Here is a 57111-nt window from a genome sequence, read left to right on the forward strand (position 1 = left end):
CGGTGTGCATGCACGTCTTTCAGGGCAAGTACGGCGGAAGCTACATCGATTGCAGCTTCACCTCGATCCCGCAGTGCCAGGCGTCGGCGTCGGGCCGGGGTGCGATGTGCTCGGAGAATCCGTTTTTCGCGCCACCACCGCCTCCGAAGCGCCGGGCGCATCGCAGTCGCCATCACTGACGCGGGAGCACGAGGCGCGACGAACGCCTGCCGTCAGACCGGCACGCTCAACGCGTCGTAGGTGAACTGCCAGTCATAGCGCTCGCGCACCCATTCCGGTCGCCATTCGCGCGAGACATAGGCGTCGGCGCCTTCGGGGTCGGCTGCCGGGGGCTGCACCCGGCGCTCTCCCAGGTGACGAGCCGGCGCATCAGCCATGCATTAAGGAATCTTTACTATAATTCGGTTCCCTTCGCTGGCGGCAGCGTTCGGCAAGATCGACACACGCTTCGAATTCGTTCACAACTATGGCGATAGTTACGTATTCTATTGCTGGATCCGTCGCGACCGGACGCGCGCAACCTCGCCAGGAAAGGCCGGGCCGACGGCAATCGTATTGCGTCAAGACTTGCGAAGGAATTCCATGACGGCAAGCTGGGTCAATTCCCTGGTCGACAGCGGCATCAAGTCCGACATGCTCAACTTTGCCGCGGACGGCGTCTTCACCGACCCTGAAGCCATCCAGTTACTGGCGGATGTCGCCAATCGCGGGAGCGTCACCGCGAATGAGCTGAACTCGCTGCAGCTGATCGCGGCCAATCTGAACAGCGGCCTCTCCACATCGGACTATGTCTCCCATCTTTTCGTTCAGCTCGTTGATGGGAATCCGGCTAACGCCACCTGGACAGGGGGCGGCACTGCTCACGTCACGCTCGGCAATCTGCAGGTTGGCACGACGTCGACGCAGATGTCTGAACTGATCGGAAAGTGGTTCCAGGGGACCGATCTTCCGGACCCGACTTTGCCGCCTGATGCAGGCGGGAGCGGCTGGACATTGCAGGGCTACAGCGCGGTTACCGGACCGTTGTATTCCTCGACGGGCGCTGCCACCGTCAACGACATCTGTCAGGGAGCAGACGGCGATTGCGAACTGATGTCGGGATTGATCGACGTCGTCGTCTTTCACCCTCAGGTCATGAGCTCCATGATCGTGGACAATGGAAACGGCACCTATGGCGTGCGCTTCTATGTCAATGGTCAGGAGACATGGGAGACCGTCAATGACGAGTTTCCAGTCGTCAGTGGCACCGAACTTGACTATGGCCACAACTATAATGAGCAGCCCACTGCAATGTGGGTTGCCCTGGTGGAGAAGGCCTACGCGCAGCTCAGTGCAACGGGACAGATCGGGCACCCGGCGGTCAACAGCTACAACAACATTTCCGCGGACCCTCCGACAGACGTCCTGGAGAATCTGACCGACGCGACGAGCGTCAACTATTATCTGAGCAGTTCATCCTCCTGGTACAGCAACAAGTCCGTCTATATCGCAGCGCTCTCCAACTACGACGACGTCATCCTCGAGATTCCCTCGACGTCTCCGTACACGTATGACGGTGCTGGAAATATCCAGCTGGTCCCGGACCATGCTTTCGGAGTCGTCGGCTATGACAGCGCGACGGGCAATTTCATCGTTCGCAATCCATGGGGAAACAGCTATCCCGGCCAAAACTGGGATGCGCAATTTGAGGTTTCGTTGACACAGATCGCCAGCGAGGGCGGCGACTTCGTCATCGACAATTCCGGCCCCACCGACGTCGCGCCCACGGTGGTCGCGTCAAACATAACCGGCCGCGTGCAAACCTCGATTGCAGCGTCGTCCATGTTCTATACGACGGGCGGTACTCTGCCCATCATCGAATATGCGCTTTGGGACTCCACCGGTAACGGGCACTTCACCGTGGGCGGGGTGGCGCAGGCGAACGGGGTCGAGATCGACGTCGCTGCCTCACAGTGGTCCAGCATTGCCTATCAGTTCGGTCCCGCGAGCGACCAGCTGTGGGTGGAGGCGTTCAACGGCGTGTTCTGGAGCGCCTGGACCGAATTTACGGCAACCCCGGAAGGGCCCGTGGTGACGGCCGCAAACGTGACGGCAACGCACGGCCAGAGCTTTGCCGTCTCCTCGCTGTTCACTTATTACGACCCGTTCGGCTTCGCAGCCGCCCAATACGATGTCTGGGACAGCGGCACCGGTGGCGGCCATTTCGTTCTGAGCGGGGTGGCGCTTGCCGCCAATCAAAACAACTTCATCACGGCCGCGCAGCTGTCGTCATTGACCTATCAATCCGGCTCCGGCGCGGACACGCTCTGGATCCGGGCCAACGACAGCACGGTGTGGGGCCAATGGTCGAACGCTTTCACCGTCACCGCGCCGGTCGACGGCGGTCCCGTTGAGGCGGTGTCGAACATTGTCGCGGCTCATGGCCAGAGTTATGCGGCCTCGTCCTTGTTCACCTATAGCGATCCGTTCAACAGTGCGGCAACGCAATATGACGTCTGGGACAAGGGAACAGGCGGCGGCGACTTCGTTCTGAACGGGGTGGCGCTTGCCGCCAACCAAGACAACTACATCACGCCCGCCCAACTGGCCTCGTTGAGCTATCAATCCGGCTCCGGCATCGACACGCTCTGGATCCGCGCCAATGACGGCACCGTGTGGGGAGCGTGGTCGAGCCCCTTCACCGTCAATGCGCCGGTTGACAGCGGGCCCGTTGAGACGGTGTCGAACATCGTCGCGCCCCACGGCCAGAGCTATGCGGCCTCGTCGCTGTTCACCTACAGCGATCCGTTCAACAGCGCCGCGACCGTGTACGATGTCTGGGATAGCGGCGCCGTCGGCGGCCACTTCGTTCTGAACGGCGTGGCGCTGCCCGCCAACCAGGACAATTACATCACGGCCGCCCAGCTGGCGTCGCTGACCTATCAATCCGGCTCCGGCATCGACACGCTCTGGATCCGCGCCAATGACGGCACGGTGTGGGGCGCGTGGTCGAGCGCGTTCACCGTCAATGCTCCCCTCGACAGCGGACCCGTTGAGGCAGTGTCGAACATCGTCGCACCCCACGGCCAGAGCTATGCGGCTTCGTCGCTGTTCACCTACAGCGATCCGTTCAACAGCCCCGCGACCGAGTACGATGTCTGGGATAGCGGCACCGTCGGCGGGAGCTTCGTTCTGAACGGCGCGGCGCTGCTGGCCAATCAGGACAATTTCATCACGGCCGCCCAGCTGGCGTCGCTGACCTATCAATCCGGCTCCGGTATCGACAAGCTTTGGATCCGCGCCAATGACGGCACGGTGTGGGGGGCGTGGTCGAATGCCTTCACCGTCAATGCTCCGGTCGACAGCGGACCCGTTGAGACGGTGTCGAACATCGTTGCGGCCGCTGGCCAGAGTTTTGCCGCCTCGTCGCTGTTCACCTACAGCGATCCGTTCAACAGTGCTGCGACCCAGTATGATGTCTGGGATACTGGCACTGTTGGCGGGCACTTCGTTTTGAACGGGGTGGCGCTTGCGGCCAATCAGGACAACTACATCACGGTCGCCCAACTGGCCTCGCTCAGCTACCAATCCGGCTCGGGCGCAGACACGCTCTGGATCCGGGCCAATGACGGCACTCTATGGGGGGCCTGGTCGAGAGCCTTCACCGTCACTGCTCCAGTCGACAGTGGTCCCGTCGAAACGGTGTCGAACATCATTGCTACCCATGGCCAGAGCTATGCGGCCTCGTCCCTGTTCACCTACAACGACCCGTTCAACGATCCCGCAACCCAATATGATGTCTGGAATGCGGGCATAGGCGGCGGGCACCTGGTTCTCAACGGGGTGGCACTTTCGGCGAACCAGGACAACTACGTCACGGCGGCCCAACTGACATCGCTGAGCTATCAGTCCGGTTCGGGCGCGGACACGCTGTGGGTGCGCGCGAACGACGGCCTCGTCTGGGGATCATGGTCAAGCGCTTTCACCGTGACTGCGCCAGCGGATACCGGTCCGGTCGTGACCCCGACCAATTCAAGCACGCTGTCCGTTTCGGGCCAGAACTTCGCGGCTTCCTCGCTCTTCACCTATTCCGATCCGTTCGGTAGTTCCGCCACATCGTATGATGTGTGGAATAGCGGAGGGGGACAAGGCCACTTCTGGCTAAACGGTTTCGAGCTGCAACCAAATCAGGATAACGTCGTCACGGCCTCACAACTCTCCCAGCTTACGTATCAGGTCGGAGTAGGTACCGACACGCTCTGGATCAAGGCCAATGACGGGACCGTCTGGGGCGCCTGGTCCAGCGCCTTCACGATCAGCGATCCCTCGATCATTCCAGCTGGACAGACCCTCGAGCTTGCGTCGGCGAGCTCGGCGCAAATCTCCTTTGCATCAGGCTCCGGGACATTGAAGCTCGACGACCCCACAGGCTTCTCCGGCACCGTCGCCGGCATGACGGGAGCCGACGCGATCGATTTCGCCAATATCAGTTTTGCGGCCGGGCAAACCGTGGGCTTTGCCGGCAACACCGCGGGCGGATCGATCACCGTCTCGGACGGCGTCCACGCCGCCAGCATCGCCTTGCTCGGAAACTACATGGCATCGACCTTCGTCGCCGCGAGCGATGGACATGGCGGCACGGCCATCACGGTGCATCCTGATCAGGTCGCCACGCTTGCCCCGCCGCAACACGCCTGAGCGGCGCCGCTGCTCCAACGCGCGACCGCCTGCTTACGACGGCGTGCCCATCGCATAGGGCTTCAGCACGGCATAAAGGAAGTCGTGCGTCGGGGTCGGCACGCCGAGCTTGCGGCCGAGCTCGACCACCTTGCCGTTCAGCCAGGGCAGTTCGAGCCGGTTGCCGCGCTCGAGATCGAGCGCCATCGAGGCCTTCATCGCCGGCGGCGCGTGGCCGATGAAGTCGAGCACTTTCGCAAGCGGGTCCGGCGGCAGCTTGATGCCGCTGGCGTGCGCGATGGCGATGATCTCCTCGCAGGCCGATACGAAGAACGGGCGCAGATCGGGATCGTCGCGCAGCCTGCCGATCGGCTGGCGCGTAACCGCGGTCATGCCGGCATTGGTGGCGAGGCCGACGAACTTCATCCACAGCTCGGTGTTGATCTGCTCGCTCAGTGTGGCGTCGAATCCGGCCTTCAGGCAGAGCGCGAGCAGCGCCTTGCCGCGCGGCGTGATGCGGCCGTCGAGCTCGCCGAAGATCATGCGCATGAAGGTGCCGACCTGGTTGATCACGCCGGGCCTGATGATCGAGGCAGAGATTTGCGCTACGCCGCCCATCACGGCATCGCGGCCCAGGATCGGGATCAGCCGGTCGGGCGCGTCGATGCCGTTCTGCAGCGGGATCACCGCGGTGTCGGGACCGACCATCGGCTTGATGTGCTCGCCGGCGCTTTCGACGTCCCACAGCTTGACGCAGAACAGCACGATATCGACCGGGCCGACGCTTGCGGGGTCGTCGGTCGCCTGGGTCGGGACCAGATGGGTTTCGCCGCGGCCGCCCTGAACCCTCAGCCCTTCGCTGCGCATGGCTGCGAGGTGCGCGCCGCGCGCGATAAAAGTGACGTCGGCGCCGGCATGCGCCAGTGCCGCTCCAAAGCCGCCGCCGACACCTCCGGCGCCGACCACTGCGATCCGCATGATTGTCTCCTTGTCCATGCCTTGGCCCGCAGCCTCGACGAAGTCGGCGCAGTGCGCAACCCCGGTTGCGCAGTGCGCCACCTGGCCTCTCTGAAAATCGCGTGACCGCGGTCCCTCAGCGCGTGCTGCGCCATCTTCCTGCGTTGAACTTGCCCGAGCGAACCGCTAAGCCATGTGCCTGATATTCGGGAGGAATGCGTGGCGATGACGGAGCCGACGGCGGTCGCGCTTGACAGTGCGACGGTGGCGTTTCGGTTGGCGGATGGACGGGTCTATACCGCGGTCGAGCAGGCCAATCTTTCGGTCGCGCATGGCGAGTTCGTCGCCATTGTCGGCCCGACCGGATGCGGAAAGTCGACGCTGCTCAACGTCACCGCTGGGCTGCTGAAACCGGCCGCCGGGGCGGCGCGGATTTTCGACATGCCGCTCAGTGGCCTCAACCGCGACGCCGGCTATCTGTTCCAGGCCGACGCGCTGTTCCCGTGGAAGACCGCGATCGACAATGTCGCGATCGGGCTCGAGATCCGGGGTACGCCGCGCACGAATGCGCTTGCGCGCGCGCAGCAATGGCTGACCTCGGTCGGGCTCGGCGCCTTCGCCGGCCGCTATCCGCACATGCTGTCGGGCGGCCAACGCAAGCGCGTCGCACTCGCGCAGGTCCTGATCCGCGATCCGAAGATCCTGCTGATGGACGAGCCGTTCGGCCCGCTCGACGCCCAGACCCGGCAGATCATGGGCAATCTGCTGCTGGAATTGTGGACCGCCGACCGCAAGGCGGTGCTGTTCGTCACCCACGATCTCGAGGAGGCGATCGCGCTTGCCGACCGCGTCGTGATCATGTCGGCCGGTCCTTCCGCGCGCATCATCGGCGACTGGCGCATCGCGCTGCCGCGGCCGCGCGATATCGCTGAAATCCGGATGGAGAAGGATTTCCATGCCCTGCACCGCGAGATCTGGGGCGTGCTGAAGGACGAGGTGATGAAAGGCTATGTGCAGTCGACGCAGGTGGGAGCCGCCTGATGTCGCGCGTCACGTTGCTGTCCCTGCAGGCCCTGGTCGCGGTCGTCACACTGGCCTTGTGGCAGTTGTTTGCCACCGTGCCCGTTTTCGGCAAGGTGCTGCTGCCGCCGTTCTTCTTCTCCAATCCGGTCGACGTCTTCAGCCAGATTGTAAAATGGTTCGCGACCGGGGTGATCTGGAAGCATCTTGCGATCACCTTGTGGGAATCGATCCTCGCCTTCGTGATCGGTTCTGCCGGCGGCATCCTGGTCGGCTTCTGGTTCGCGCGGCAGCCGCGCGTCGCCGCCGTGTTCGACCCCTATGTGAAGATGGTCAACGCGCTGCCGCGCGTGGTGCTGGCGCCGATCTTCGCGCTGTGGTTCGGGCTCGGCGTCTCGTCCAAGGTCGCGCTCGGCGTCACGCTGGTGTTCTTCATCGTGTTCTTCAACGTCTACCAGGGCGTCAAGGAAGTGCCGACCACGGTGCTCGACAACGGCCGCATGCTCGGCATGAACGAGCGTCAGCTGATGCGCCACGTCTACTGGCCCTCGGCGCTGTCCTGGATGTTCTCCTCGCTGCACACCTCGGTCGGCTTTGCCGTGGTCGGCGCGGTGGTCGGCGAATATCTCGGCTCCGCGGCCGGCCTCGGCTATCTGATCCAGCAGGCCGAAGGCGTGTTCGACGTCGCCGGCGTGTTCGCCGGCATGTTCGTGCTGTCGGCCTTCGTCATCCTGATCGACATGGCGGTGACTGTCGTGGAGAAGCGGCTGCTGGTCTGGCGGCCTACGGCGGCGGCGCGGGACTAGGCCACTGCCGGCGCGGCCTCCATCAGCCCGCGGATCTTCTCCGCCGCCTCCGGGTCGACAGGATTGTAGACGATCATGCTGAGGTCGGAGCGGCCGTCGACCGCGAACGCCGAATATTCGAACTTGACCGGGCCGAGGATCGGGTGCCGGAGCTGCTTGACGCCCTCGCCATGGGTTCGCACGTCGTTGTCGCGCCACAGCGCCGCGAAATCCGGGCTGAGCCGGCAGAGTTCATCGACAAAGGGTTGCACCTCGGCGGCCGCGCCGGCGCGCATCGCGTCCACCCTGAAGGCGCCAACGACGAAGCGCGCCACGCTTGCCCAGTCGTGTTGCGCGGCGCGGACGCGCGGATCGAGGAACATGAAGCGCAGCACGTTGCGCTCGCGCGGCGGCAGCGATCCGTAGTCCGTCAGCATCACGGTCGCCGCCCGGTTCCAGGCGACGATGTCCCATGTCGCAGTCCTGATCACGGCGGGGCTCGGCAGCAACGCGTCGAGCACGCGTTGCAGCCGCGGCGTCACGCCGTCGCTTTTCTGGTAGCGCACCTCGGGCGTGCGGCCGAGGCCGAGCAGGAACAGATGCTCGCGCTCGACCTCCGTCAGCATCAGTGCACGCGCGATGCGGTCGAGCACATCGGCTGACGGCGCGCCGCCGCGGCCTTGTTCGAGCCAGGTGTACCAGGTCGCCGAGATGTTGGCGCGCTGCGCCACTTCCTCGCGGCGCAGGCCCGGCGTGCGTCGCCGCTCCGGTGGAAAGCCGAACGTCGCCGGATCGAGCTTGCTGCGGCGGTCCTTCAGATAGGCGCCGAGAAGGTTCTCATGCGCGAGCGGCTCGCTCATCCTGTTACCCATTATACCATGATAAGATCACTACTTTACCACGATATCGCAACGATCCAGATTTGTCGCCAGCAAAACCTGGAGACTTGCTGATGCGCGTGTTTGTCACTGGAGCCACCGGCTGGGTCGGCTCGGCCGTCACTGATGATCTGATTGCCGCCGGCCATCGGGTGCTCGGCATGACCCGTTCCGACAAGGGCGCAGCAGCGCTCGCCGCCGCCGGCGCCGAGGTTCACTTCGGAACACTGGAAGATCTCGACAGCCTGACGAGCGGCGCCGCGCGGGCGGACGCCGTGATCCACTGCGCCTTCAACCACGACTTCTCGAAGTTTGCGCAGAACTGCGCGGACGACCGGCGGGCGATCGAGAAGCTCGGTGCCGTGCTCGAAGGCTCGAAACGTCCGCTGATCACGACATCAGGCGTCGCGCGGGTGGCGCAGGGCCGCGTCGCAACCGAGGACGATCCGCCGATTCCGGTCTCCGAGGCCTATCCGCGTGCGTCCGAGGCGACGACGATGGCGGTGGCATCGCGCGGTGTGCATGCCGCTGTGGTCCGGCTGCCGCCCTCGGTGCATGGTCACGGCGACCACGGCTTCGTGCCGCGCCTCGTCGCCTTTGCGCGCGAGAAGGGCGTCTCTGTCTATATCGGCGACGGACAGAATCGCTGGCCCGGCGTGCATCGGCTGGATGCGGCCCGCGTCTACCGGCTCGCGCTCGAGCGCGGCGTCGAAGGCGGCCCGTTCCATGCGGTCGCCGACGAGGGCGTGCCGTTCAAGGCGATCGCCGAGGTCATCGCCCGCCGCCTCAACCTTCCGCTGGTGTCGAAGTCTTCAGAGGAGGCGGCCGAGCATTTCGGCATGTTCAGCCGGTTCGCCGCCTTCGATGTGCCGACCTCGAGTGCGCGGACGCGCGCGCGGCTCGACTGGCAGCCGCAGCAGCCCGGGCTGATCGCCGACATCGATCACCCCGCTTATTTCGCGTAGCTGCGGCGGAGGACAGGCCATGACAGACGCCATGATGTCGCTCGCGGGCAAGCGTGTGATCGCAATCGGAGGATCGTCGGGGATCGGCTTCGCCATCGCCGCGCTGGCGCGGGAGCAGGGTGCGGAGGTGGTGATTGCCTCCAGCAAGCCGGCCAATGTCGATGCGGCGGTCGCGCGGCTGCCGGGATCTTCGGGCATGACCGTCGATCTGCGGGACGAAGCCAGCGTGTCGCGCTTCTTCGAGCAGGTCGGCGCCATCGATCACCTCGCGATCACGGCGGGCGATCAGGGCCTCCCGGCGTTCGGAGCCACGCGTGATCTCGATCTCGTCGCCGCGCGCGAGGCTCTGACCCTTCGCTTCTGGGGCTCGCTCGCGGCGGTCAAGCACGCCAGCCGCGTGATCGCAGCGAACGGATCGATCACGCTGACCGGCGGCCTGCTGGCACACCGCCCGCAAAAGGGGATGCCGTTTGTCACCGCGGCCGCGGGTGCCATGGAGAGCCTTGCCCGCGGCCTTGCCGTCGATCTTGCGCCGGTCCGCGTCAATGCCGTCTGCCCAGGGCTCATTCTCACCGAGCGCGTCAAGCAGATGCCGGAGGAGAGGGTGCGCGGCTACGTGGCAGGCTTGCCGTTGCCGCGCGCCGCATCGCCGAGCGAGGCGGCCGCGGCTTATGTCTATCTGATGCTGAACAGCTACGTGACCGGGCAGATTCTTGCCGTGGATGGCGGTGGTCTGTTGGTGTGATCGTTAGAGCGGGAAGCACCGCATGTAGGCCGCGAACAGCTTCTCATCGCTGTAGCTCACCAGCTCCGAGGCAATCGCGTCGGCCAGTTCGAGGTCGCGGTTCTGGATGCGCAGCCATGCCTGGGTATCGGCGGTGATGTTCAGCGCCGCGTCTCCGGCATGACGCCCCGGCACCACCTGCAGATCCTTGCCCTTGATCACGACTGTCATGTCCAGCGCGCTTGCTCCGGTGAAGCGCAGATGCGTCACGAAATCCAGACCGCGCGCCCTGCCGCGCTGAAATCCGAGCGAGAGCGAGAAGATGTAGGCCTGGATGCTGCCGGTATGGCGGCCGGACGTGACATGCTGGACCTTCTTGTGCGGAAAGCGCCGCGTCACCGTGTCCTCAGCGTCGGTATCCGGGATTACGTAGACGAACTCGTCCTTGTCGATCAGCGGCTGCACCACATCGGCGAAATGCGCGTCGCGATCGTGCAGGAACGGGCCGATCACATCTTCGCCGGCCGGACAGGCCGAGATGCAATAGGCCGCCTTGTACCCCGGCTTGAACGACAGCGATTGCCAGATGTTCAGCGTCTCGGTGCGGGGGACGCGGGCGCGATAATCCTTGGCGTCCTTGGAGTCCGCGACCTTCTCCACCCACTGCGTGAAGTTGCCGAGGAAGTCGTGATAATTGTGGGTGTGGCAGGACAGGAAATCGAAGCCGCCGTCCGGCTTGATGGCGCCGACCGGGCAGGCGGCCACGCACAGCTTGCACTCCAGGCAGGGATTGTAGTCGATCGGCTGGTCATAGGCGTCCACCTCGCATCCGAGCAGGACAGTGCCGAGCAGGACGAAGCTGCCGAATTTCGGGTGGATGATGCTGCGATGGATTCCCATCCGCCCGAGGCCTGCTTCCACCGCGATCGGCTTGTGCTGGACCATCATGATCCGGGGCAGGTCCATCTCCATCGGGAAGGCGGCGACTGAATTGCAGGCCGGGATACCGTGCTCGTCCAGCGCGCGCACGATGGCACGCGCGGTTTCGTTGACGTGATCGTAAGTGCCGTGGAATTCCTCGTTGGCGACCGAGCGTGAAGGCGAGCGCACCGGCTCGCGGTTCATGTGGCACACGATCGCAAGCAGGGTACGCGTCCGGCCATAGACCTTGCGGATGAAGTCGCGCTGCGGCGCGATGACGGCGCGCTCGAACTCGATGATGCCGACGTCATCGGCTCCGCACTCGCGCGCGATCCGCTTGAGCAGTTCCGAAGAAACCGGGACGTCGTGAACGTGCTGGCTGCTGCGCGCGCGCACCGCCCTGACCGTGGGGTGATCGTCCAGGCTCATGGTTCGCTCTCTGTAAAATGACGATAATCATATTATGAAGCGAGCGGACGCGAGGCAAGTGAATTATCTGTCAATCGTCATGTAATGGAACCGGCTCTTGGCGCGCACGGGCGCAACGTCGTCATTGCGAGAAGCGAAGCGACGAAGCAATCCATCGGTCCGCACATGCCGAGAGATGGATTGCTTCGCTCCGCTCGCAATGACGGGGGAGAAAGCCGTCGTCAATCCAGCAGCTTGGTATCATCCGGCGCCTGCGGCGGCGTCTTGATCGCGATCGCCTTGATGGCGCGGCCGTTCGGCTTGGTGCCGCCATGCGGCGTGCCCTTCGGGATCACGATCAAATCGCCCGGCTTGACCGTCACTTCCTTGTCGCCGAGCCAGACCGTGCCGGTGCCTTCGAGCACGAATTGCATCTCGTTGGTGTTGGGGTGCATGTGCTTCGGCACGTTACCGTCCTGGATCGAGACGGTGGCGCCGTCGGCCGAGACGAACATTTTCGAGCGGAAGCCGACCTTGTTGGCGTCGCCGAGCTTGTCGCCCTCCATCTCGCCGGTGTGGATGACCTGCGCCGTGATGCTCTCGGCGGCGAGCGCCGGCCGCAGCAGATGGGTGACGCCACAGCCGGCGGCGAAGGCAGCGGCGATCGACAGCGCGGTTGCAATACGCTTCATGAAGACCTCCCTTGGTGTTTCCCTTGAAATATTCTTGGTGCTCGTTCGGCGTTTTCCTGTATCCGCGATGCTATGCCGTGGCGGCAGGCTTGACCAGTAACCGGAAAGTCGCCTTCTCAAGGCAGGCTTGCTCCTCTATCTTGCCGGCCAGTCGAATGGAGGACGTCATGAACAAACTGCTGGGCAAGCTTGCCGGAACGCTGCTGGCGCTGACCCTGTCCACGGGCCTTGCCGCGGCGCAAAGCAAGATCACCATCGCGGTCGGGGGCGGCGCCTGCCTGTGCTATCTGCCCACCGTGCTGGCCAAGCAGCTTGGCGAATACGACAAGGCCGGGCTTGCGGTCGAACTGGTCGATCTCAAGGGCGGCTCGGATGCACTCAGGGCCGTGCTCGGCGGCAGCGCCGACGTCGTCTCCGGCTACTTCGACCACTGCGTCAATCTCGCGGCCAAGAAGCAGGAGCTGCAGGCCTTCGTGGTCTATGACCGCTATCCCGGCCTCGTGCTGGTGGTGTCGCCGAAGCACACCGGCGAGATCAACTCGGTCAAGGATCTCGCCGGCAAGAAGGTCGGCGTCAGTGCGCCGGGGTCCTCGACCGACTTCTTCCTGAAATACATGCTGAAGAAGAACGGACTCGATCCGGCCGGGACCGCCGTGATCGGCGTCGGCCTCGGCGCCACCGCGGTCGCCGCGATGGAGCAGGGCCAGATCGACGCTGCCGTGATGCTCGATCCCGCCGTTACCGTTCTGCAGGGCAGCCATTCCGATCTCAAGATCCTGAGCGACACCCGTACCCAGCACGACACGCTTGCGGTGTTCGGCGGCGAATATCCCGGTGGCGCGCTTTATTCGACCACGGCCTGGGTCAACGGCCACGAGAAGGAGGTGCAGGCGCTGACCAATGCCATCATGGCGACGCTGGCCTGGATCCATTCGCACACCGCCGAAGACATCATGGCCAAGATGCCGGACGAGATCGTCGGAAAGGACAGGGCGCAGTATCTCGCAGCGCTGAAGAACACGATCCCGATGTATTCGGAGACCGGCAAGATGGATCCCAAGGGCGCGGAGGCGGTGCTCGCCGTGTTCAGCGAAGGTTCACCCGAAGTGGCGAAGGCCGGCATCGACGTCACCAAGACCTACACCAACAAGTACGTCGATCAGGTCAAGAAGACGACCGGAAGCGCGAAGTAATTTGCGCGGAGATCATGCCGAAATGAGTTTGCGGTGAGTGACATGCAGTCTCCGCTGATTCGTCGCGTCACCGCGCTCGATCTGGCATTGCAGTGGCGTCCCTGGCCGTTCGCGGACGAGCGGCGCGGCGAGATCGATGCGCATTTCGCCGAGCAGCAGCGGCTCAACCCGAACTTGTGGAACGGCCGCGTTCTGCTCGGGCGCGATCCGGTCTTCGCCGGCAAGCGGCTCAGCGCAAGCTATTTCGAGACCGATTTCGCAAGCTTCCTCGCCTGGCGCGACTGGGGATTTCCCGACAGGGAGATATTCAACGGCTTCGGCATGGGCGCGCTGCTCTCGAGCGACGGCGCCTTCGTGTGCGGCGTGATGGGCGAGCGGACGGCGAATGCCGGACGCATCTATTTCCCCTCCGGCACGCCCGATCTCGACGACATCAGCGGCGAGACCGTCGATATCGCCGGCAGCGTGATGCGCGAGCTCGAGGAGGAGACTGGCCTCACCGCAGCGGATTGCCGCGCGGATGCCGATTGGCACTGCATCTACACCGGCGTTGCGCTCGCAATGATGCAGATCCTGCGGGTCGACATGCCCGCTGACACGCTGCGTGCACGCATCGAATCCAATCTCGCGCTTCAGAAAAATCCCGAACTCGTTGGCATCCATCTGGTCCGCAGCCGCGCCGACCTCACCGCCGCCATGCCGCGCTTCGTCACCGCGTTCATCGAAACGCAGCTGCCGGCGTAGGTCGGGTGCTTCTGTGGTGCGCGATAGCGACTTGGATCAGCAGTCACAAGATGCCTTCGACTGCAAGCGTTGCTCAGATAGGTCTGATCATCACAACCCCAACAAGTAGCGGTGACCGCTGGGTCCGACAAACTGATTGAGTACACAAGCCTCGAAAGCCGCGGCCATCTGTCGTGCGGATAAGTCCGGTGGCATTCTGCCGATCGCCGTACATAGTCCGGGGCACAGTACCGTGCGAATGTCATCTCCAGGGGTTTCGAGATTGCGCAGCTTCACCGCCCGGATGGCGGCCCGGAATGCCAGATAGGCGTTAGTCGTGTTGGAGACGTTCATGGGCACTCGCATGGTCGGCGCGCTCACGAGATAGGGAATCGCTGTGTCGAATGTCTCGACAATTGTCGCTTGGCCGACTGGCAGTTCGCCATCGTGCTCATCCCTGAGGTGAGCCTGAAGCCTTGTTTGCAGTTCCCAGCCGAAGCGGCGGAGATATACCAGATCAATTCCACCGTCCATGTAACCGAAGCTATTGGCAGGGCTCACAATTGCATCAGCCGATGTTTCAAAGATATCGCCCTGCGAGATTCGTACATTGTCGATGCCCTTGAAGTATTTCTCCCAAGCTTTGACAACGTCGGCATCTACGTCACGCAGTTCGAAGATAATAGGTTGCATTAGCATTCCCCAGAACGCAAAGCTTGTTGTCATCACACGCCATCGGAGACTCGGTAGCAAGCCCTCGGTTTCCTCTGGGCTCCGCGTAGTCCGGACCCATCGCCGCCGGTCCGTTCGGCCAAAATTTTGCGCAAGCCTGCGCCGTGGCGACGCAGCTATCGCGCTTGACATCATCGGCCGCTCCCCCTGTGATAGGGTGGTACGAAAACAAAAAATGCAGTGCACAATCTCTGGGGAGGGATTCATGCCGGTCAGGAAGGCCGCCCGCTGGCTCGCGGGTCTGTCTGTCGCGCTTGCGGCACTGGGTGTGGCTGTTTCAGCGCATGCGCAGGACAAGAAGATCAAGATCGGCGTGATCTTCGATCTGACCGGCCCGCTGGCCGGCGGCGGCTCGGAACTGCAATATACCGGCGTCAAGATCATGCTCGACCATTACGCCAAGACCGGCGTCGAGGGCTACAAGGTCGAGGCGGTCTATGCCGACGCGCAGAGCAAGCCCGACATCGCCATCAACGAGGCCGTCCGCCTGCTCGAGCAGGAAAAGGTCGACATGGTGATGGGCTTCTTCTCCTCGGCGCAATGCGTGCCGGTGGCGGCCCGGGTCGAGCAGATGAAGAGGTTCATGTGGATCACGACCTGCATCTCCTCGGGCGTGTTCGACGGCAAGAACTACAAATACGTGTTCCGCCCGCAGGCCGCCGGCAACCAGTATGGCATGATGACGACCGACTTCATCGCGCAATACTCGATGTCCAAGTTCGGCAAGGAGCCGAAGGACCTCCGGGTTGCCATCATCCATGAGGACGGCGCCTATGGCGTCGACGTCGCCAAGGGCAACGAGGCCGGCGCGAAGAAGGCCGGCTTCAACATCGTGCTCAAGGAGGGCTATTCGGCGACCGCGCCGGATCTATCGGCGCTGGTCACCAAGCTGAAGCGCGCCAAGCCCGACGTGATCTTCCACACCGGCTACAATCCGGACATCACCCTGCTGTTTCGGCAGGCGCGCGAGCAGGGGCTGAAGTTCGGCGCCATCGTCGGCCACGGTGCCGGCTATGGCGTCTACGAGAAGCTGAAGGAAGGCCTTGGCGCCGACGCCAACTATCTCTTCAACACCGACCCGATCTCGATCTGGCTCGCCAATCAGAAGACCATGGACCCGAAGCTGCCGCCGGTCATCAAGATGGTCGGCGAGGAGTTCGACAAGCTGAAGCCCGGCGTGCCGATCCGCTCCGCCCATGTCGGCATCGGCGCGGCCAATGCCTATGTCTTCCTCGACGACGTGCTGCCGCGCGCCATCAAGAAGTATGGCGGCATCGATCCCGATGCGCTGCGCAAGGCCGCGCTCGACACCGACATTCCCGAGGGTGGCACTATGCTCGGCTACGGCGTGAAGTTCTACGGCGAGGGAGAGCAGTACGCCGGGCAGAACGCGCGCTCGTTCCCGGTGGTGCTGCAATATATCGACGATAAATCCTATGTGGTGTGGCCGAAGAGCCAGATGCAGCGCGAGACCGTGCTGCCGCTGCCGGCCGGCACCACCTACAGCTACAAATAGCTCGCTCGCGAAAGGGACGCCGTGCTCGCGGTCGAAGGCCTGGTCAAGCGGTTTGGCGGCTTTTGCGCCGTCAACAACGTGTCGTTCCGCGTCGAGCAGGGCGAAATCCTCGGCCTGATCGGGCCGAACGGCTCGGGCAAGAGCACGATCTTCAACATGCTGTCGGGCACGCTGCCGCCGACCGAGGGCTCGATCCTGTTCGACGGCCGCGAGATCGCCGGTCTCGCCCCGCACCGGATCATCGTGGGCGGGATCGGCCGCACCTTCCAGATCCCGCGGCCGTTCCATCGCCTCAGCATTTTCGAGAATGTCGTGCTCGCAGGCTTCTACGGCCAGGGCCGCCACAGCCGCAGCAAGGCCGAGGAGGCGGCCGAACGCGCGCTGGCAATGGTCGGCTTGCCGACCGATCGGCATAGTAGTGTCGAGGGGCTGGGCGCGGCCGGGTTGAAGAAGCTCGAACTCGCCAAGGCGCTCGCCACCGGCCCGAAACTCTTGCTCGCCGATGAAAGCCTCGGCGGTCTGGACGAGACCGAGATGGACCAGGCCGCCGACATGCTGCGCCGGATCCGCGACGAGCTCGGCATCACCATCATCTGGGTCGAGCACATCATGGGTGTCTTGATGCGTGTGGTCGATCGCGTGATGGTGCTGGATCACGGCGAGAAGATCGCCGAAGGTCTGCCGGCGGACGTCGCGGGCGATGCCAGGGTGATCGAGGTCTATCTCGGCACCGATGCGGATGCGAGCCTGGCTGCCGCCGTCGCCGAGCAGGCGCGCCGCCGGATCGGGGCGTGACCGGCATGCTGGAGCTCCGATCGATCGACGCGGGCTATGGCAGCTTCCAGGGGCTGTTCGACGTCAGCCTCGACGTCAAGGCGGGCGAGGCGGTCGGCGTGATCGGCCCGAACGGCGCCGGCAAGACCACCTTGATGCGCGTGATCTCCGGCCTGATCCGCCCGATCAGGGGCAGCATCGCGATGGAGGGCACCGACGTCATCGCGACGCCCGCGCACCGCATCGTCAGTCTCGGGATCGCGCATGTGCCGGAAAATCGCCGGCTGTTTCCGCGGCTCACCGTCGCCGACAATCTGAAGATGGGCGCGTACATGCCCGGCGCCCGCGCGCACTACGCCGAGCGGCTGGAGTTCGTGTTCGAGCTGTTTCCGCGCCTGAAGGAGCGCCAGCACCAGATGGCCGGCACCATGTCGGGCGGGGAGCAGCAGATGTGCGCGATCGGCCGGGCGCTGATGTCGAACCCGAAATTGCTGCTGCTCGATGAGCCATCGGCCGGCCTCGCGCCGGTCGTGGTGCAGCAGGTGTTCGAGCTCGTCAAGCGCATCCGCGCCAGCGGGCTGACGGTGTTGATCGTCGAGCAGAACGTGCAGCAGGTGCTGCGCGTGGTTGACCGCGCCTATCTCCTGGAAGCCGGTTCTATCCGCGCCGCCGGCACGGCAGCGGAGCTCGCGGCCAGCGACACCATCAAGCAGGCGTATTTGGGCGTGTGAGGGGATGATGGGATTGGCCAGCAAGTGCGTTCACTCATATTCCCGTCATCCTGAGGAGCGCGGCACGCGCGTCCCGAAGGATGCACGGCCCCGCTGGTGGCCGTCGATCCTTCGAGACGCCGCTTCGCGGCTCCTCAGGATGACGGTGCTGCCAATTCAACCACCCGGCGTCACGAGCTAAGGCAGAGCGGCAATGCAATCCTTCCTCGACATTTTCGATATCTACCTGCTGGAGGCCGTGATCAATGGCATCCTGCTCGGCGGAGTGCTGGCGCTCCTGGCGCTCGGGCTCAACCTGATCTTCGGCGTCATCGACGTCACCTGGATCTGCTACGCCGAGCTCGTGATGATCGGCATGTACGGCATGTACTATCTCGTGCAGGTGTTTCATTTGCCGTACTGGGCCGCAGCGCCGCTCGTCATCCTCCTCGTGGCGCTGCTCGGCGCCGCGCTGCATTTCCTCGTCATCGCTCCGCTCTTGACCGCGCCGCCGATCAATCAGCTGCTCGCCACCGGCGGCGTGCTGTTCATCCTGCAGAGCTTTGCCACCGTCGCCTTCGGCATCGACTTCCGCAATCTCGGTATCCGCCTGCCGGTGCTGGCGCTCGGCGAGATGAATTTCAGCTACGCGCGGCTCTTGTCGTTCGCGGCGGCGCTGGTCGGCATGATCGGCGTCTATCTGTTCCTGACCCGGACCTTCACCGGCACCGCGATCCGCGCCATCGCGCAGGACCGCCAGATCATGCCGCTGATGGGCGTCGATCCCAAACGCATCTACCTCGTCACCTCGGCGATCGGCGGCGGGCTGGCGGGTCTCGCCGCCTGCCTCCTGGTGCTGCAATATGACGTGCATCCGTTCGTCGGGCTGTCGTTCGGGCCGATCACCTTCCTGATCTGCGTGCTTGGCGGTCTCGGCAATTTCATCGGCGGCTTCATCGCGGCCTTCGTGTTCGCCGAGATCATCTCGCTCGGCGGCCTGTTCTCCGATCTCGAATGGGGCTACGTGCTGGCGTTCGCCTTCTTCATCGTCATGATGTTCATCCGGCCCGCGGGCCTCCTGGCGAGGCGCTCGTGAACAGCAAGCTCGCCGGCTGGATCGTCGCGCTGCTCGCGCTCGTCGCGCTGCCCTTCGTGCACCGCGACCCCTATCATCTGCACGTGCTGGTGCTGATCCTGATCTGGTCGTTCGCCTACACCTCGTGGTCGATCATGGGCCGCTTCGGCCTGGTCTCGCTCGGCCATGGCGGCTTCATGGGCATCGGCGCCTATGTCACCGCGCTGCTCTGGAACCATCTCGGCGTCTCGCCCTGGATCGGGATTCCCCTGAGCATGGCGACCGCGGGCGTGCTCGCGCTCGTCGTCGCCTATCCCTGCTTCCGCTTCCGCATCACCGGGCACTACTTCGTGCTGGTGACGCTGGCGCTGTCCGGCATCGTGCTGCAAGTCATCACCGCGACCCGCGACTATACCGGAGGCTCGCTCGGCTACACGCCGCAGCGCGCGCCGAGCGGCAAGGGGCTGTTCGCACTGCAATTCGACGACAAGATCACCTGGTATCTGATTGCACTCGCGGTCTGGGTCGCAGGTCTGGTGATCTGGCGCGCGATCGACCGCAGCATGATCCGCCACGCCATGGAGGCGATCTCGGAGGATGAGGATGCGGCGGCCGCCGCTGGCGTCAACGTCACCGCCGAGAAGCTCAAGATCACCCTGATCAGCGCGTTGATGACCGCGCTGTCCGGCGCGCTCTATTGCCAGTACCAGATGTTCATTTCGCCGGATACGGTGAGCGGCATCGCGGTCTCCCTGCAGATGGTGTTCGCGGCGATCGTCGGCGGCGTCTATGTCGCGCTTGGGCCGACCGTCGGCGCCATCATCACCATCGTGCTGGCCGAGGTGCTGCGCATTTCGTTCGGCACCAAGGCGGTCGGCTGGGACAATCTGGTCTATGGCGTGCTGCTGGTGCTCTTCATCATCTTCCTGCCCAAGGGCATTCTTGGTAGCGTGATCGACCGGATCAAATCGCCACGCAAGCCGTCGAGAGGCCATGAGCAACAAACCGTCCCCATCGCTCGCCGATGAACTGAAGCCCTTCGTCGCGCCGTTCCGCTTCGACGGGACAGGTGAATTCCACCTGAAATCGTATCCGACAGCCGAGAAAGGCGGCATCGACAAGGACGTCGGCGGCAAGATCATCGAAGCCAACCGCACGCGGCTCAACGACTTCCAGGAGAAGCTCTACGCCCAGGACCGCTGGTCGCTGCTCCTGATCTTCCAGGGCATGGATGCCGCCGGCAAGGACAGTGCGATCAAGAGCGTGTTCGAGGGCGTCAACCCGCAGGGCTGCGAGGTGTCCTCGTTCAAGCAGCCCTCGACCAAGGAGCTCGACCACGATTTCATGTGGCGCGCCATGATCGCGCTGCCCGAGCGCGGCCACATCGGCATCTTCAACCGCTCCTACTACGAGGAATGCCTTGTCGTGCGCGTTCATGCCGATGTCCTCGCCAAACAGAAGCTGCCGAAACGGCTGGTGACCAGGAACATCTGGCGCGAGCGCTTCGAGGACATCTCCGCGATCGAGCGCTATCTGTCGCGCAACGGCACCGTGATCCTGAAGTTCTTCCTGCATGTCTCCAAGGAGGAGCAGCGCCGGCGTTTCCTCGACCGGCTCGAGGAGCCGGCCAAGAACTGGAAGTTCTCGATGGCCGACGTCTCCGAGCGCGCGCTGTGGGCCAAATATCAAGCCGCTTATCAAGACATGATCCACCACACCGCGACCGGGGAGGCGCCTTGGCACATCGTGCCCGCCGACCACAAATGGTTCGCCCGCGTCGTGATCGGCTCGACCATCGTCAATGCGCTCGACAGGCTCGAGCTGAAATTCCCCGAGGTCGACAAGGCGGACCTGAGCGAATTCAAGCGTGTCCGTGCTGCGCTGGAGGCGGAAGGCAAGGGCGGCGCGGCGGAGAAGAATGCGGCGAAGAAGTAGGGCGGCCTTTTTCTCGCGCCCTGCGGGCGAGGCGCGATTTCGGAATATTGGAAATTTACCCTTGATTTGCCCGACGTGTCAAGTGGCCCGGTAGCGCCGGCAGCCGCCGGCTCCTTTGCATGGGGTTGTTTTCGATATTTTGGCCGCGCGCGCCCGCGATGGGAGCTTGATCGCTACCGCAGATATCTGCGGTAGCGAGTACCGTTCTCCGGTCTGCCAGCGCGTCCCTTGCGTGCTAGCCCTTGCGTGACGGCATCCAGGCCGACAAGAGATAGAAGCCGATCGCCACGATCAGGAGATAGCGGAAGCCGAGCAGGGTCGAGCACGATTCGGCGAGGCCGCCGATGACAGATCCCGCGATGTTGGATCCGAACGCCTGATCGGGATTGGCTTCGTCGCGGAACGAGCGGGCGAAGATCACGCCGGCGAAGAACATCGGGCCGAGCGCCAGCGCGCACGGGATCACGTAGCGCCAGACGATGCCGCCGCTCAGGAACGTGTCCAGCGGCACCAGCACGGAGACCGCCAGCAGCGCCAGCAGCCCGGCATAGTGCCGCGCCAGCCGGGTCGACGGCACCTTGATCACATACAGATTGGCGGCGAGGATCAGCAGCAGGGCGGTGAAGAACACTGCCGAGTTGACCAGCCAGGTGCTGCCGAACAACAGCGCCATCTGCACCACCGCCTTGGTCTCGAGCAGCATGAAGGCTGCGCCGAGGAAGAACATCCGGTTGTTGGGCCGCCAGGCGCCCTTCGGCTTGAACAGATAGACGAGGCCAAGCCCGAGCACGCCGAGCAGGATCATCGAGCGAACGGTCAGGTCGGGAATCAGCCTGCCGCTGACATAGAGGAACGGCCAGTCGTCGCTGGTCGATTGCTTGGCGCCTGCATTGTCGACCACCAGTTTCGCCGGCGCCAGCGGCACCCAGTCGCCATGCTGGGCTGCAGCCTTGTCCTGTCCCTTTTCTTGCGGCTTGTCGAAGCCGTTGACCGCCAGGTTTTCCGGCGGAAGGCTGTTCAGCCAGAATTGGCCGCGGTCGCGGAACGCGGTCGAGATGCGCGGATTGCAGCCCGCGATGATGGTGGTGAAGCCGACAGCTTCGGACGAGGTCAGCGTTTCCTTGTAGGGCAGCGGCAGCACCAGCGGATCGCAGCCGAATACCTGCTTGGCCATTTCGGCGACGCGTTGCACGATCCAGCCCTGACGATAGTAGTTGTACATCACAAAGACGCCGTCCTGTTTCAGCACGCGGCGGACGTCGTGGAACGCCTGTTCGGTGAACAGATAGCTTTCGAGGCGGATGTTGGCGTAGCCGCTGTGCAGGATCAGCGAGTCGACGAGCGCATACACGACCAGATCGTATTTGCGTTCGGTGGTGCGCAGGAAATGCCGGCCGTCGTCGAGATGCGGCACCACCCTTGGATCCTGATAGGGCTTGTCGGGATGGTTGTGGATGCCGATATTCTGGATCACAGGATCGATCTCGACCGCATCGATGCGCTCCACGCCGAAGCGCAAGGCGTGCGCCAGGTCGTTGCCGGATCCGGCGCCGATGATCATGACGTCCTTGAACGGCGCGCCGCCGCTGTGCTTCTGCAGCAGGTGGATCAGTGAGTAGGACGAGCCGCGTTCGCTGAACGGCATCATTTCCTGATGGCCGATGCTGTTGACGGTGATCACGCCGTTCGATTTGTTGAGGTCGACGGCGTAATAGGGCGACCAGCGGATGTCATGGCTGTCGGAGCGATCGGTGTAGAAGGCGGTAAATCCCACCACGATGATGATCGTCGCAAGGCGCAGGATCGACAGCGCCTTGTCCTGGTAGAGCAGGTAGACGATGCCGGCGCAGCTGACCCCGAACCAGACCACCGGCGGCGCCTGCGCGAACGACAGCAGCGAGAACCCGACGATGCCCGCGAGGCTGCCGCCGATATTCAGCGAATAGCCGGCGACGCGGTTGGGGTAGGCGTCGAAGGCGCGGCCGAGCGTCTGGCCGAGGCCGACGAACATCAGCGCGATCAGAACGAAGAACAGCCCGGCGATCGCCTCGATCGGCACGACGAACTTGGCGAGATCCGGGTTGCGATACTCTGTGCCGAAAAACACTTCCTGCGGCGAGGCCTGATGGCCGACGTCGACCGCGAACTGGCCCCAGTTGGAATACAGCGCCATGATCGTGGCCACGGCAGCGAAGGTCACGAGGGCGAGCCCCGGAAACAGCGCTAGCCAGTTGGTGGTCCGCCGCGCGGCAAGGCAGCCGCAGGACATGCCGAGGAAGGCTGCGAGCAGCACGATATTGGTGAAGAATTGCAGGAACACGACCTTGGCCGAGAACCAGCGGATGCAGGCCAGTTCGAGAAACAGGATCAGGAATCCGACCAGGAAGAGATTGAAGCCGGCTTGGCGCTGATTGGGCCCATCGGCCAGGTTCGTCGTGGGCATGATCCTGATATCTCCTTAACCAACCAAAGGACGCGCCCTGACACCCGGTCGCCGCCGGCACACTAGATGCAACCAGTTGAGCAAAGATTGATTTACCCGGCCGCGTACGCGCCGCGGCAGTCGCCGGTCGATGCCGCGCATGCCGTCATGGTGTAGGAAAGGTTTCGCTGCGCTCGTGTTTTGGCCGGGACATAGGCGAGCGGAAGCGACGCCGTACTTCGGACGGATGAGCCCGGCCATGACGGTGCGGATAGGTTAGTCGATGCCAATCAGGCTGCGCGACCCGCAAGGGGAGGAAAGCCTTCCCCTTGCGAGGAGGCAGGCAAAGTCGCGCACCAATCACGCCGCAGCGTCTCCGAACACCATCTGCCAGCCCTTGCGCGTATCCATATATTCCCGAACCTGCTTGATGCGGCCCGCCTCGAGCACGAACACGAAGCAGTAGTCGTTGTCGTAGCGCCGGCCGTCCGGCAGCGTCGCGCGCATGCGCTCCTCGACGATCACGCTGTCGCCGTCGGCATGAACGGCGCGGAACGCGATGTCGATCTCGGTGAACAGGCGATGCATCTCGGTTGCGACGAAGCGGGCGATCGCCTCCGCAACTACCATGTGATCGGTGCGATCGAGCGCGACCGCGGTGGCGTTGCGGGCCGGCGCGATCCATTCGGCGTCCGGTGCGAACACGGCAGCAATTGCGCGCGCTGAAGCTGATCGACGGCGGCGGGCTCGAGCGCGGCTCGGTTGCTGCGTTGGCCGACCGGCTCGGCATCACCGCGCGCCACCTCGGGCGGCTGTTCGAGCGCCATGTCGGCGCCAGCCCGCAGTAGGTCGCGACCAACCTCCGCGTCCAGCGCGCCAAGCGGCTGATCGACACCACGGATGACGCGATGACCGAGATCGCCTTCCGCGCCGGCTTCGGCAGCGTCCGCCGTTTCAACGCGGCCTTCGCCGGTCTCTACGGCCGCTCGCCATCGAGCCTGCGCGCATCCTTGCGCGGACGCCGGCGGTAAAGGTAACCGCCGCCGCGCTTGGCCAAGCACCGCGATCATCGCGTGCACAAGACCCGCTAGAGTTGTCTTGGATCAAGGTTCCCGTGCCGATTCCGGTCCAATGTCTCGTTCGAGCACGGGGCCTCGGCGGGTTGCCCGCTTGGTCTCCGGGGTGGCTCTCATTGACGACATCAGGTGATTTCATGGGGACTTACTATTTCGACCTGCGGGACGGCGTGCGCAAACGCGACCGTTCCGGGATTCAATTCAGGAACGATGGCGAGGCGATCAGCCATAGCGAGATCGTGTCCGAGAAGATCCGGAATGACGAGCCCACGAGACGTGGCGACCTGTGCATTATCGTGATCGATGAGTCCGGAAGGGAGGTCCATCGCGAGGAGGTCTTCCCGTCGACATCCCCTGCCGGATAGGGGCCTTTGGCCGTCGCCCATGTGAATAGGCTTCCCCCGCATTAGGTCAATCTCACTGACCATCTTTACCCATTGCGGCGGCTTGCCATAATCGTCTAGAACGACGGCATTCAAGCGCGTCCCGGCAACCAACCGTCAACGGTTTTGCCTGAGGATTTCGGCGCTCAACAGGGTCTGGCAATGCTGATTCGCGGCCAAATCGATGGGATTTCGGGGGAGGTGGCCCAGGCTACCGCCACGATCCCGGCCGCGGCGCCCACCCTGCTTGTTGGCGGCCTTCTTCTTACCTGCCCCTGAGGGCCGGCTGGGCGTTTGCGCCTGGGCACTCAGGGGTTTGTACGAGATCACCGGACCCTGATAATCGCCCAAGTAATTGCTCAAGGAGCAACATGACGGGCGCAGAAGCTTAAAGGAATTTCTGACATGGCCACCGCGAACAAGTCCGAGAAGGACCGCGTCATCATTTTCGACACCACCCTGCGCGACGGCGAGCAGTGCCCCGGCGCCACCATGACCTTCGAGGAGAAGCTCGAGGTCGCCGAGCTGCTGGATGATATGGGCGTCGACGTCATCGAGGCCGGCTTCCCGATCACCTCGGAAGGCGACTTCCAGGCGGTCAGCGAGATCGCCCGCCGCTCCAAGAACTCGGTCATCGCAGGCCTCGCTCGCGCCCATCCGGCCGACATCGACCGCTGCGCCGAAGCCGTCAAGTTCGCCCGCCGCGGCCGCGTCCACACCGTCATCGCGACCTCGCCGCTGCACATGCGGGTGAAGTTGAACAAGACCCCCGAGCAGGTCATCGAGACCTCGGTCGCCATGGTCGCCCGCGCCCGCAACCAGATCGACGACGTCGAATGGTCGGCCGAGGACGGCACCCGCAGCGAGATGGACTATCTGTGCCGGATCGTGGAAGCCGTCATCAAGGCCGGTGCGACCACGGTGAACATCCCCGACACCGTCGGCTACACGGTGCCGGAGGAATACACCCACTTCATGCGGACGCTGATCGAGCGGGTGCCGAACTCCGACAAGGCGGTGTTCTCGGTGCATTGCCATAACGATCTCGGCATGGCGGTAGCGAACTCGCTGGCCGGCATCGTCGGCGGCGCGCGGCAGGTCGAGTGCACCGTCAACGGCATCGGCGAGCGCGCCGGCAATGCCGCGCTGGAAGAGATCGTGATGGCGATCAATGTGCGGAACGACAAGTTTCCGTACTGGAACAAGATCGACACCACGCAGCTGACCCGCGCCTCGAAGGTGGTGTCCGCGGCCACCTCGTTCCCGGTGCAGTACAACAAGGCGATCGTCGGCCGCAATGCTTTCGCCCATGAGAGCGGCATCCATCAGGACGGCGTGCTGAAGGACGCCTCGACCTACGAGATCATGCGGCCCGAGATGGTCGGCCTGAAGCAGTCCTCGCTGGTGCTCGGCAAGCATTCCGGCCGCCACGCCTTCATCCACAAGCTGGAGGAGATGGGCTACAAGCTCGGCGCCAACCAGCTGGAGGATGCCTTTACGCGGATGAAGGCGCTGGCCGACCGCAAGAAGGACATCTACGACGAGGACATCGAGGCGCTGGTCGATCAGGAGATGGCGGCGGCCCACGACCGCATCAAGCTGGCCTCGCTGACCGTGATCGCCGGCACCCATGGCCCGCAGCGCGCGACCATGAAGCTCGACGTCGACGGCCAGATCAAGATCGAGGAAGCCGAGGGCAACGGCCCGGTCGATGCCGTCTTCAACTGCATCAAGCGTCTGGTGCCGCACGAGGCCAAGCTGGAGCTCTATCAGGTCCACGCCGTGACCGAAGGCACCGACGCACAGGCCGAAGTCTCGGTGCGTCTGGCGCACGAAGGCCGCTCGATGACCGCGCGCGCCGCCGATCCGGACACGCTGGTCGCGTCCGCAAAGGCCTATCTCGGCGCGCTGAACAAGATCGTGATGAAGCGCCAGCGCGACGTCCCGGCGACCAAGGTCGCGGGCTGACGGTTCACTCGATCAAAGCACTCGGAAACGCGGCGCCTGGGCGCCGCGTTTTTTTGTTGGATCACCTTCGCGAAGCTATCACCTTCGCGATATCGCGAGCCGCGGCGTCAGGCGGCCGGCCTGATGTTCTGGTTGACCCGGAACAAATTGGCGGAATCATATTTGCGCTTCACCTCAGCCAGCCGCGCATAGTTGGATCCGTAGGTAGCCTTGAGACGGGCTTCGCCCTCATCATCCATCATGAAATTCGGGTAGGCGCCGCCGAGGTCGAACGGGTGAACCGCCTCCCAATAGGCCTTGGTCCATCGTGTGATTGGCCCTGCCTTTTGCGGATTCGGATCGATTCCGGCGATGACCATCGACCAGGTCGCGTCGCGACAATTCCACGCGGTCTCGCCGCTGCCGACGCGATGGACGGCGCCGTCGATCGGGTAAAGATGCATGAGCGACAATTCGCTCGGGGTCTTTGCGGCCTGCTCGAGATGGGCGTCGATCGCGGCGTCCGGCAACGTCTTGACGAAATCGCCACGCCAATACCACTGCATCCCCTTGGGGTAGAGCCCGTCGAACATGCTCTGCACCGCCGGATAGGGCATCGTCCCCATCCAGTTGAACCATGGCGTCGGCAAGGCATCGAGCAGCGGTGCCAGCGCTCCTCTGCCGCCGTCCTCGGCACCGTCGTAGCAGCACATCAACAGGCAGATGCGCTTTCCCCAATGCTCTTGCGGAAATGGCGGACCTGACGGGATCGTCTTGAGTCCGAGGAAGACGCTGAGCTCCTCCGGCGCGGTCGGCAGGAAGTCGCGATAATGCTGCATGATCGTGCGCGCATGCTGCTGATCCCAGGCGATCGGCCCGGCAAGCACGGCATTGACCGGATGGAGCCTGAACAGGAAGGACGTGACGATGCCGAAATTGCCCCCGCCGCCGCGCAGCGCCCAGAGCAGGTCGGCGTTCTCGTCCTTGCTGGCGACGGCAAAGCTGCCGTCGGCGAGCACGACGTCGGCTTCGAGCAGATTATCGATCGTGAGGCCATGTTTGCGGGTGAGATAGCCATGGCCGCCGCTCAATGTCAGGCCGGCAATCCCGGTGGTCGAGATGATGCCCGCCGGGACGGCGAGGCCGAACACATGGGTGGCATGGTCGACATCGCCTTGGGTACATCCCGCGCCGACCCGCGCCGTGCGGGCAACCGGATCGACGCGCACGCCCTTCATGGCAGACAGGTCGATGACCAGTCCGTCATCCACGCTGCCGAGACCGGGTCCATTATGACCGCCGCCGCGAATTGCGATGCGCAGGTCGTTCTCGCGGCCGAACTTCACCGCGGCGACGACGTCGGCGACATCGGCACATCGTGCGATGAGCGATGGCCGCTTGTCGATCATGCCGTTAAAGAGTGCACGAGCTTCGTCGTAATCGGTTTCGCCGCGCGCGATGACCGCGCCGCGCAAATTTTCACGTAGTTCAATGACTTCGTCACGCATGATGCTCTCCTGATCCAAGGAATCAGCAGGGCAGCCCGATGGGCGTACTGCGTCCGTGTCGGAACAGGGCCCTGTCAATTGCTGACGCTAATCGGGGCACCCGAAGGCTGCACTGTACCAGATATTGGCGGTAGCTGCGTCATCTGATTGCTGAGGAGAATGGTTTTCGATTGGAATCAAGTTTGCCCTTGAAGGGCGTTGTTGGATTCTATTCCCAACAATCCGACTGTCTCCGGATCGGTTTGGGATTTTTTGCCTGGCCACCCGCGCTAGCCTGTCAGCGTCCCTCCCGCAAGGACGCCGCCCATGCCGCTCGCCTCCATCGATGTCGACGCGCAACGCAGCCCGACGCCGGCAGAGACCGCGCTGACGCGCCGGGTGGACCTCACCACGCTCCGCCTGTTCGTCGCCGTCTGCGACGAGCAGAATCTCACCCACGCTGCGCAGCGGGAGGGGATTGGGGCCTCCGCAGTGTCGAAACGGATGAACGATTTCGAGCTGGCGCTCGGCGTCACGCTGTTCAAGCGGCTCCCCAAGGGCGGCGCTGACGCCGGCCGGCGAGGCGCTGCTGCATCACGCCCGGGTTACGCTGCTCAATGTCGAGAAGATCGCGGTCGAGCTGTCGGAATATTCGCAAGGCGTGCGCGGCCATGTCCGCATGCTCGCCAACCTCTCGGCGATCGTGCAGTATTTGCCCGAGGACCTCTCCGCCTTCTTCGCGGCGCATGAGCTGCTTCGCGTCGATCTGCAGGAGAGGCCGAGCGGGCAGGTTGTGGGCGGCATCGAGCAGGGCGCGGCCGAGCTCGGCATCTGTTCGGCCGAAGCCGACAGCCGCGCGCTCGAAGTCTTCCATTATCGCTACGACAATCTGGTGGTGGTGATGCGGCCGGACCATCCGCTCGCCGGCCGCGAGAAGCTGCTGTTTATCGAGACGCTCGATTTCGACCACTCGGCCTGCACACCGCGAGCTCGATCTATCTGCGATCGCAATATGCGGCGACGCAAGCTGGCAAGACGATGCGGCTGCGTATCAACGTGCCGGGCTTCGATGCGGTCTGCCGCATGGTGCAGGCCAATAGATCGTGGTCCGCGATGCTGCGCATCTGTCCGCAACCGGCCGCCTGATGCTGGACTATCTGCGCGCCGTGGAAACGGATCGGAGAGGGCGGGCCGGCGGACAGCTCGGCTAGCTGCGTGCGTGCTCGCAGCCGGGGATGTCCGTTCCGGACGCAAGCGCAGGCGCGCGTCTCAGCCGTCGTCGAGCGCGGCGAGGCGATCGGCTTCCATGATGTCTTCGACGGTGTTGGCGTTGAAGAACGGATCCAGCGGTTCGGTCGGCCATTCCACCGTTGCCAGCGGATAGCGCGCGGTCCAGCGATCGATCTTGCGCACGTCCTCCTCGACGAGCGCATGGCGCAATTCGTGCCGCAGGCGCACGCTCCAGAGACCGATGACCGGATGAGTCTGCCCGCCGGATGAGGCGACCGCGAGTTCGGCATTCTCTGCCGCGCGCGCCTGCTCCAGGCGCGCGACAAGATCGCGCGGAAGAAACGGGCAGTCGCCCGCCGCGCTCAGCACCCATTTCGCATCCGGCCGGTTGGCCGCGGTCCAATCGAGCGCGGCGAGGATGCCGGCGAGGGGACCCGGATAATCGGCGACATCGTCGGCGACGACCGGAAGGCCGAACCCGGCGAAGCGCGCGGGGTCGCCATTGGCGTTGATGATCAGCCCGCGGCATTGCGGGGCGAGACGGTCGATCACCCGTTGCAGGATGGTCCGGCCGGCGATCTTGCGCATCGGCTTGTCGCCGCCGCCCATCCGCCGCGCGAGGCCGCCGGCCAGCAGCACGCCCGGGATATCAATCATTGTCGGCCTCGCCCTTGCGCTTGTGCCGCATCGATTCCTCTTCGACATAGTCGAGGTTCTGGTCGTAGACGATCCGCCCCTCACCCGACAGCGCGATGAAGCGCTTGCCGCGGGCGCGACCGACCAGCGTCAGCCCGACCTGCCGCGCCAGATCGACGCCCCAGGCGGTAAATCCGGAACGGGAGACCAGGATCGGGATCCCCATCCGCACCGTCTTGATCACCATCTCGGAAGTGAGCCGCCCGGTGGTGTAGAGGATCTTGTCGGCCGGATCGACATTGTGGCGATAGATCCAGCCCGCGATCTTGTCGACGGCGTTGTGCCGGCCGACATCCTCGGTGTAGCAGACCGGGGTGCTCTCCTTGCACAGCACGCAGCCGTGAATGGCGCCCGCTTCCAGATAGAGCGACGGCATCGTGTTGATGGTGTGGGTCATCTGGTAGAGCCATGAGGTCCGCAGTTCGGCCTTCGGCAGCGCGACCTTCTCGACGGCTTCGAGCAGGTCGCCGAACGCCGTCCCCTGGGCGCAGCCCGAGGTCTGCGTGCGCTTCTTCAGCTTCGCCTCGAAATTGGTGTGGTGCGCGGTGCGGACCACCACCACCTGGAGATCGTCGTCATATTCGACCTCGGTGACGACGTCGTCGTATTTGAGCATGTTCTGGTTCAGGAGGTAGCCGAGCGCCAGGTATTCGGGATAGTCGTTGATCGTCATCATCGTGACGATCTCCTGCGCGTTGAGGTACAGCGTCAGCGGCCGCTCGACCGGTACCCTGATCTCGGTCGGCGCGCCGGTCTGATCGACGCCTGTGACGCGCTCCGTCAGCCGCGGGTCATCCGGGTCAGGAACAATAAGGGGAGCGGTGGTCTTCTCGGTCACTGGCGCACATCCAGACGGGTTCACATGGCTGCGAAGCAGGGGATATAAGCACGATCGGAGACGGACTGGCCACTCTCCGCCGCTTTGCCGGAACTGCCAAGGATTCGTCAAGGATGGTCCGGCTTTGAGGATAACGCCGCAGTTCGCGATGTGGGTCGAACAAATCTTGTCGATGGCCGAGGACTGAGGACATCATGGCGCAGCTTTCCGACGACTGCTTCGCGTTCGGCGGACCGATGATGTCGGTCGACGAGGCCGTCGCGATCATCGCCTCGCGCGTCAAGCCTGTCGGCGAGGCGGAAGCCGTCGCCCTGGTCGACGCCGACGGACGCATTCTCAGCCAGGACGTCGCTGCGCCGCTGCCGCTGCCGCCTTTCATGAATTCCGCCGTCGACGGTTACGCGGTCTCCGGCGCAGACCTGCCGGCGAGCGGCGAGCGCGCGTTTCGCGTCGCCGGCCGCGTGCAGGCGGGAGCACCGGCAGCGCCCGCGCAGCCCGGCCAGGCGGTGCGGATCTTCACCGGTGCGCCGATGCCCGACGGCACCGACACCGTGTTCATGCAGGAAGACGTGCGGATCGACGATGCGGGCAACGTCATCCTGCCGTCAGGCCTGATGGCCGGCGCCAATGTGCGTCCGGCCGGCGAAGACATTGCGCGCGGCCATGTCGCGCTGGCGGCGGGCCGGCGGCTGCGTCCGCAGGACATCGCGGTCGCCGCAGCCTTTGGGCTCACCACGCTCGATGTGGTGCGGCGCCTGCGTGTCGGGGTGTTCTCGACCGGCGACGAGCTGGCCGCGCCGGGGAGCCCGCGCGCTGAAGCGCAATTGTTCGATTCCAACCGTTTCATGCTGATGGCGATGTTGCGGCGGTTTGGTTGCGAGGTCGGCGATCTCGGCATCCTGCGCGACGAACGGGCCGGGCTCGCCGATGCGCTCAAGCAGGCCGCGCGACGCTACGACCTGATCCTGACCACGGGCGGCGTCTCGACCGGCGAAGAGGACCACGTCAAGGCCGGCATCGAACAGGCCGGCTCGCTGGTGCTGTGGCGGATGGCGATCAAGCCGGGCCGCCCGGTGGCGATGGGAATCATCGACGGCACGCCGCTGATCGGCTTGCCGGGCAATCCGGTGGCGAGCTTTGTCACCTTCGTCCATGTGGTGCGGCCGACCGTGCTGGCGCTGTCGGGCGCGGTGCCGTCTGCCTTGCTACCGATGCCGGTCCGTGCCGCCTTCAGCTACAAGAAGAAGAGCGGCCGCCGCGAATATGTCCGCGCTTCGCTGCGCCGGGCGGCGGACGGCTCGCTGGAGGCGACCAAGTTTCCCCGCGAAGGGGCCGGTCTGTTGTCGTCGCTGATCGAGACGGATGGGTTGATCGAGCTCGGCGAGTCTATCGTGCGGGTCGAGCCGGGCGATACGGTCGGCTTTCTCGGCTACGCCGACCTGCTCTGAGGCGGTAGACGTGGTCGAGATCGCGCGAGCCGGCCGCTCGCGTGATTTAGAATTCAGATCGATCGATAGGCAAACATTAACAACGGCCTGCGCGGCAACCCGACGCTGCTAGAGGCGTTCTAAATGTGCTTGCCTGTGGCATGCCAGAGAATAGAGTTGGGTCGAACCGGCGCAACTTGCGCAAAGCCGGGTTCCAAGGCGAGGTTTCATGAGTGGAGACGACGTTCACAAGGTCCGCGCGTTCGAGCATCCCGGAGCCGGCAGGAAGCGGGCGAAAGCCACGCCCAAGGGACGCCAGGTCGACCCCGCGGCCGCTCATGAGATCGAGGTGCTGCTCGCGGATCGGCCGAGACGTCGCGACCTGCTGATCGAATACCTCCATCTGATCCAGGACAAGTATCGCCAGATCTCGGCGCAGCATCTTGCGGCGCTGGCCGACGAGATGAAGCTGTCATTTGCCGAAGTGTTCGAGACCGCGACCTTCTATGCGCATTTCGACATCGTGAAGGAAGGCGAGCCTGATATCGCGCCGCTCACTGTGCGTGTCTGCGATTCGCTGACCTGCGCGATGCTCGGCGGTGAGCAGCTTTTGAAGGATCTCCAGAATCGCGCCGGCCCAGGCATCCGCGTCGTGCGGGCGCCGTGCGTCGGCCGATGCGACACCGCGCCCGCGGCGGAAGTCGGCCACAACTTTATCGATCATGCGACCGTCAGCAACGTGCTCGCTGCGGCGAAGAGCGGCGACACCCATGTGCATCTCCCGCCTTACGTCGATTACGACGCCTATGTCGCCGACGGCGGATACAAACTGCTGGCGCGCTTGCGCTCGAGAGAGCTGCCGCGCGAAGACCTGCTGAAGGCGCTCGACGATGCCTCGCTGCGCGGTCTCGGCGGCGCCGGTTTCCCCACGGGGCGCAAGTGGCGCGCCGTGCTCGGCGAGCCCGGTCCGCGGCTGATGGCGGTGAACGGCGACGAGGGCGAACCCGGCACGATCAAGGACCGCTACTATCTCGAGCGCGATCCGCATCGCTTCCTCGAGGGCATGCTGATCGGCGCCCATGTGGTCGAGGCGCCCGAAGTGTACATCTATATCCGCGACGAGTACCCGGCCTGCCGGGAGATCCTCGCGCGCGAGATCGCAAAACTTCCGCCGGGCGGCCCTGTGCTGCATCTGCGGCGCGGCGCCGGCGCCTATATCTGCGGCGAGGAATCCTCGCTGCTGGAATCGATCGAGGGCAAGCGCGGCCTGCCGCGGCACAAGCCGCCATATCCGTTCCAGGTCGGGCTGTTCGGCCTGCCGACGCTGATCAACAACATCGAGACGTTGTGGTGGGTGCGCGACATCGTCGAGCAGGGCGCCGACTGGTGGAAGAGCCACGGCCGCAACGAGCGCCACGGCCTGCGCAGCTTCTCGGTCTCGGGACGCGTCAAGGATCCCGGTGTCAAGCTCGCGCCCGCCGGCATCACCGTGCGCGAACTGATCGACGAGTTCTGCGGCGGCATGGCCGACGGCCATACCTTGCAGGCCTACCTGCCGGGCGGTGCGTCCGGCGGCATCCTGCCGGCCTCGATGGACGATATCCCGCTCGATTTCGGCACGCTGGAGAAATACGGCTGCTTCATCGGCTCCGCCGCCGTCGTCGTGCTCTCGCAGGCCGATGACGTCAGGGACGCCGCGCTCAACCTGATGAAGTTCTTCGAGGACGAGAGCTGCGGGCAATGCACGCCCTGCCGCGCCGGAACCGAGAAGGCAGCGCTGTTGATGCAGCAACCGGTCTGGAACAAGGAACTGCTTGACCAATTGAGCCAGGCGATGCGCGATGCGTCGATCTGTGGGCTCGGTCAGGCCGCCTCCAATCCGCTGACCTCCGTGATCAAATATTTTCCGGACGGGTTTCGTCCGCAGCAAGCCGCCGAGTAGGGCGGGCCAAGCAGGCGAATTCGACGAGGATTTGAATGAGCAACGATCAGAACTCTCCGCCACAGGGCTACGGTCACGACGCCAAGGGCGCGGCCGGAGGAAAGAACGTTCCGGATGGCCGCGTTACCGTGACGCACAGCGAGCCGATCGGCAAGGTCGGCGGCACGGGTGGTGGGCCGCAGTTGATCCAGTTCGAGCTCGACGGGCATCAGGTCGAAGCGCGCGCCGGCGAAACGATTTGGCAGGTCGCCAAGCGCCAGGGCACCGAGATCCCGCATCTGTGCTATTCGCCCGCGCCCGATTATCGGCCGGACGGCAACTGCCGCGCCTGCATGGTCGAGATCGAAGGCGAGCGCGTGCTGGCGGCGTCCTGCAAGCGGACGCCTTCGGTCGGCATGAAGGTGAAGTCGGCCAGCCAGCGCGCCGTCGCGGCGCAGAAGATGGTGATGGAGCTGCTCGTCGCGGACCAGCCGGCGCGCGAGACATCGCACGATCCGGACTCGAAATTCTGGCACTGGGCCGAGAAGACCGGCGTCACCGAGAGCCGCTTCCCCGCCACCGAGCGCTGGCACGCCGACACCAGCCATCCGGCGATGCGCGTCAATCTCGACGCCTGCATCCAGTGCGGCCTCTGCGTGCGGGCGTGCCGCGAGGTGCAGGTCAACGACGTGATCGGCATGGCTTATCGTAGTCACGGCTCGAAAATCGTGTTCGACTTCGACGATCCGATGGGAGAATCGACCTGCGTCGCCTGCGGCGAATGCGTCCAGGCGTGTCCCACCGGCGCGCTGATGCCGGCGGTGATGCTCGACGACAAGCAGACGCGCGTCGTCTATCCCGACCGCAAGATGGACTCGCTGTGCCCGTATTGCGGCGTCGGCTGTCAGGTCACCTACGAGGTGAAGGACGAGAAGGTGATCTACGCCGAAGGCCGTGATGGTCCCGCCAATCACAACCGGCTCTGCGTCAAGGGCCGCTTCGGCTTCGATTACATCCACCACCCGAACCGGCTGACCAGGCCGCTGGTGCGGCTGCCGGGTGTGAGGAAGGATGCCAACGACCAGGTCGATCCGGCAAATCCCTACACCCATTTCCGCGAAGCATCCTGGGAAGAGGCGCTCGACCTTGCCGCGGCCGGCTTGAAGAAAATCCGCGACGAGAAGGGCGCCAAGGCGCTCGCCGGGTTCGGCTCGGCCAAGGGCTCGAACGAGGAAGCCTATCTGTTCCAGAAGCTGGTCCGCACCGGCTTCGGCTCCAACAATGTCGATCACTGCACGCGGCTGTGCCACGCCTCGTCGGTGGCGGCCTTGTTCGAGGGATTGAGCTCCGGCGCGGTGTCGGCGCCGTTCTCGGCCGCGGCCGACGCCGAGGTGATCTGGGTGATCGGCGCCAATCCGACCGTGAACCATCCGGTCGCCGCGACCTTCATCAAGAACGCAGCGAAACGCGGTGCCAAGCTCTACGTGATGGATCCACGCCGGCAGACGCTGTCGCGGCATGCCACGCAGCATCTCGCCTTCAAGCCGGGCAGCGACGTCGCGATGCTGAACGCGATGATCCACACGATCATCACCGAGGGCCTGACCGACGAGCAGTACATCGCCGGCTATACCGAGGGCTACGACGAGCTGAAGGCGAAGATCCAGGAGTTCACGCCGGAGCGCATGTCGCCGATCTGCGGCATCCCCGCCGAGACGCTGCGCGAGGTTGCGCGCGCCTATGCCCGCGCCAAGTCGTCGATCATCTTCTGGGGCATGGGCATCAGCCAGCATGTCCACGGCACCGACAATGCGCGCTGCCTGATCGCGCTCGCCCTGATCACCGGCCAGGTCGGCCGCCCCGGCACCGGGCTGCATCCGCTGCGCGGCCAGAACAACGTGCAGGGCGCTTCCGACGCCGGCCTGATCCCGATGTTCCTGCCGGACTATCAGCCGGTCGGCCGCGACGACATGCGCGGCGCCTTCGAGAGACTATGGGGGCAGGAGCTCGATCCAGTGCGCGGGCTGACCGTCGTCGAGATCATGAACGCGATCCATGCCGGCGAAATCCACGGCATGTATGTCGAGGGCGAGAATCCCGCGATGTCCGATCCCGACCTGCAGCACGCGCGCCAGGCGCTGGCCAAGCTCGATCATCTCGTCGTGCAGGATCTGTTCGTCACCGAGACGGCGTTCCATGCCGACGTCATCCTGCCGGCCTCGGCGTTCGCCGAAAAGTCCGGCTCCTTCACCAACACCGACCGCCGCGTGCAGCTGGCGCGCGAGGTGATCAAGCCGCCGGGCGATGCGCGGCAGGATCTCTGGATCATCCAGGAGATCGCCAAGCGGATGGGACTGCCTTGGAATTATGCGGGGCCGGGCGAGGTCTTCACCGAGATGGCGCAGCTGATGCCGTCGCTGAAGAACATCACCTGGGAGCGACTGGTTCGCGAGGGTGCGGTGACCTATCCGGTCGACGATCCCGACAAGCCGGGCAATGAGATCATCTTCACGACCGGTTTCCCGACCGAGAGCGGCCGCGGCAAGATCGTGCCGGCCAAGGTGATCCCGCCGGACGAATTGCCCGACGACGAGTACCCGATGGTGCTGTCGACCGGGCGCGTGCTCGAGCATTGGCACACCGGCTCGATGACGCGGCGTGCGCTGGTGCTCGACCAGATCGAGCCCGAAGCGGTCGCGTTCATGACGCCGAAGGACATGCGCAAAAAGGGGCTCGCGCCGGGCGACTTCATCCGCCTCGAGACGCGTCGCGGCGCGGTCGAGGTCAAGGTGCGCGCCGACCGCGACGTGCCGGAGAACATGGTCTTCATGCCGTTCTGCTACGCGGAAGCGGCGGCGAATTTGCTGACCAACCCGGCGCTCGATCCGTTCGGCAAGATTCCGGAGTTCAAGTTCTGCGCGGTCCGCGCCGAGAAGATCGATATCCGGACCGCTGCGGAATAGCCGTCCGGGTCAAAACAAAACGCAACGCGGCGACGCCAACCCGCAGGGAGATCAGCATGCGAACGATCATCGTCGGAGCACTTTGCGCCATCGCAATGGTCGCGAGCGCACACGCCGCGGTCAAGGAAGAGCCGGTCACCTACACCGACGGCGAGACCACGATGAAGGGCTTCGTGGTCTATGACGACGCGACGAAGGCCAAGCGGCCCGGCATCGTCATGGTCCACGAATGGTGGGGCATCACCCCGCATATCCATAACGAGGCGCGGAAGTTCGCGGAGCAGGGCTACACAGCCTTCATTGCGGACATGTACGGCGACGCCAAGACCGCCGACAACCCGAAGGACGCCGGCGCACTGTCCGGGTCGGTGATGAAGAACCCGAAGGTGATGGAGCAGCGCTTCAATGCCGCGCGCGAGCAGCTCGCCAAGCAGGCTTCGGTCAATCCGCAGCGGATCGGCGCCGTCGGTTACTGCTTCGGCGGCGCGGTGGTGCTGAACATGGCGCGCGCCGGCGCCGATCTCGCCGCCGTTGCGGTCTTTCACGCGTTGCTCGGACCCAACACGCCGGCGCCGGCGCCGGGCACCGTCAAGGCGAAAATCCTGATTCTGAACGGCGCCGACGACCCGTTCGTGAAGCGTGAGCAGTATGATGCGCTGAAGAAGGATTTCGACGCAGCGAAGGCCGATTACCGGATCATCGAGTATCCCGGTGCCGTGCACGCGTTCACGAACCCCGAAGCCACCGAGCTCGGCAAGAAGTTCAACCTGCCGCTCAGATACGATGCCAAGGCCGATCAGGAATCGAAGGCTGAGGCGGCCAAGCTGTTTGCCGCAAACCTTCAAAAATGAGCCAACGGGCCGCCGACCTGGTGCCGCAGCATTGACGTCGGCAATCACAGATACGCCGGAAACGATCAGGGTCATCATTTCCGGCGGCTTCGCTGCGGTCTACCGGGAAGTGCTGCCCGAATTCGAGCGAAGCACCGGCATCAAGGTGGAGACCGGATCCGGCGCATCGGAGGGCACCGGTCCGAAAACGATCAGGCATCAGCTTGCGCATGGCACCAAGGCGGATGTGGTGATCCTTTCGCGGGAAGGACTGCGAAAGCTGAACGAAGACGGGCGGATTCGTGCGGGATCCGACACGGGCCTGGCGACGGCTCCCTTGGCGGCAGCGGTTCGGACGGGCGCTGCGAAGCCGGACATCGGCAACGCTGTCGCGCTCAGGAAAGCCTTGATCGATGCGGGTCAGGTGGTGGTGCCAAGCAGCACGAGCGGACAATACGTCCGCGACAAGATATTCCCCAGGTTGAACCTGCCGGACACGGTGAAGCTCACCCTCGAGGCGCGGGGGACCGAAGCGGCCGAAGCGCTGCGCGCGGGCAAGGCAAATCTCTCGATTGGGCCGACCAGCGAGCTGGTGCAGGAGACCGGTATCGAGGTGGTCGGTCTGCTGCCTCCGGATCTCCAGCTCGTGCAGACCTTCACCGCCGCTGTCGTCAGCGACTCAAAGTCGCCTGACGCAGCCAGGCGCCTGATCGATTTCCTTTCCTCGGATACCGATGTCTTGCGCGCGGCAATCAGGCGGGCGGGCATGGAGCGGGCGCGCGGATAGGCCGTCGTCACTAACCGGTTGCGCGGTCGCGGTGCGGCTCAGCGATCCCTGGCGGCGGGTGCCACGTTGAGCGGCGCGCCACCGGTCGAAATCGGACCTGCCGGTTTTGCCGCCCGAGCAGGTGGCGGCTTTCGGGGCTTCGCGGCAGCCTGCGCGACCGGCGCGTGCGGCTGGTCGGCCGCTGCGGTGGCCGGCTGCGGCACGGGAGCCGGAGCGGGGCGCTGGAGCGCGTCGACCTTCGACGTCAGGCTCGCCAATTGGTCGACGACGGTCTTCAGCTGCTCCTGCTGGTCCGCCACCGACTTGCTGAGTGCGCTGATGTCATCCTCGAGCTTCTGCTGGGTCGCGAGCAGATCCGGCAACGTCTCCTTGTCGCCTGCGGCCACCTTGTCGCTGGCCGCTTCGTTGCCCAGGGACGGGACCAGCGGCGCGATCTGGGGCCAGGCGTAGACACCCCCGGCGCCCGCGCAGGCGATGATGACGATCAGCAGGAACCACGGCCAGCGGCGGCGCGCGGCGGGAATTGGGCTTGACGGCGCATGGTGCTGCCATGCCTGGTCGGAATCGTTGGTCACCCATGCTTCCTAGTCTGCTTCGGCAGCTGTTGCAATCGATGCCGAGTCTGACCACTTTGGCAGCTATGTCCCCCTCGTCCGGAGCCCCATTGGCGCCCACGCACACGTCCCAACTTCTTGACGAACTCGTCGCTCAAGCACCGGACGGCCCCGTCGATCTCGAATGGCTCCTCAGCAACCTGGACAAGCGGTCGTTCGGCCTTCTCCTGCTGCTCCTGGGGCTGCTGGTCATCATCCCCGGCGTCGCGACGGTTGCGACGCTGGCGCTGCTGTTTCCGGCGGTCGAGATGATGCGTGGCCGCAGCGCGCCATCGTTTCCGCGCTTCCTGTCGAAGCGACAGTTCGACTTCAAGCGCTTCAAGCGGTTCACCGTCCTTGTGCGTCCAATGCTGCAGGCGATCGAGCGCATCAGCCGGCCGCGCTGGGACGCGCGTCGCGACGTGATCGACCGCCTCGTCGGACTGGTCGTGTTTCTGCTGGCCTTCTCGGCAGGTTGGCCGCTGCCTCTGGTGAACGTCATTCCGGGAATGGTGGTCGTCCTGATCGCGGTCGCCTACCTGCAGGAGGACGGCCTGCTGCTGACGATTGCGATGGCGGCTGCGCTGATCTGCCTGCTCGGGCTCGGATGGACGCTCTGGGCAACGTTCGGAGCCGTGATGGGTTGGATGGGGCTGTGACGTTCGACGGCTAGAGCCGTTCGATGTCCCGACTTCAGGGGTCGACATCTCGCGCGGGCATGATCATTATCTCGCCGGACGTCGCGGCAAACAGCGACGCGAATGGGGAGAACACATGCGTTGCATCACGCTCGCGGCCGTCGCCGCGCTCGGCCTTGTTTCCACTTCGGTGGTTCTCGCTGCCGACAAGAAATACGATCCCGGCGCCAGCGATACCGAAATCAAGATCGGGCAGACCATGCCCTACAGCGGTCCGGCTTCGGCGTATGGCACGCAGGGCAGGGCCGAAGCCGCATACTGGAAGATGATCAACAGCCAGGGCGGAATCAACGGCCGGAAGATCACGCTGCTGAGCATGGACGACGGCTATAGCCCGCCGAAGACGGTGGAGCAGACGCGCAAGCTTGTGGAGCAGGATGAGATCCTTGCCAATATCGGGTCACTCGGCACCCCGACAAACTCGTCGATCCAAAAATATCTGAACGGCAAGAAGATCCCGCATCTGCTGATCTCCACCGGGGCTTCGAAGTGGAACGATCCGAAGGAATTCCCGTGGACCACGCCGTTCTATCCGCCCTATGCGCAGGAAGCGAAGATCTACGCCAAGTACATTGCCAAGGAGCTGCCCAACGCGAAGATCGGCGTGATCTACCAGAACGACGACTTCGGCAAGGACTATCTGAAGGGCTTCAAGGAGGGGCTGGGCGAGAAGGCCGGTCTCATCGTCAAGGAGCTCAGCTACGAGGTGACCGATCCCACGATCGATTCCCAGATCGTCAATCTGAAGGCCGCGGGCGCCGACGTGCTGATGACGATCACGACGCCGAAGTTCGGCGCGCAGGCGATCCGCAAGGTTGCCGATCTCGGCTGGAAGCCCACGCACTTCATCGTGTCCGTCGCGAGCTCGATCGGCGGCGTGCTCGAGCCTGCCGGCCCCGAAGCATCCACCGGCCTGATGACGGCGCTGGCGACCAAGGTGGTGGGCGACCCCGCATGGGACACCGACAAGGGCGTGCAGGACTATCTGGCGTTCATGAAGCAGTGGTATCCGGAGGGCAATCCGATCGATGGCAGCAACCAGATCGGCTATCTGTCGGCGCAGTTCACGGCCATCATCCTGAAGAACTGCGGCGACGTGCTGACGCGCGAGAACCTGCTGAAGCAGGCCACCAACCTGAGCAAGGTCTCGCTGCCGCTCCTGCTTCCCGGCATTACGGTATCGGTGTCGCCGACGGACTACTCCACCTTCGACACGTTCAAGCTTGCGAAGTTCGACGGCAAGACATGGAAGTTCTTTGGCGAGAACATCAGCACCGCGTCGCGGTGAGGACAAGCGAGAGGCGGCCATGCCGGCTGGCATTCATGGACGCAGCAAGTTCGCTGCGTCCATGCGGGGCACGTTACCAATATCGCCGTGTGGCCTAAAGCATGATCCGGAGAAGTGCGAAGCGGTTTTCCGAAAAGATCATGCTCAAACAAAGAGCTAAAGCGCGATGACGATTCAACCTGATCTCATCGCGCTTTAGGCGGTCAGCGGAACGCCTTAGATTCTTGTTGACGCGTTTTCTTCGCGCGAGCCGGTATCCACTTCACTCGAAAACGTCCTAGTGCGGATGTCTGGATCGCTTGAGTTCGGCGACTTGAAACTTCCCGGCGGCGGACAGACTGCTACAAACCCAGTAGGCTCGATTTCGGTACTCGCCCAGGAACACCTTGGTCTCGACGCAATCCTCGTAGGATTTGTAGGTGAGGTTGTCCCTGCATGTTGACGAGAAAGGTCCATGTGTTTGTCCGCCCGCCGACTCGCTACACCCAACCCAGGGGTCTTTGCCGTGTGGCAGGCTCGACTCGCATCCCCCGTTGCAGTTGCTGGCGACCTTCTCCAGACCCTGCTTTCGCAGGGACGACAGCCGGCAAGAAGCGCGCAGCATTCGCGCCCGGCGAACCCGCCATTGCCAAACCTCGCATTGACCGCGCCGCCACGGCCGGGCGCAGCGTGGGGGCGGTGTCAATGAACGGTCGCAAGAGCCGAAAGGGATACCGTCGCATTGAATTTTGCAGTGCAGCAATGGCGCAATTAGCCCCTGCTAAAGGGGCAATGGCAATCGTCGTGGCTTGTCTGTAATGGTGCGACCGGATGTCTCGGGGCCGGTGTTCGTGCTCCGCAATTACGCGGGAGGAAACATGCGTAAATTTATTTTGGCTGCGGCGTCGATCGCGGCTTTGACCTTTGTCGGGCAGGCCTCGGCGCAGTCGCCGATCGTCATCAAGTTCAGCCATGTGGTGGCCTCGGACACGCCGAAGGGCAAGGCGGCCGACAAGTTCAAGGAACTCGCCGAAAAGTACACCGGCGGCAAGGTGAAGGTCGAGGTCTATCCGAACTCGACGCTCTACAAGGACAAGGAAGAGCTCGAGGCACTGCAGCTCGGCGCGGTGCAGATGCTGGCGCCGTCGAACTCGAAGTTCGGCCCGATCGGCATCAAGGAATTCGAAGTCTTCGATCTGCCCTACATCCTCCCCGACCTGAAATCGCTGCGCAAGGTGACCGACGGTCCGCTCGGCGCCCAGCTGCTCAAGAAGCTGGATTCCAAGGGCATGACCGGTCTCGCCTATTGGGACAACGGCTTCAAGCAGATGAGCGCGAACAAGAAGCTGATCGCGCCCGCCGACTACAAGGGACTGAAATTCCGCATCCAGTCGTCGAAGGTGCTGGAGGCCCAGTTCCGCGCGCTCGGTTCGATCCCGCAGGTGATGGCGTTCTCGGACGTCTACCAGGCGCTGCAGACCGGCGTGGTCGATGGCCAGGAGAACACCTGGTCGAACATCTATACCCAGAAAATGCATGAGGTGCAGAAGTACGCGACCGTCACCAATCACGGCTACATCGGCTACGTCGTGGTCGTGAACAAGAAGTTCTGGGACGGCCTGCCGGCCGACATCCGCGACGAACTCAACAAGGCGATGAAGGAAGCCACCGAGTTCGGCAACAACCAGTCCGCCAAGGAGAACGAGGACGCGCTCGCCGAGATCAAGAAGGCCGGCAAGACCGAGATCATCTCGCTGACGCCGGAGCAGGACGAGGCGATGCGCAAGGCGATGATGCCGGTCTACAAGGACGTGGCCTCGCGCGTCGGCCAGCCGCTGATCGACGAATTCCTGAAGGAAACGGGCCGCAGCCCGATGAACTAAGGCGGTGTTTGCACCTCGTCCCGCGTGCGGGGAGAGGTCGAAATTCAAGCGCAGCTTGAATTTCGGGTGAGAGGGAGTTTCCGCGAACGCAACTATCAACGTGTGCGCGGACGGAGCCTCTCACCCCAGCCCTCTCCCCGTAGGAACGGGGAGAGGGAGATTAGTGCTCTGGCCGCAGGGGGCGGCCATGACAGGGGAGATCAATGCTGCTGAAAATTCTGGACCGGCTCGAGGAAATCATCATCGCGAGCCTGATGGGCGCTGCGACGCTTCTGACCTTCGTCACGGTCGTGCACCGCTTCCTGGTCGACGTGCCGGTGCTCTATCCGTATTTGTTCGGCATCAATCTCGCATGGTCGCAGGAACTTTGCATCTACATGTTCATCTGGATGGCGAAGTTCGGTGCCGCCTATGGCGTGCGCACCGGCATCCATGTCGGCGTCGACGTGCTGATCAATCGCCTCAATGACGCCTGGCGCAAGCGCACCATCAGCTTCGGCCTGCTCGGCGGCGCGCTGTTCACCGCGATCGTCGGCACCATGGGCGCCAAGTTCGTGTTCGAGCTGATGCACACCGACCAGGTCTCGCCCGACCTCGAGATCCCGAGCTGGATCGTCTACGCCTGCATCCCGCTCGGCTCCTATCTGATGTGCTTCCGCTTCCTGCAGGTGTGCTGGAATTACTGGTGGACCGACGAGCTGCCGCACCATGACGCCTCCCATGTCGATGGCGTCGAGACCAGCAAGACCGCGCCCGTCGCGCTCGGAGAAGCGTGATGAGCGCCGCACTTATCTTCGGACTGCTATTTGCCCTCATGCTGACGGGCATGCCGATCTCGATCTCGCTCGGCCTGACCGTGCTCACTTTCCTGTTCACCATGACCGAGGTGCCGATCGAGAGCGTCGGCCTGAAGCTGTTTTCGGGCCTCGACAATTTCGGCATCATGGCGATCCCGTTCTTCATCCTGGCCGGCACCTTCCTGACCCGCGGCGGCGTCGCGCGGCGCATGATCGCGTTCACGACCTCGCTGGTCGGGCATCTGCCCGGCGGCCTTGGGCTGGCCGGCGTCGCGGCCTGCGCGATGTTCGCGGCGATCTCGGGTTCGAGCGTCGCCACCGTGGTCGCGATCGGCTCGATCATGATGCCGGCGATGGTCGATCACGGCTATCCGAAGCGGTTCGGCGTCGGCGTGATCTCGACCTCGGGCGCGCTCGGCATCCTGGTGCCGCCCTCGATCATCCTGGTGCTCTACGGCGTTTCCACCAACACCTCGATTGGCGCGCTGTTCATGGCCGGCATCGTGCCTGGCGTGCTGCTCGCGCTGATGCTGGCCGCGGTGACCTTCTTCGTGGCGCAGCGCAACGGCTATCCGAAGATGCCGCGCGCGACCATCGGCCAGCAGTTCACGGCGTTCCGCGAAAGCATCTGGGGCCTGTCGCTGATCGTCATCGTGCTCGGCGGCATTTATGGCGGCATCTTCACGCCGACGGAAGCAGCGGCCGTCGCCGCGACCTACGCCTTCTTCATCACCGTGTTCGTCTACAAGGAGCTGAAGCTCTCCGAGGTGCCGAAGGTGCTGCTGCAGGCGGCGAGCATGAGCTCGATGCTGCTCTACATCATCACCAACGCGGTGCTGTTCTCGTTCCTGATGACGCATGAACAGATCCCGCAGGAGATGGCGGCCTGGATCATCGACAAGAACTTCTCGGTCTGGATGTTCCTGCTCGTCGTCAACGTCATCCTGCTGCTCGCCGGCAACGTGATGGACCCGTCGTCGATCCTCCTGATCATGGCGCCGATCCTGTTTCCGCTGGCGACCAAGCTCGGCGTGCATCCGGTGCATCTCGGCATCCTGATGATCGTCAACACCGAGGTCGGGTTGTGCCATCCGCCGGTCGGGCTCAATCTCTACATCGCGAGCAGCATCGCCAAGATGGGCATCAGCGAGATCACGATCTCGGTCCTGCCGTGGCTATGCGCGATGCTGGTGTTCCTCGGCCTGATCACCTACGTGCCGGAGATCTCGCTGTGGCTGCCGCGGCTGTTGGGAATGATCTAGCGAGCAGATGATCCGGAAAGTGTGAAGCGGTTTTCCGACGAGATCATGCGCAAACAATCAGAAAACCAAAGCGCGATCTCGCGCTTTGGATGTTTCTGGCGGGCAATGAAGCGGATTACATCTTGGCAAGAAAGGTCTCTCTGTCCAATCCGTAAGTTGAAGGCCGCAGCAGGCGGTATCATTCTCAGGCAACCTTCAAAGGAGGTTTGGATGAAGAAAGTTCTGCTCGCCGGCATCGCGGCGCTCACGATTGCCGGTTCGACCGCGGTCTATGCCCAGCATCGCCCGTGGTTCCATGGCCAGATGCGGATGAGCCCCGAGGACCGGGCCGCCTTCCTCGACGCGCGCATTGCCGCGGTGCACGCCGGGCTGAAGCTGACCGCCGATCAGGAGAAACTGTGGCCGCCGGTCGAAACCGCGGTGCGCGACTTCGCCAAGATGCGGCTCGATCGCGCGAATGCGCGGATGGCCGCGGAGAAGACCGATGCGGACAAGGCCGCGAAGCCGGATGATCCGGTCGCGCGGCTGCGCGAGCGCGCCGACAACATGGCCTCGACCGCGACGTCGCTGCAGAAGATCGCCGATGCCGCCGACCCGCTCTACAAGACGCTCGACGACAACCAGAAGCGGCGGCTGACCATGCTCACCCACATGGAAGGGCGCGGCTTTGGCGCCGAGGGCTGGCGCCGCCATCGCCTCGAGCGCGGCATGGACCGCTGGGAGCGCGGCGGCCGCGACCATCATTTCGACCGCGATGACGGTGCGGATCAGGAGCGCTCCGGCCGGCTCTGAGAGCCAGCCGCCGGCATCCTTGCCAAGCCTATGAAAGGCCGCCGGAATCCGGCGGCCTTTCGGCTGTCAGAAAGTCGGGAAAAGTTGCCCCAGCTTGCTGGACATCGCGGAATCGCTTTGCTAAACGACGGCCTCTCTTGCGAGGGTCATTTCCGGACAAGTTCCGGGCGCATAGCTCAGTTGGTAGAGCAGCTGACTCTTAATCAGCGGGTCCCAGGTTCGAGCCCTGGTGCGCCCACCAAGCTTTTCAATGACTTAGCTGTCTTGATCAGTTTGCGATCTCTCGCCGTTTACAGTTTTGTTCTCGCTTCGAGCTTCAGCACGGCTGCCTCAGCCAGCTGAATGTCGCGGCCGAGGTAATGCGCGTCGAGAATCGCCTCGACATCCTTCAGGCTATGTCCGGTAAAGGTCGCGATCTGCGGCACGGTCGCGCCGGCGACGGCCAACCTGACCACCGCGGTTCCCCTGAGGTCGTGGAACGTAAGATCTTCGACCCCGGCGCGGTCGCAGGCCTTCGACCACGAGGTGCGGAAGCCATCGGACGTCCAGGGGCGGCTGTAGGAATTGGTCAGGATGAGCGGGCTTCGCCGCTCGGTCTTGTCCAGTACGGCCTTGAGCGGAGCTCCCGCAGGCATCGCGATCCGGCGGCCTGTCTTCGACTGGCGCAGCCGTATATCGGAGCCGTCATACGCCGACCACGGCAGCCGTAAGAGATCGCCCTGCCGCTGGCCGGTCCACAGAGCCAGCACGAGCGCCAATTTGATCTCAACGCTGGCGGTCTCGAGCATGGCTGCAATCTGTTGCTCGCCCCAGATATTGTCCTTTCGATCCGCCGCATAGAGGCGGCCGCCACGCTCGCATGGGTTGGTTGCGATGATGCCGCGATCCTTGGCGAACGACATGATCCGCGCCAAGGTGGTCCAGGCATAATCGGCCTTGCGGGGCGTCTCGGCGAACGAGTCACGCCAGTTCTTGAAGTCGCCGCGTACGCGACGATCGGCGAGCGCCGCCAGCGGCAGGTCGCCGAACTCGTTCTCGATCAGCTTGAGATAGGTGAGGTACGAGCGGCGACTGGATGCGGCAAGGCCGGTGAATTCTGGTGCCGCCTTGTATTGGGCAATGATCGTCATGAAGGTGCCCACGCGGGGCTGTCGCAGACTTGCGTGCGCCTCATTATATGCGAGCAAGAACTCTGGTGTGTTTGGCTTTTCCGTAATCGCCGGGCCACCGCGCCATGCATAGTAGTGGACTCGCATCTCGCCGTTTGCGAGCAGTCGTGTGACTCTATGTATGCCCTTCAGATTGACGCGCACGCTTCGCTCTCCACTCGTCCAAGGCAGAACTCGCAACGTCGAAAGTTTCGGATGCGGGTAACTTGCTCAGAGAGTCTAGCGCGTGGTCGATCGCTTTCAAGTCCCACCGCGATGTACCGGAAAGAGCAGGCGGCAGTATCCCGCTCTTCACCCATCTGGAAAAAGCGCTGACGGACAGGCTGCAATAGGATGCGGCCTGTTCGCGTGACACCAGGCGCTGGCCATTTTTCCGATCGGAATCCATCGAAGATCCAGTGTTGCAACTCGCTCCAACGCGAGTACGAGCTTCGCCTTTTCATCAGCCGGCGCAACTGCAAGCAGCGGCATCGAGATCAAGCTCCCGCCTTGCGGGAATGCGATCGCGCAATTGCAATCAAGCCCGATCAGGCGGCTCACATTGTCTTGAGACGCGGCGAATCGTTCGATGGCCGGAGGTGGTGATTTCGAATGATCTTACTCTCCCCGCCCCGCCGTCCGATTGGTTCTAATTTGGGTGCGCGTGCGGCTATCGCCGCACTGGGCTCTCGTCAACCGAGCCGCATGGCGGCTCGGCCATCCGGATTCGATCCCTCGCGCAAGGAGAGATAGATAAGTAGCGATAGATATAATGTGTCGCTCGCCGGAGGCACTCGCCCGCGGGCCCCGCCGTCATTGTATGCCGGCGTCGCTATCACTGTCCCGCGTTCGGGTGCCTTGTTGACCGGTCTCGCGACTGCAGTCGCCTCGGGGCCCGTGGTCATTGCATGCCCGCGTCGCTATCACTGCCCTGTCGGCGGCTGCCTTCCTGATTTTCTCACTCTGCCTTGGGCTTCTTCTCTCTCGAGCTGCTCGTCACTCTCATGATTGAGATCTCAGGGGCTCCGCCCCTCGCGCGCACCAGGGTGCAGCGCCGGCTTTTGCCGGCGCCGCCCCGAGCGGTCTCCCCGGTCTTCCGCGCTTCTCTCACTCCGCCGACTTTGGACGACAATGCACGCTTGTGCAGACCCGCTTCTCGTGAAGCGGCCCTTTTCGGGCGGGCGATCCCCCACCGCTCGGGTCGCCCTGGCACTTGCTACCCCCGATCTCGCCGACGGGCAGGGGTGCAGGCGCGTGGTGCGCCTTGCACCCATGGAAGCAAAAGGAAGAATGGTCATGTCGGCCAAGTCAGTTGAAATCATTCCCGCGAGCGGGACGGAGATTTTCATTCCGCTCAACAAACTGAAGAAGTCCCCGAACAATGCGCGCAAGACGCCGCACAGCGAGGCGGCGATCGAGGGCTATGCGGCGAGTATCGCCGCCAAGGGCATCCTGCAGAATCTCGTGGTCGAGCCGGAGTTCGATGGAGAGGGAGCGGCTACCGGCTTCTATCTCGTAACCATCGGCGAGGGCAGGCGGCTTGCTCAGCTGCTGCGGGTGAAGCGGAAGGAGATCAAGAAGACGGAGCCGATCCGCTGCATCGTCGATACCGCGAACGATCCCCACGAAATCAGCCTGGACGAGAACGTCACCCGCGAGAATATGCATCCCGCCGATCAGTTCGAGGCGTTCAGGAAGCTGGCGGAAGAACGGGGGCTCGGCGCGGAAGAGATCTCAGCCCGCTTCGGCGTGACGGCGCATGTGGTGCGGCAGCGCCTGCGGTTGGGGGCGGTTTCGCCCAAATTGGTGCAGCTCTATCGCGACGGCGATCTTACCCTCGAGCAGCTGATGACGTTTGCCATCACGGATGATCATGCCCGGCAGGAAGCCGTCTATGAACGCCTGCCCTTTGACCCTGATGCCTCGACCATCCGTCGCCTGCTCACCGAAACCCATGTCGCGGCCACGGATCGCCGCGCGCGTTTTGTCGGCCTTGAGGCCTATACGGAAGCGGGCGGCACGATCCTGCGCGACCTCTTCACCGAGGATCGCGGCGGCTATCTGGAAGACGTCGCACTGCTCGATCTGCTGGTGACCGCAAGGCTTGGCCGCGAGGCCGATACCCTGCGGTCGGCCGAGGGATGGCGGTGGACGGAAGCCCATCTCGACTTCCCGCATGCCCACGGGATGCGCCGCATCTATCCGCATCCGGTCGAGCTGTCGGCGGAAGATCAGGCCGCCCTTCGGGCAGTCCAGACCGAGTTCGACCGGCTGACCGAACAGCATCAGACGGCCGAGGAACTGTCTGACGACGTGGACGCGCGGTTTGGCGAACTGGAAACCGAAATCGAGCGGCTGGAAGCAAAGCGGCAGGCTTACGATCCCGACGACGTCGCGCGCGGCGGGGCCTTTGTGATCCTCAATCACGATGGCTCAGTCCGGATCGAGCGCGGCTTTATCCGCCCCGGAGACGAGAAGCCCGAGGCTGAAACCGGGCCTGAAGGCGACGCCGAGGCGCGGGATGAGGACGACCGGGAAGGCGAGGAAGCCGCGCCGGATGGCGAAGACGACGAGAGCGCGAGCGACGAGGAGGACGAGGACCAGCCGCTGTCCGACGCTCTTGTTCGCGACCTTACTTCGCACCGAACCTTGGGGCTGCGTCTCAATTTGAGTGAGCAGCCTGACGTCGCCATCGTGGCGGTTACCCATGCGCTCTCCGCGCAAATCTTCTATTTCGGGGCCAATGCCCATGTCGTCGGCGTTCAACCGGTGAAAACGGATTTGGCCGTGCATGCGGCCGGTATCGAGGACACGGTGGCCGGAAAGGCGTGGTCGGATCGCCACGCCAATTGGGCGAGGCAGATGCCCCCGGACCCGAGCGGGCTGTGGGATTTCGTGGCCGAGCTCGACCACGACAGCCGCATGGCGTTGTTCGCGCATTGCGTCTCCCTGACGGTCAATGCGGTCAAATTGCCATTTGACCGGAGGCCGCACGCCCTGGCGGCGGCCCGCCGTTTGGCCGAAGTCGTGGCCCTCGACATGACCGGTTACTGGCGCCCGACGGTGCGCAGTTATCTCGGCCGCGTCACCAAGGCGGGCATTCTGGAGGCCGTGCGCGAAGCCGTCAGCGAGGAGGCGGCTGAGCGCCTGTCGGACATGAAGAAGGCCGATATGGCGCAGGCCGCAGATCAGCTGCTGGCCGCAACTGACTGGCTGCCGTCGCTGCTAAGGACGGACGTCCCACAGGGGCAAACTGATGCGCAAAGCGAGGCGCAGGACGGCGAGCCCCGTTCGCAGGCTGCGGAGTGATACCGGCGTCGGGGCCGCGTAAGCGGCCCCGACGGGTCAAAAATTTCGGCCGCACGCCTGTGGCGCGCGGCCGATTCCATAGCTGCAAAGTGGCGATTCCCTACACAAGCGCTTCATCCGATCGGGGGACGATCCGTCCAGCGAGGCGTAGATCGGGGCCGGGAAGCTCGGATCGCGTCTTGACTGCGCGCATCGAGAGCGCGTTTGGGTCGACAATTCTACCGACGCCGTAGGCTCATTGCGCGCAGATGTGGTTGGGTTCGCTTGCGTTGATTCGGCTGCGTCTGCCCTGCGATTGATGCGCGGACATTGGCTTTTCTTCGACCGATCCAGCCGTTGTCTGATGCTGCGAGGGGGCGGTCGCCATGAAAATCTCTGACAGTTCAGTCATGTGCTCGCGTCCAACGCAGTCTCGATTGGGCTGATCAAGCCCGAGGGGCGGCAAGAGCCTCGATCGCCTTCCCGCAACGGCTGCGCCTGCTTTTTTCCCCTGCCGCGAAGTGGCCGGCATTCCTCGCGGGAAGACAAAAAAGCAGGCTTCGCCGTCCTCCGCTGGCGCTGCGGGCCTTGTGGCTGCGGGCCGATCGCTCCCCGGGCAAGGGATCGCCATCGAGGCTGCGATGGGCGCGGCCCGAGCAAAGACAGACGGAGATTATCATGGCGACCATCGGCACTTTCACCGCTTCCGACACCGGCTACGCCGGCTCGATCAAGACGCTGACGCTCAACATCAAGGCAAAGCTCGTCGCATCCGAGAAGGACAACGACAAAGCTCCCGACTACCGCATCTTCGCAGGCGCAACCGAGTTCGGCGCCGCCTGGAAGAAGACCGCCCGCGACAGCGAGCGCGAATATCTCTCGGTCAAGCTCGACGATCCGAGCTTCCCGGCTCCGATCTACGCCTCGCTGGTGAAGGTCGAAGGCGACGAGAGATTCACCCTCATCTGGTCGCGCCGCAGCGGCGATTGACCCTGACGGATCGTCGGCCCCGCCTCCTCGGAGGCGGGGCTTTTTTATGTTTCTTGCGCCGCTTTGAAGGAAGGCAGAAGGGTATTCTTGCGTTCAGAAAAAGGGGCTTCGCCGCTCGAAATAATGCGATCGACCGGATCGATTTTGGGGCAGTGTCTTCGGCTGAGCGATCGGAATTTTGCGTCGGATCGAGCTCTGATTTTCGATTTCCACGCGTGCTATTTCGCTGATCTAACGAGCCACAATGACGTGTCCACTCTTGCTCCGAGAGCTCGAATTGTCTCTCGTTTGTCGAGTGAAAGGCCTCAATTCACGTCGGTCCGACTGAACGCAGGATGGATCGCTTGGCAATTTGAGCAAAGCCTGACCAACGAAGCCTGAGGACGGAGGAGGGTAGGTAAGCGTCCGGAGCTTGCACCAGACCTTATTCCTTGACGGGATTCTCGGCCTTCCAAGCCCATGGCAGCAGTTCGTCGAGGCGGTTGACGGGATGTCCATCGACCATCCGCGTGAGCACATCGCGAAGATAAGTGTAGGGCTCGACGCCGTTCAATTTGCAGGATTCGATGAGCGAACAGAGCACCGCCCAGCGCTTTCCGCCGCCGTCGCTCCCGGCAAAAAGGTGGTTTTTGCGCCCGAGCGCGACAGGGCGGATCGCGCGCTCAACGGGGTTCGTATCGAGCTCGACGCGGCCGTCATGCAGGAAGCGTGTCAGTCCATCCCAACGCGAGAGAGCGTAGCGCATCGCCTCGGCAAGCTTGGCACGACCGGGTAGCAAGGGGATCTGCGTCTCCATCCAGACCCGGAAGTTGTCCACGTGCGGCTTGGATAACGAGCGCCGCGTAGCCAGTCGATGCGCGGGCGACTGACCGCGGATTCTGCTCTCGACGGCGTAGATTTCGCCGATCCGGCGCAGTGCTTCCAGCGCCAACGGCGCACCGTCTGCCTCTGCAATTTCGTAAAACTTGCGCCTTGTATGAGCCCAACAGGCGGCAAGAATGATGTCGCCGCTACCGGTCAGCCGCTCGAAGCCGGCATAGCCATCGACGTGCAGAACGCCCTTAAATTGCTCGAGATGCGAGGCGGGGCGCTCGGCTTTTCGATCCGGCGCGAACAGGTAAACTGCTGCCGGCGGCGCCGGTCCACCCCAGCCGCGCTGGTCGCGGGCATAGACCCACAAGCGCCCTGTTTTCGTCCGTCCTCGGCCTGGATCCAGCACCGGGATAGGCGTGTCATCAGCAAAAAGATGGTCGGAAGCGAACACGTTTTTGCAGAGTCGTTCGTGCAAAGCCTCGAACCACCAGCATGCGCCGCCAACCCAGCCAGCGAGTGTCGAGCGCTCCAGTTCGACGCCGTGGCGCGCAAAAATCTGCGCCTGGCGATACAGCGGCGTGTGGTCGCAATACTTGCTCACCAGCACCTGGGCGAGCAGGGCCGGCGTGGCCAATCCGCCCGCGATGGGGCGCTCGGGAGCAGGGGCCTGAGTGATGGTCCCGCATGCCCGGCAGGCAAATTTCGGGCGGCGGATACGCACGACGCGCAACTCAGCCGGCACCCAATCCAGCATCTCACTGACGCTCTCGCCGATGGCATGCAACGCGCCGCCGCAGCATGCGCAAGGCTCGCCGCTGGCACCGAGAACGATCTCTTCGCGTGGCAAATGATCGGGCAACGATTTGCGTTTCGGCGGTGCGGAGGGAGACGGCGCGGGTGCTGCAAACGCGTCCGGATTGGTCTCCGCAACCACCAGATCGGTGTCCAGATCTTCAAATCCGAGCGCGAACTGGTCTGCGTCGAGACGCTCGGAGCGCCGCCCATATTGCGCGCGCTGAAGCTGTTTGATGATCAGACGGAGGCGCTCGATCTCACTGTTTCGATGCTCGATCAGCGAGGCGATGTCGCGCACCAGACGGTGCAAAAGCGCTGGGTCAGACGGCAGATTGTTGAGGTCAAGCTGCATATCCGATTCTACTCGGATGCGCCGATTCGATGAAGCGGATTCGCTATATTACAAGGGGTTTTGGCGCTCTCAGCCCGCAATTGCAGGGCGCCATCGACGCTCCGGCGTGCGCCAGTCGATGCCTTCGATAAGCATCGCCAGTTGCGCCGGCGACAACGTGACCGTGCCGCCGGGATCGCTCATTCTAGGCCAGATGAAGCCGCCTTGATCGAGCTTCTTGGTGAACAGACAGAGCCCGTTGCCGTCCCAGAACAGAATCTTCAGCATGCTCGCCCAACACTCGACATTCTGCATACAGTCTTCGAAGCGCGAAGATTGCGTATCCGTGGCATCCGCTTTTTGGGCGGACGCTTCAGGTGGCACCGTTCCGACGCGGCAAGGAGCTGAAATGCATCTACACAGAGGAGCGGCGTGGGTTTAGCCGCGAAGTTCCCAATTGGATGCTCGACGAAAGCTACTGCGCCGGCATGGCGCTAGGACCGCCGCAGGTCAGTATTGAGGGGCTGAACGAATTTGCTGCTGTTCTGAAGCTTCTGGGCGCGACTCAGGCGTCGGGCGCACAATCCCGTCCTTCTTTGAAGAGGGAGAAAGGACGTGCGGAGAAAAAGCCAATATCGCGAGCCGATGCAACTGGGTCTGGATCTGCGTCTTCGGATTCCCCAGAACCCGCTGGGCGCCAATCCCAAAGGTCTGATCGAGGCGCTCGCCGATCTGTTGCTGGAAGCGGCTGGCGTCGAACCCGCTCAGATGTCGGGAGGTGACCATGAGTGTCAAGATCACACGTGATCACCTCGACCGCGCCGCCGTCGTCTATGTTCGCCAATCGACAATGTCCCAAGTTATGGGGAATCTCGAAAGCCAGCGGCGGCAATATGACCTGGCGCAGGCCGCGGAAACCGCCGGATTTAAGTCGGTGGCGGTAATTGACGATGATCTTGGCCGCTCAGGCTCTGGCAGCACTCAACGGCCCGGATTTGAGCGGCTTGTGGCGATGGTTTGTTCGGGTAACGTCGGTGCCGTTTATTGCATTGAGGCGTCGCGGCTGGCGCGCAATGGACGCGACTGGCATCACTTGATCGACCTATGCGCCCTCGCGGGCGCGTTGGTCATTGATCCCGACGGCGCCTATGATCCGCGGCTTGTCAACGACCGCCTGCTTCTCGGACTGAAGGGAACGATGTCGGAGTATGAGCTGAGCCTGCTTCGCCAACGTGGAATCGCCGCTCGGGACTCTAAGGCCAAGCGCGGCGAGTACCGCTTCATGCTTCCACCTGGATTTTGTTGGAGTGAACTCGGCAAGATCGAAATGGATCCCGACGAACATGTGGCGGGATTGGTTCGACTCGTCTTCACGAAGTTCCGCGAGCTCGGTAGCGCCCGGCAGGTCTTTCTTTGGCTGCGTGCTGCCGACATCAAAATGCCTGTGGTTCTAAAAAACGTTCAAATCTACAAGCTCAGCTGGAAGGCGCCGGCCTATCACACGGTGATGCAGATCCTGCACAATCCGCTCTATGCTGGCGCCTATGCGTTTGGCCGAATCGCCCAGAAGACACGGATCGTGGACGGTCGCGCCCGCAAGGTCAGCGGGTTCAAAAAGCCGCGGGAGGAATGGAATGTTCTCCTGCGCGACAATCATCCCGGCTATGTCAGCTGGCAGGAGTATGAGGACAATCAGAGGCTGCTGCTGGAAAACGCCCACATGAAGAAGAACTGCTCGCGAAAATCGGCGCGCGGGGGACGCGCACTTCTGACCGGATTGATGCGGTGCGGCCATTGCGGGCGGATGATGCGTGTGTTCTACGGCCAGGCCAAGGGGAATGCCCATCGTTATCAATGCCGCGGCGATGACGCCCATGTCGGCGCTGGCCTATGTATCGGCATCGGCGGGGTGCGGGTCGATCGTGCGGTCGCGCTGCAAATCCTTGAGGCCGTCTCCGATCGGGCTGTTGAAGCAGCGATATTGGCGTCCGACCAGGTTGAGCGCTCAAGACAAGAGATCATCACGGCCGTCGAACGGGAGCTTGAAGTCGTACGCTACGAAGCGTCTCTTGCTGCACGCCGATACGAGCTTGTGGATCCGGCCAAGCGCCACGTTGCCCGCGAACTCGAGGCGCGCTGGAATGGCGCATTGGAGCGGGTTGCCGAGCTTGAAGGTCGTGTAAAGGAGCTGCGCACCGCATCGGCGGAAAGTCCCAAGATCGACCGCGCCCTGCTTCTGCAACTTGCGCATGATCTTCCGCGGGTTTGGAATGCACCGTCCACGGACACGCGCACCAAGCAGCGGCTGGTTCACATTGTGGTCCGAGAGATTGTTTGCGATCTCGATAGGAACACCAATGAGGCGGTTCTGCTCATCCACTGGACCGGCGGCCGGCACACGGAGGTTCGCGTTGCTCGCGTTAAGACGGGCCGATATCCGGGCGACATGGCACCGACTGCCGTTGACGCACTTCGTAAACTCGCTGGTCATTGGCCTGATCGAGAGCTCGCCGTGTCGCTCAATCGGATGCGCTGCAAGACCGGCGACGGCGAGACCTGGACGACTGTTCGCGTGCGGGAAATGCGCGAACGCCTGGGCTTGCCGGAATACGACCCCGCATCGTCCGACGGCAAAATGATCAGCCTTGCGAAGGCTGCGGCACACTTTGGAATTTGCGTCGGATCAGCAAAGAGCTTGGTGCTGAAGGACATCTTGCCGGCCACACAAGCAATCAAGGGCTCGCAATGGTTGGTTCCTGTCGACGCGCTGAGCTCGGAAACAGTACGTATAGCGGTGCAGCGCGTGATCGAGCGTCGGCCGAGAAACTACATTGATTATCAATATGATAGAATGATCCGCCTACCCGGTATCTGACAAAGGGACGTACAATGAAACGAGCTGTGCCCGCTTGCCTCGGAAGGCAAACAGGTGGCCGGAGAATGGGTCCTTCTTCAACGTTTCCTGGACGATGGTCGCGAGCCCGTCGAGGCCCTTTCTCATGTCGGTGTACCCCAGAGCCAGATGCACCTTCACGCCCGCCGGAACGATCATCATGACGCGCTCTCCCGGTCGGCGACGTGTCGCCGGACGATGTCCGGATCAGCATCGGCGGGAGCGAAGACGCGCCGTCCGTCGGGCAGTTCGACCGCCACCATGCCATCTGGTGGCTGTAATAGATCATGCAGAACGAGGGCCGAAGGAGCCTCCGACGCTGCGTTTGCGAGCTCGACCCGAGCCAATTTTGAACGCTTGTCCTTGCCGAAGCCGAGCTCGGCGCGCCATCGGAACAGCACGCTGGTGACGATCCGATGCCGTCGCGCGACCGATGATACCGTCTGTCCCGTGCGCTCGACCTCGAGCACGATCGCCAGCTTTTCCTCGGCGGTGAAGTTGCGCCGGGTCGACTTCGCCGGCGTTTCCGCATCGCCAACCGCAGGCGTTGTCAAGACCGATTTGCTGTCCGTCTCCTTAGCACTACCCTTAGCACTAGTGCTTATTTGCGCCCGGGCACTCGGGTGAAGCTGCGCTCGCCAGTCGATTTCCACCTCGTTGGTATCGATCAGATCGCGCCACCGCTGCATACCAAAACGCGAGATTCCATGGGCCTTGGCGTACGCCCGCACGCTCATCCCGGACCATGTCATCGCCTCAACATGCATGGCCCAGAACGCCTGGACGGCACGGCTGCGCGCGTCGCTGGACAGCTTGAGAGGCCGCCGCAGACAGCGCTCTTCACGCTTCAATTCGGCCTGTACCTTAAGGGCTTCTACGTCGACAAGGAC

Annotated in this window: 52 protein-coding genes and 1 tRNA gene (2 of these 53 cut by a window edge); 35 read left to right on the forward strand and 18 right to left on the reverse strand. The window is 63.6% G+C overall.

Annotation, left to right across the window (positions count from 1 at the left end; translation table 11 throughout):
* Positions 1-179: the 3' portion of a DUF3551 domain-containing protein gene (locus tag HAP47_RS12810; RefSeq protein ID WP_173637931.1), read on the forward strand. The gene continues 85 nt to the left of window position 1, outside the view; the window shows 179 of its 264 coding nt (coding positions 86-264); its start codon lies off the left edge, out of view; its stop codon occupies positions 177-179.
* Between the two features lie 33 nt (positions 180-212).
* On the opposite strand, the gene HAP47_RS41305 is transcribed toward HAP47_RS12810, so the two are convergent.
* Positions 213-338 (reverse strand): hypothetical protein, encoded by a 126-nt coding sequence (locus HAP47_RS41305; RefSeq protein WP_256460203.1) that lies wholly within the window; start codon positions 336-338, stop codon positions 213-215.
* Between the two features lie 244 nt (positions 339-582).
* On the opposite strand from HAP47_RS41305, the gene HAP47_RS12815 reads away from it, so the two are divergent.
* Positions 583-4677 (forward strand): C2 family cysteine protease, encoded by a 4095-nt coding sequence (locus HAP47_RS12815; RefSeq protein WP_173637930.1) that lies wholly within the window; start codon positions 583-585, stop codon positions 4675-4677.
* A gap of 33 nt (positions 4678-4710) precedes the next feature.
* Here HAP47_RS12815 and HAP47_RS12820 read toward each other — a convergent pair whose 3' ends face one another.
* Positions 4711-5634 carry a ketopantoate reductase family protein gene (locus tag HAP47_RS12820; RefSeq protein WP_173637929.1) on the reverse strand — a complete coding sequence of 308 codons (924 nt, stop codon included), beginning with the start codon at positions 5632-5634 and terminating at the stop codon, positions 4711-4713.
* 204 nt (positions 5635-5838) lie between these two features.
* Between HAP47_RS12820 and HAP47_RS12825 the strand changes: the two genes are divergently transcribed.
* Positions 5839-6654 carry an ABC transporter ATP-binding protein gene (locus HAP47_RS12825; RefSeq protein WP_173640526.1) on the forward strand — a complete coding sequence of 272 codons (816 nt, stop codon included), beginning with the start codon at positions 5839-5841 and terminating at the stop codon, positions 6652-6654.
* A complete protein-coding gene (locus HAP47_RS12830; protein ID WP_173637928.1) occupies positions 6654-7439 on the forward strand; it encodes an ABC transporter permease in 786 nt (261 codons plus the stop codon). The genes HAP47_RS12825 and HAP47_RS12830 overlap by 1 nt, the downstream gene beginning before the upstream one ends.
* Here the strand turns inward: HAP47_RS12830 and HAP47_RS12835 are convergent.
* Positions 7436-8278, reverse strand: coding sequence for a helix-turn-helix transcriptional regulator (locus tag HAP47_RS12835; protein ID WP_173637927.1), 843 nt, complete (start codon positions 8276-8278; stop codon positions 7436-7438). The genes HAP47_RS12830 and HAP47_RS12835 overlap by 4 nt on opposite strands.
* 92 nt (positions 8279-8370) lie before the next feature.
* On the opposite strand from HAP47_RS12835, the gene HAP47_RS12840 reads away from it, so the two are divergent.
* Together HAP47_RS12840 and HAP47_RS12845 are read left to right on the forward strand one after the other, a co-directional pair.
* Positions 8371-9261, forward strand: coding sequence for an SDR family oxidoreductase (locus HAP47_RS12840; protein WP_173637926.1), 891 nt, complete (start codon positions 8371-8373; stop codon positions 9259-9261).
* 19 nt (positions 9262-9280) lie between these two features.
* Positions 9281-10006 carry an SDR family oxidoreductase gene (locus tag HAP47_RS12845; RefSeq protein ID WP_173637925.1) on the forward strand — a complete coding sequence of 242 codons (726 nt, stop codon included), beginning with the start codon at positions 9281-9283 and terminating at the stop codon, positions 10004-10006.
* 3 nt (positions 10007-10009) lie between these two features.
* On the opposite strand, the gene HAP47_RS12850 is transcribed toward HAP47_RS12845, so the two are convergent.
* Entirely contained in the window at positions 10010-11335 is a 1326-nt protein-coding gene (locus HAP47_RS12850) for a 4Fe-4S binding protein (protein WP_173637924.1), read from the reverse strand.
* Between the two features lie 221 nt (positions 11336-11556).
* The gene (locus tag HAP47_RS12855) at positions 11557-12006 is read right to left on the reverse strand and encodes a cupin domain-containing protein (protein ID WP_173637923.1); all 450 of its coding nucleotides are present in this window, start codon (positions 12004-12006) and stop codon (positions 11557-11559) included.
* Between the two features lie 167 nt (positions 12007-12173).
* Between HAP47_RS12855 and HAP47_RS12860 the strand changes: the two genes are divergently transcribed.
* Together HAP47_RS12860 and HAP47_RS12865 are read left to right on the forward strand one after the other, a co-directional pair.
* The gene (locus HAP47_RS12860) at positions 12174-13199 is read left to right on the forward strand and encodes an ABC transporter substrate-binding protein (protein WP_173637922.1); all 1026 of its coding nucleotides are present in this window, start codon (positions 12174-12176) and stop codon (positions 13197-13199) included.
* A gap of 42 nt (positions 13200-13241) precedes the next feature.
* Entirely contained in the window at positions 13242-13943 is a 702-nt protein-coding gene (locus HAP47_RS12865; RefSeq protein WP_173637921.1) for an NUDIX hydrolase, read from the forward strand.
* 90 nt (positions 13944-14033) lie between these two features.
* Here the strand turns inward: HAP47_RS12865 and HAP47_RS12870 are convergent, their stop codons facing one another.
* Positions 14034-14648, reverse strand: a complete 615-nt coding sequence (locus HAP47_RS12870; protein ID WP_173637920.1) for a macro domain-containing protein — start codon at positions 14646-14648, stop codon at positions 14034-14036.
* A gap of 211 nt (positions 14649-14859) precedes the next feature.
* On the opposite strand from HAP47_RS12870, the gene HAP47_RS12875 reads away from it, so the two are divergent.
* The 6 genes from HAP47_RS12875 (at position 14860) to HAP47_RS12900 (ending at position 20664) form a co-directional block, all read left to right on the forward strand.
* Positions 14860-16170 (forward strand): ABC transporter substrate-binding protein, encoded by a 1311-nt coding sequence (locus HAP47_RS12875; RefSeq protein WP_173637919.1) that lies wholly within the window; start codon positions 14860-14862, stop codon positions 16168-16170.
* Positions 16171-16191: 21 nt separating this feature from the next.
* Positions 16192-16965, forward strand: a complete 774-nt coding sequence (locus HAP47_RS12880; RefSeq protein ID WP_173637918.1) for an ABC transporter ATP-binding protein — start codon at positions 16192-16194, stop codon at positions 16963-16965.
* A 5-nt stretch (positions 16966-16970) separates the two neighbouring features.
* Positions 16971-17675: an ABC transporter ATP-binding protein gene (locus HAP47_RS12885; protein WP_173640525.1), complete on the forward strand. Its 705-nt coding sequence runs from the start codon at positions 16971-16973 to the stop codon at positions 17673-17675.
* 193 nt (positions 17676-17868) lie between these two features.
* Positions 17869-18750: a branched-chain amino acid ABC transporter permease gene (locus tag HAP47_RS12890; protein WP_106320169.1), complete on the forward strand. Its 882-nt coding sequence runs from the start codon at positions 17869-17871 to the stop codon at positions 18748-18750.
* The gene (locus tag HAP47_RS12895; RefSeq protein ID WP_173637917.1) at positions 18747-19757 is read left to right on the forward strand and encodes a branched-chain amino acid ABC transporter permease; all 1011 of its coding nucleotides are present in this window, start codon (positions 18747-18749) and stop codon (positions 19755-19757) included. The genes HAP47_RS12890 and HAP47_RS12895 overlap by 4 nt, the downstream gene beginning before the upstream one ends.
* Positions 19723-20664 (forward strand): polyphosphate kinase 2 family protein, encoded by a 942-nt coding sequence (locus HAP47_RS12900; protein WP_173637916.1) that lies wholly within the window; start codon positions 19723-19725, stop codon positions 20662-20664. The genes HAP47_RS12895 and HAP47_RS12900 overlap by 35 nt, the downstream gene beginning before the upstream one ends.
* 235 nt (positions 20665-20899) lie before the next feature.
* On the opposite strand, the gene HAP47_RS12905 is transcribed toward HAP47_RS12900, so the two are convergent.
* Complete coding sequence (locus tag HAP47_RS12905; RefSeq protein WP_173637915.1) at positions 20900-23107, reverse strand: hypothetical protein; 2208 nt, start codon at positions 23105-23107, stop codon at positions 20900-20902.
* Positions 23108-23446: 339 nt separating this feature from the next.
* Positions 23447-23791: a nuclear transport factor 2 family protein gene (locus HAP47_RS12910; RefSeq protein WP_231168852.1), complete on the reverse strand. Its 345-nt coding sequence runs from the start codon at positions 23789-23791 to the stop codon at positions 23447-23449.
* On the opposite strand from HAP47_RS12910, the gene HAP47_RS41545 reads away from it, so the two are divergent.
* The 4 genes from HAP47_RS41545 (at position 23782) to HAP47_RS12925 (ending at position 26513) form a co-directional block, all read left to right on the forward strand.
* A complete protein-coding gene (locus HAP47_RS41545; RefSeq protein ID WP_371821763.1) occupies positions 23782-23934 on the forward strand; it encodes a hypothetical protein in 153 nt (50 codons plus the stop codon). The two genes, HAP47_RS12910 and HAP47_RS41545, sit on opposite strands and share 10 nt — an antisense overlap.
* A 60-nt stretch (positions 23935-23994) precedes the next feature.
* Positions 23995-24117: a hypothetical protein gene (locus HAP47_RS41550; protein WP_371821764.1), complete on the forward strand. Its 123-nt coding sequence runs from the start codon at positions 23995-23997 to the stop codon at positions 24115-24117.
* 161 nt (positions 24118-24278) lie between these two features.
* Positions 24279-24527 carry a DUF6894 family protein gene (locus HAP47_RS12920; protein WP_231168853.1) on the forward strand — a complete coding sequence of 83 codons (249 nt, stop codon included), beginning with the start codon at positions 24279-24281 and terminating at the stop codon, positions 24525-24527.
* Positions 24528-24950: 423 nt separating this feature from the next.
* Positions 24951-26513, forward strand: a complete 1563-nt coding sequence (locus tag HAP47_RS12925; protein WP_173637913.1) for a 2-isopropylmalate synthase — start codon at positions 24951-24953, stop codon at positions 26511-26513.
* A gap of 107 nt (positions 26514-26620) precedes the next feature.
* Here HAP47_RS12925 and HAP47_RS12930 read toward each other — a convergent pair whose 3' ends face one another.
* The gene (locus HAP47_RS12930; RefSeq protein ID WP_173637912.1) at positions 26621-28000 is read right to left on the reverse strand and encodes an FAD-binding oxidoreductase; all 1380 of its coding nucleotides are present in this window, start codon (positions 27998-28000) and stop codon (positions 26621-26623) included.
* A 306-nt stretch (positions 28001-28306) separates the two neighbouring features.
* Here HAP47_RS12930 and HAP47_RS12935 point away from each other — a divergent pair, with 306 nt between their 5' ends.
* On the forward strand, positions 28307-28729 hold the full coding sequence (locus HAP47_RS12935; RefSeq protein WP_231168854.1) for a helix-turn-helix domain-containing protein: 423 nt from the start codon (positions 28307-28309) through the stop codon (positions 28727-28729).
* Positions 28659-29363, forward strand: a complete 705-nt coding sequence (locus HAP47_RS12940) for a LysR substrate-binding domain-containing protein (protein ID WP_231168855.1) — start codon at positions 28659-28661, stop codon at positions 29361-29363. Before HAP47_RS12935 ends, HAP47_RS12940 begins: the two co-directional genes overlap by 71 nt.
* Here the strand turns inward: HAP47_RS12940 and mobA are convergent.
* Positions 29249-29866, reverse strand: coding sequence for a molybdenum cofactor guanylyltransferase MobA (mobA, locus tag HAP47_RS12945; protein WP_173637911.1), 618 nt, complete (start codon positions 29864-29866; stop codon positions 29249-29251). The genes HAP47_RS12940 and mobA overlap by 115 nt on opposite strands.
* Positions 29859-30743, reverse strand: a complete 885-nt coding sequence (locus HAP47_RS12950) for a formate dehydrogenase accessory sulfurtransferase FdhD (protein ID WP_173637910.1) — start codon at positions 30741-30743, stop codon at positions 29859-29861. Before HAP47_RS12950 ends, mobA begins: the two co-directional genes overlap by 8 nt.
* Before the next feature lie 194 nt (positions 30744-30937).
* Between HAP47_RS12950 and HAP47_RS12955 the strand changes: the two genes are divergently transcribed.
* The 5 genes from HAP47_RS12955 (at position 30938) to HAP47_RS12975 (ending at position 38671) form a co-directional block, all read left to right on the forward strand.
* The gene (locus HAP47_RS12955; protein ID WP_173637909.1) at positions 30938-32191 is read left to right on the forward strand and encodes a molybdopterin molybdotransferase MoeA; all 1254 of its coding nucleotides are present in this window, start codon (positions 30938-30940) and stop codon (positions 32189-32191) included.
* 208 nt (positions 32192-32399) lie between these two features.
* Complete coding sequence (locus HAP47_RS12960) at positions 32400-34112, forward strand: NADH-ubiquinone oxidoreductase-F iron-sulfur binding region domain-containing protein (protein WP_173637908.1); 1713 nt, start codon at positions 32400-32402, stop codon at positions 34110-34112.
* A 35-nt stretch (positions 34113-34147) separates the two neighbouring features.
* On the forward strand, positions 34148-37054 hold the full coding sequence (gene fdhF, locus HAP47_RS12965) for a formate dehydrogenase subunit alpha (RefSeq protein ID WP_231168856.1): 2907 nt from the start codon (positions 34148-34150) through the stop codon (positions 37052-37054).
* A 56-nt stretch (positions 37055-37110) separates the two neighbouring features.
* Entirely contained in the window at positions 37111-37905 is a 795-nt protein-coding gene (locus tag HAP47_RS12970) for a dienelactone hydrolase family protein (RefSeq protein WP_231168857.1), read from the forward strand.
* Between the two features lie 31 nt (positions 37906-37936).
* Positions 37937-38671: a substrate-binding domain-containing protein gene (locus HAP47_RS12975; protein ID WP_231168858.1), complete on the forward strand. Its 735-nt coding sequence runs from the start codon at positions 37937-37939 to the stop codon at positions 38669-38671.
* Positions 38672-38709: 38 nt separating this feature from the next.
* On the opposite strand, the gene HAP47_RS12980 is transcribed toward HAP47_RS12975, so the two are convergent.
* Positions 38710-39246, reverse strand: coding sequence for a hypothetical protein (locus tag HAP47_RS12980; RefSeq protein WP_173637906.1), 537 nt, complete (start codon positions 39244-39246; stop codon positions 38710-38712).
* Between the two features lie 89 nt (positions 39247-39335).
* Here HAP47_RS12980 and HAP47_RS12985 point away from each other — a divergent pair, with 89 nt between their 5' ends.
* The 7 genes from HAP47_RS12985 to HAP47_RS13015 all read left to right on the forward strand — a co-directional run bounded on the left by HAP47_RS12985 (position 39336) and on the right by HAP47_RS13015 (position 46204).
* A complete protein-coding gene (locus HAP47_RS12985) occupies positions 39336-39923 on the forward strand; it encodes an exopolysaccharide biosynthesis protein (RefSeq protein ID WP_173637905.1) in 588 nt (195 codons plus the stop codon).
* Between the two features lie 115 nt (positions 39924-40038).
* Positions 40039-41250, forward strand: a complete 1212-nt coding sequence (locus HAP47_RS12990; protein WP_173637904.1) for an ABC transporter substrate-binding protein — start codon at positions 40039-40041, stop codon at positions 41248-41250.
* A gap of 857 nt (positions 41251-42107) precedes the next feature.
* A complete protein-coding gene (locus HAP47_RS12995) occupies positions 42108-43112 on the forward strand; it encodes a TRAP transporter substrate-binding protein (protein ID WP_173637903.1) in 1005 nt (334 codons plus the stop codon).
* Between the two features lie 203 nt (positions 43113-43315).
* Positions 43316-43888 (forward strand): TRAP transporter small permease, encoded by a 573-nt coding sequence (locus tag HAP47_RS13000; RefSeq protein ID WP_092115779.1) that lies wholly within the window; start codon positions 43316-43318, stop codon positions 43886-43888.
* Positions 43888-45171, forward strand: a complete 1284-nt coding sequence (locus HAP47_RS13005) for a TRAP transporter large permease (protein ID WP_173637902.1) — start codon at positions 43888-43890, stop codon at positions 45169-45171. The genes HAP47_RS13000 and HAP47_RS13005 overlap by 1 nt, the downstream gene beginning before the upstream one ends.
* A gap of 210 nt (positions 45172-45381) precedes the next feature.
* Positions 45382-45963 (forward strand): Spy/CpxP family protein refolding chaperone, encoded by a 582-nt coding sequence (locus tag HAP47_RS13010; protein WP_173637901.1) that lies wholly within the window; start codon positions 45382-45384, stop codon positions 45961-45963.
* 165 nt (positions 45964-46128) lie between these two features.
* A tRNA-Lys gene (locus HAP47_RS13015) sits at positions 46129-46204 on the forward strand.
* A 49-nt stretch (positions 46205-46253) separates the two neighbouring features.
* On the opposite strand, the gene HAP47_RS13020 is transcribed toward HAP47_RS13015, so the two are convergent.
* On the reverse strand, positions 46254-47093 hold the full coding sequence (locus HAP47_RS13020) for a tyrosine-type recombinase/integrase (protein ID WP_231168859.1): 840 nt from the start codon (positions 47091-47093) through the stop codon (positions 46254-46256).
* A gap of 1314 nt (positions 47094-48407) precedes the next feature.
* On the opposite strand from HAP47_RS13020, the gene HAP47_RS13025 reads away from it, so the two are divergent.
* A complete protein-coding gene (locus HAP47_RS13025; RefSeq protein ID WP_176396217.1) occupies positions 48408-50420 on the forward strand; it encodes a ParB/RepB/Spo0J family partition protein in 2013 nt (670 codons plus the stop codon).
* A 657-nt stretch (positions 50421-51077) separates the two neighbouring features.
* Positions 51078-51389: a DUF736 domain-containing protein gene (locus HAP47_RS13030; protein WP_173637899.1), complete on the forward strand. Its 312-nt coding sequence runs from the start codon at positions 51078-51080 to the stop codon at positions 51387-51389.
* A gap of 424 nt (positions 51390-51813) precedes the next feature.
* Here HAP47_RS13030 and tnpC read toward each other — a convergent pair whose 3' ends face one another.
* From tnpC to HAP47_RS13045, 3 genes are all read right to left on the reverse strand, one after another.
* Positions 51814-53349 (reverse strand): IS66 family transposase, encoded by a 1536-nt coding sequence (gene tnpC / locus HAP47_RS13035; RefSeq protein ID WP_173637898.1) that lies wholly within the window; start codon positions 53347-53349, stop codon positions 51814-51816.
* A 69-nt stretch (positions 53350-53418) separates the two neighbouring features.
* Positions 53419-53616: an IS66 family insertion sequence element accessory protein TnpB gene (gene tnpB / locus HAP47_RS13040; protein WP_231168860.1), complete on the reverse strand. Its 198-nt coding sequence runs from the start codon at positions 53614-53616 to the stop codon at positions 53419-53421.
* 222 nt (positions 53617-53838) lie between these two features.
* The gene (locus tag HAP47_RS13045) at positions 53839-54129 is read right to left on the reverse strand and encodes a hypothetical protein (protein WP_173637249.1); all 291 of its coding nucleotides are present in this window, start codon (positions 54127-54129) and stop codon (positions 53839-53841) included.
* Here HAP47_RS13045 and HAP47_RS13050 point away from each other — a divergent pair.
* Positions 54113-56203: a recombinase family protein gene (locus HAP47_RS13050; protein ID WP_173637250.1), complete on the forward strand. Its 2091-nt coding sequence runs from the start codon at positions 54113-54115 to the stop codon at positions 56201-56203. The genes HAP47_RS13045 and HAP47_RS13050 overlap by 17 nt on opposite strands.
* Here HAP47_RS13050 and tnpB (HAP47_RS13055) read toward each other — a convergent pair.
* Positions 56189-56383, reverse strand: coding sequence for an IS66 family insertion sequence element accessory protein TnpB (gene tnpB / locus HAP47_RS13055; RefSeq protein WP_231168861.1), 195 nt, complete (start codon positions 56381-56383; stop codon positions 56189-56191). The two genes, HAP47_RS13050 and tnpB (HAP47_RS13055), sit on opposite strands and share 15 nt — an antisense overlap.
* On the reverse strand, positions 56380-57111 hold the 3' portion of the coding sequence (gene tnpA / locus HAP47_RS13060; protein ID WP_173637897.1) for an IS66 family insertion sequence element accessory protein TnpA. Its footprint extends 156 nt past the window's final position; only the last 732 of its 888 coding nucleotides appear in the window; its start codon lies beyond the right edge, outside the window; its stop codon occupies positions 56380-56382. The genes tnpB (HAP47_RS13055) and tnpA overlap by 4 nt, the downstream gene beginning before the upstream one ends.

The organism is Bradyrhizobium sp. 41S5, assembly GCF_011516665.3.
GTDB lineage: Bacteria > Pseudomonadota > Alphaproteobacteria > Rhizobiales > Xanthobacteraceae > Bradyrhizobium > Bradyrhizobium quebecense.

Excerpts from the sequence above, each read along its gene's own strand:
- HAP47_RS12935 (WP_231168854.1), top strand. The coding sequence starts at position 28,307 with ATGCCGCTCGCCTCCATCGATGTCGACGCGCAACGCAGCCCGACGCCG.
- HAP47_RS12830 (WP_173637928.1), top strand. The coding sequence starts at position 6,654 with ATGTCGCGCGTCACGTTGCTGTCCCTGCAGGCCCTGGTCGCGGTCGTC.
- HAP47_RS12865 (WP_173637921.1), top strand. The coding sequence starts at position 13,242 with ATGCAGTCTCCGCTGATTCGTCGCGTCACCGCGCTCGATCTGGCATTG.
- HAP47_RS12970 (WP_231168857.1), top strand. The coding sequence starts at position 37,111 with ATGCGAACGATCATCGTCGGAGCACTTTGCGCCATCGCAATGGTCGCG.
- HAP47_RS12890 (WP_106320169.1), top strand. The coding sequence starts at position 17,869 with ATGCAATCCTTCCTCGACATTTTCGATATCTACCTGCTGGAGGCCGTG.
- HAP47_RS12875 (WP_173637919.1), top strand. The coding sequence starts at position 14,860 with ATGCCGGTCAGGAAGGCCGCCCGCTGGCTCGCGGGTCTGTCTGTCGCG.
- HAP47_RS12825 (WP_173640526.1), top strand. The coding sequence starts at position 5,839 with ATGACGGAGCCGACGGCGGTCGCGCTTGACAGTGCGACGGTGGCGTTT.
- HAP47_RS12870 (WP_173637920.1), bottom strand. The coding sequence starts at position 14,648 with ATGACAACAAGCTTTGCGTTCTGGGGAATGCTAATGCAACCTATTATC.
- HAP47_RS12835 (WP_173637927.1), bottom strand. The coding sequence starts at position 8,278 with ATGAGCGAGCCGCTCGCGCATGAGAACCTTCTCGGCGCCTATCTGAAG.
- HAP47_RS12845 (WP_173637925.1), top strand. The coding sequence starts at position 9,281 with ATGACAGACGCCATGATGTCGCTCGCGGGCAAGCGTGTGATCGCAATC.
- HAP47_RS12885 (WP_173640525.1), top strand. The coding sequence starts at position 16,971 with ATGCTGGAGCTCCGATCGATCGACGCGGGCTATGGCAGCTTCCAGGGG.
- mobA (WP_173637911.1), bottom strand. The coding sequence starts at position 29,866 with ATGATTGATATCCCGGGCGTGCTGCTGGCCGGCGGCCTCGCGCGGCGG.
- HAP47_RS12930 (WP_173637912.1), bottom strand. The coding sequence starts at position 28,000 with ATGCGTGACGAAGTCATTGAACTACGTGAAAATTTGCGCGGCGCGGTC.
- fdhF (WP_231168856.1), top strand. The coding sequence starts at position 34,148 with ATGAGCAACGATCAGAACTCTCCGCCACAGGGCTACGGTCACGACGCC.
- HAP47_RS12900 (WP_173637916.1), top strand. The coding sequence starts at position 19,723 with ATGAGCAACAAACCGTCCCCATCGCTCGCCGATGAACTGAAGCCCTTC.
- HAP47_RS12960 (WP_173637908.1), top strand. The coding sequence starts at position 32,400 with ATGAGTGGAGACGACGTTCACAAGGTCCGCGCGTTCGAGCATCCCGGA.
- HAP47_RS13005 (WP_173637902.1), top strand. The coding sequence starts at position 43,888 with ATGAGCGCCGCACTTATCTTCGGACTGCTATTTGCCCTCATGCTGACG.
- HAP47_RS12855 (WP_173637923.1), bottom strand. The coding sequence starts at position 12,006 with ATGAAGCGTATTGCAACCGCGCTGTCGATCGCCGCTGCCTTCGCCGCC.
- HAP47_RS13050 (WP_173637250.1), top strand. The coding sequence starts at position 54,113 with ATGAGTGTCAAGATCACACGTGATCACCTCGACCGCGCCGCCGTCGTC.
- HAP47_RS12850 (WP_173637924.1), bottom strand. The coding sequence starts at position 11,335 with ATGAGCCTGGACGATCACCCCACGGTCAGGGCGGTGCGCGCGCGCAGC.
- HAP47_RS12815 (WP_173637930.1), top strand. The coding sequence starts at position 583 with ATGACGGCAAGCTGGGTCAATTCCCTGGTCGACAGCGGCATCAAGTCC.
- HAP47_RS12995 (WP_173637903.1), top strand. The coding sequence starts at position 42,108 with ATGCGTAAATTTATTTTGGCTGCGGCGTCGATCGCGGCTTTGACCTTT.
- HAP47_RS13010 (WP_173637901.1), top strand. The coding sequence starts at position 45,382 with ATGAAGAAAGTTCTGCTCGCCGGCATCGCGGCGCTCACGATTGCCGGT.
- tnpC (WP_173637898.1), bottom strand. The coding sequence starts at position 53,349 with ATGCAGCTTGACCTCAACAATCTGCCGTCTGACCCAGCGCTTTTGCAC.
- HAP47_RS12860 (WP_173637922.1), top strand. The coding sequence starts at position 12,174 with ATGAACAAACTGCTGGGCAAGCTTGCCGGAACGCTGCTGGCGCTGACC.
- HAP47_RS13025 (WP_176396217.1), top strand. The coding sequence starts at position 48,408 with ATGTCGGCCAAGTCAGTTGAAATCATTCCCGCGAGCGGGACGGAGATT.
- HAP47_RS13000 (WP_092115779.1), top strand. The coding sequence starts at position 43,316 with ATGCTGCTGAAAATTCTGGACCGGCTCGAGGAAATCATCATCGCGAGC.
- HAP47_RS12925 (WP_173637913.1), top strand. The coding sequence starts at position 24,951 with ATGGCCACCGCGAACAAGTCCGAGAAGGACCGCGTCATCATTTTCGAC.
- tnpB (WP_231168861.1), bottom strand. The coding sequence starts at position 56,383 with ATGATGATCGTTCCGGCGGGCGTGAAGGTGCATCTGGCTCTGGGGTAC.
- HAP47_RS12955 (WP_173637909.1), top strand. The coding sequence starts at position 30,938 with ATGGCGCAGCTTTCCGACGACTGCTTCGCGTTCGGCGGACCGATGATG.
- HAP47_RS12905 (WP_173637915.1), bottom strand. The coding sequence starts at position 23,107 with ATGCCCACGACGAACCTGGCCGATGGGCCCAATCAGCGCCAAGCCGGC.
- HAP47_RS12820 (WP_173637929.1), bottom strand. The coding sequence starts at position 5,634 with ATGCGGATCGCAGTGGTCGGCGCCGGAGGTGTCGGCGGCGGCTTTGGA.
- HAP47_RS41550 (WP_371821764.1), top strand. The coding sequence starts at position 23,995 with ATGACCGAGATCGCCTTCCGCGCCGGCTTCGGCAGCGTCCGCCGTTTC.
- HAP47_RS13030 (WP_173637899.1), top strand. The coding sequence starts at position 51,078 with ATGGCGACCATCGGCACTTTCACCGCTTCCGACACCGGCTACGCCGGC.
- tnpB (WP_231168860.1), bottom strand. The coding sequence starts at position 53,616 with ATGCTGAAGATTCTGTTCTGGGACGGCAACGGGCTCTGTCTGTTCACC.
- HAP47_RS12940 (WP_231168855.1), top strand. The coding sequence starts at position 28,659 with ATGCTCGCCAACCTCTCGGCGATCGTGCAGTATTTGCCCGAGGACCTC.
- HAP47_RS12990 (WP_173637904.1), top strand. The coding sequence starts at position 40,039 with ATGCGTTGCATCACGCTCGCGGCCGTCGCCGCGCTCGGCCTTGTTTCC.
- HAP47_RS12840 (WP_173637926.1), top strand. The coding sequence starts at position 8,371 with ATGCGCGTGTTTGTCACTGGAGCCACCGGCTGGGTCGGCTCGGCCGTC.
- HAP47_RS13020 (WP_231168859.1), bottom strand. The coding sequence starts at position 47,093 with ATGACGATCATTGCCCAATACAAGGCGGCACCAGAATTCACCGGCCTT.